The organism is Caldicellulosiruptor acetigenus (genome assembly GCF_026914305.1).
GTDB lineage: Bacteria > Bacillota > Thermoanaerobacteria > Caldicellulosiruptorales > Caldicellulosiruptoraceae > Caldicellulosiruptor > Caldicellulosiruptor acetigenus.
The window spans coordinates 1,864,899-1,922,569 of record NZ_CP113866.1 but is presented as its reverse complement, the minus strand read 5'-3'; the positions used below and the strand labels follow the sequence as shown (position 1 = coordinate 1,922,569).

Genomic DNA, 57,671 nt, shown 5'->3' with positions numbered 1-57,671 from the left:
AAATCTGCCCTATTTTTTTTTTCATTTGTTGAAGGATTTTTCAAGTTGGTATAGAATATTTTTATAAAGTGGTTCAAAGTGGAGTAAAGTGGTTGAATGTTAATAGGAGAATACAAACATGTGGTGGATAGCAAAGGTAGAATAATTCTTCCTTCTAAATTCAGAGAAGAGCTTGGAGAGAGATTTATACTTACAAAAGGACTTGACAACTGTCTTTTTGGATATTCTTTGAAAGAGTGGGCTGTACTTGAGGAAAAACTCAAGAAACTTCCACTTACAAGCAAAGAGGTGCGAACATTTTTAAGATTTTTCTTTGCGGGGGCGTGTGAATGCGAGGTAGACAAGCAGGGAAGAGTCCTCATTCCGCAGAACCTCAGAGAATATGCAGGTATTCAAAAAGAGGTATTTATAATTGGTGTCATGACAAGAATTGAAATATGGAGCGAGGATAACTGGCTCAAAGAGATGACCAATGAGAACCTTTCGGTTGACAGAATAGCACAAAAAATGGAGGAACTGGGCATATAAGTTTTAGAAGGAGCAGGGGAAATTTTGATGTTTGAGCATATACCAGTACTACTTGAAGAGTCTGTATCTTTTTTGATTACAAATCCGGATGGAATTTATGTTGATGCTACGTTTGGTCTTGGTGGACATTCAAAAAGAATACTTGAGAAGCTTTCTAACAAGGGTTTTCTTGTTGCTATTGACAAGGACTTAGAAGCCATCGAGCTTGGTAAAAGAAGGTTGGAAGGGTATAAGAATATAAAAATTGTGCACTCTTCGTTTTCAAAAGTGGATGAGGTACTTGAAAGTTTGGGGATTGAAAAGATAGATGGAATACTTTTCGACTTTGGAGTTTCTTCTTTGCAGCTTGACAAGCAAGAGAGAGGTTTTTCGTACAGCAAGGAAGCATTTTTGGATATGAGGATGGATACAACATCAAAGCTTACAGCATATGATGTTATCAATTTCTATTCCCAGGAAGATTTGGAGAGGATAATTAGAGAGTACGGTGAAGAGAGATTTGCAAGAAGGATTGCAAAAGCTATTGTAGAAAGAAGAAGAAATAAGCCTATTGAAACCACAACGGAGCTAAGCAGCTTGATTTCTTCTGTAGTACCGAAACCAAAAGATGGTTCACATCCTGCACAAAGGACATTCCAGGCTATCCGAATAGAGGTAAACAGAGAGCTTGATGAAATAAAGATTGCGCTTGAAAAGAGTTTGAGGTTTTTAAAATCTGGTGGGAGGATATGCGCAATTTCTTTTCACTCTCTTGAAGATAGAATAGTAAAAGAATTTTTCAAATTTCATTCTCTTGAATGTATTTGTCCAAAAGATATTCCTGTCTGTAGATGTGGCAAGAAAAAAGAACTTGAGATTATAACAAAAAAGCCAATAGTACCTTCTAAAGAGGAGATTGAAAGAAACAAAAGAAGTCACAGTGCAAAGCTGAGAGTTGCCCAAAAGGTTTGAAATATAAAGGAGGTTTTTTAAGATGCCAAGAACAAGTTCAGCAATTTACAGCGAGGATTACTGGGAAGGTTATCAGGCAGAAAGAGAAGAGATTGAACAGGAGATTGCCAGAAAAAATCAGATAAGAAAGCAAATATTAAGACAAAAAAAGATTGAAAGAGTAAGGTTCTTGAGGAATATATTGTTTGTTTGCATGTTTTGCAGTATGTCAATAATTATTATGTGCGGGTATGTGAATATTACTCATGAGAGGGCAAAACTTGCTCAGCTTCAGAATGAACTTAAATTGCAAACTGATATCAACAAACAGTTAAAGCTTGAGATAGATGGCAAGCTTACTCTATCTGAGATAGAAAGGATTGCGCAGCAAAAATATTCAATGACATATCCTGACTTTTCGCAGGTTATTTATGTAACTGTCCCTTCATCTGAAAAAAAGAATCAAAAGGTCGCAAAAGAAGAAGAATCGAATTATAATAATAAAGTGTCTTTGATAATAAACTTTATTAAGAAAATCTTTTAAATTTTTTTAAGACCCAAGAAGCTGGAGGAAATAAGACTTGAAAGAAGCGTCTATAAAGATAAAAAAAAGAATCCTTTTTGTAATGGCAGTATTTTTTTTAAGCTTTGTATTGCTGGTGGGACGACTTTTTTATCTTCAGCTAATTAAAGGCGAAGAGCTCAAGAAAAGAGCTTTTTCCCAATGGACGCGGGAGAGACTTGTCGCACCTAAAAGAGGAAGCATTGTAGACAGAAACGGCAAGATTTTGGCAATGTCAATTACAGCTGAGACAGTTGTTACATCTTTGAATCAGATTAAAGACAAAGAATGGACAGCTAAAGTGCTGTCTGGTATTTTGCAGATGGACTATCAAAAGATTTTGAATAAGCTCAATACAAAAGGAGTTTCAGACATTTACATAGCACGCAATATTGACAAAGAAAAGGCAGATAGAATAAGAAAATATGCTCTGCCAGGGATTTACTTGACGGGCGGCACAAAAAGGGTGTACCCAAACGGCAATTTTCTGGCTCAGGTTCTTGGTTTTACGGGGATTGACGACCAGGGACTTTCTGGGCTTGAACTTTATTATGACAAGTATCTTCGCGGCAAGCCCGGTGCCATTTCAGCCCAGACTGACGCAAGTGGCAGAGCTGCTCCATTTTCAGAAGAGTTTTTTAAAAAACCTATTGATGGATATGACCTAATGCTTACAATTGATGAGACAATTCAACATTTTGCTGAAAAGTATGCACAAAAAGCGCTTTATGATAACAAAGCAAAAAGCGTGACCATAATTGTTGAAAAGGTCAAAACAGGCGAGATTTTAGCCATGACATCAAAACCTGATTTTGACCCAAATAAACCATTTGAGCTCATATACAAAGATAGGTTTCCTGATTTTGATAAGCTTTCTCAAGCAGAGAAAAACAAAATAGTCCAATCAATGTGGAGAAACAGAGCACTGACAGACACATACGAGCCCGGGTCGACATTTAAGATAGTCACTGCAGCTGCAGGTCTTGAAGAAGGGGTTGTAAATGAGAATTCCCAGTTTTATTGCAGGGGATATGTTAAGGTTGCAAATGCAATATTAAAGTGCTGGAGGTATTACAACCCGCATGGTAGCGAAAACTTTGTTGAGGGTGTTCAAAATTCATGTAATCCTGTGTTCATAGAGGTAGGTCAGAGGCTTGGGAAAGAAAAACTTTATAAATATATAAACCTTTTTGGATTTGGGCAAAAAACAGGTATAGACCTTCCCGGTGAGGCAAAAGGGATTGTTCAGCCACTGAGTAAAGTTGGGCCTGTTGAACTTGCAACAATTTCTTTTGGCCAGGGAATTTCAGCAACACCTATTCAGGTTATTAGCATGATAAATGCAGTTGCAAACGACGGTGTGTGGGTCCAACCTCATGTTGTAAAGGCTATCTACGATAAGGATAAGAAGCTGATTAAATCTTTTGACACACCACTAAAAAGAAGAGTTTTAGACCAAGATGTTGCGCGAAGGCTCAAGACCATACTTCAGTCTGTTGTGACAAATGGAACAGGGCACAATGCTTATCTTCTGGGCTATAAAGTTGCAGGGAAAACAGGAACTTCGCAAAAATACGACAAAACCTCTAAAAAGTATATAGCGTCGTTTGGAGGGTTTGCACCGGCCGACAATCCCGAGGTGTCGGTGCTTGTCATTATAGATGAGCCTGACCCTTCACTTTATTATGGAGGTCTTATAGCCGCACCGGTTGCAAGAGATTTATTAAATGATATACTAAGATATTTAGATATCCAGCCACAGTACACAGCTGAAGAGCTAAAACAGATAGAATTCTATAAAGAATATATAGTGCCAAATACAATAGGGATGAGCATTGAAGATGCAAAAAGAGAAATCAGCAATAACAGGTTCAACGCTAAAATCATAGGTAGTGGTAACAAAGTAATTGACCAGGTACCAAAGGCAGGGTTTATGTTAAAAGAAGGTTCGACTATAGTCCTGTTTACCCAGCAAGTATCTCAAACAACTGTAGATGTTCCGAACGTAGTGGGCTTGAGTTCACAGGATGCACAAAAGGTACTTTCAAATAGTCTTCTCAACATAAAAATAAAGGGAATAAAGGGAAAGATTATAAGACAAAATCCACAGCCAGGAACAAAAGTTCAGATAGGTTCGATTGTTGAGGTTGAAATTGCCGACAAAGAAAATGCAGAATAGAAAGGGTGAAGACTTCTTGAAATTAAAGGATTTGATTGAGAATATCGGCGTTTTGGAAACAAATGTTAAGGATTTTGATAAAGACATAACTGATATTGCGTACAATTCAAAGAATGCAAAAGAAGGCTGTGCTTTTGTGTGTATAAAAGGTTTTAAGACAGATGGTCATGAATATATCGATGAAGCAATCAAAAATGGTGCACGTTTAGTGGTTGTGGATGAGTTTTTTGACACATCTAAAATTGATGGGAAGATTGATTATATCAAGACTTCAAATACACGTAAAGCCCTTGCTGTGATGTCTGCAAACTTTTTTGGTCATCCATCAAAAGACTTTTTGCTTATTGGTGTGACAGGTACAAACGGCAAAACTTCAACAACATTTATGATAAAGTCTATCCTTGAAGCAAATTCGCAAAAAGTAGGGTTGATTGGTACAATCAAGAATATGATAGGTAGCAAAGAAATTGAGGCTCAGCATACAACGCCTGAGTCTTATGACCTACAAAAGCTCTTTTGGCAGATGAAAAACGAGGGTGTTGACAGTGTTGTGATGGAGGTCTCTTCACACTCTCTTGAGCTTTATCGTGTGTATGACTGTGATTTTGACGTTGGAGTTTTTACAAACCTCACTCAGGATCATTTAGACTTTCATGGAACCATGGAAAATTATTTTGCTGCAAAACTGAAGCTTTTTGAGATGAGCAAAAAAAGGGTTGTAAATGCCGACGATAGCTGGGGAAAAAGGATTATCGAAATGTATCCTGACTGTGTAACATATGCTAAAGACAGCGATGCCCAGGTTTGTACAAAAAATGTTAAACTTTTTGTTAACAAAAATCAATTCGAGCTGTGGTACAATGGCAAAAAAGAAGAGATAACACTTAACATCCCGGGACTTTTTTCAATTTACAATAGCCTGGCTGCTGCAGCATGTTGTATTTCGCTTGGCATTGAACTTGATACAATAAAAAAAGGTCTAGAAGATTTAAAAGCTGTGCCAGGCAGATTTGAGATAGTTGAGTCAAACGAAAGGTTTACAATTGTGATTGACTATGCACACACACCTGACGGGCTTTTAAATCTTATGAAAACAGTAGATGAGGTGGCAGAGGGAAGAAAAGTATTGCTTTTTGGATGCGGGGGGGACAGAGACAGGACAAAAAGACCAATTATGGGTGAGATTGCTGGCAGGATGGCAGATTTTGTGATTGTTACATCTGATAATCCGCGAACAGAAGACCCGCTCAAGATTATTGCTGATATCTTGGAAGGGATAAGAAAGACAAATGTTGAGTATGTGGTCATACCCGACAGGTATGAGGCTATTAAATATGCCATAAAGAACGCAAAGGAAAATGATTTTATTGTCCTTGCCGGGAAAGGACATGAAACTTACCAGATTTTAAAAGATAGAACTATACCGTTTGATGAGAGAAAAATAGTTAAAGATATCTTAAAGGAGCTAAGAGAATGAACCTGAGGCTTTCTGAGATAGCAACAGCTATAAATGGCGAACTTAGAAACTTTTCTGGTGATGTTCTTGTTAAAAATTTTTCGATTAATAGCAAAAATATAGAAAAAGATACTTTGTTTATTCCTTTAAAAGGAAGCAGATTTGATGGGCATGATTTTATTAAAGAAGCACTGCAAAACGATGCAATTTCGTTTATTTCTCAGAAAGACTTTGATGATTTAAAAGTACCTTATGTTAAGGTAGAAGATACGCTTTTGGCCCTGCAAAGTTTGGCTTGTTATGTAAGAAGAAAATTAAACCACTTAAAGGTTGTAGGAGTTACTGGAAGCGTGGGCAAAACCTCTACAAAAGAGTATATATTCAATGTATTGAGCCTGAGGTACAAAGCTTTTAAAAACCAGGGCAACTTTAACAACCACATAGGTCTTCCAATTTCTATTCTGAACATGCCAGAAGATACACAGGTAGCTGTATTTGAAATGGGCATGAGTAATTTTGGTGAGATTTCTAAACTATCCCAAATTGCAAAACCTGATATTGGGGTAATTACAAATATTGGTATTGCCCACATTGAAAATTTAAAATCACGATACAACATTTTTCTTGCAAAGTCAGAGATTCAGGATGGAATGCCGGAAAGTGGGATATTGATTATAAACAACGACAATGACATTCTAAACCTTCACAAAAAAGAACTCAAAAGAAAGGTTGTCACCATTGGGATTGAAAACGAGAGCAATTTCAGGGCGCAAAACGTGCAAAGACATCAGAATGGATTTTCGTTTGAGGTAGGAGGCTACACCTATTTTATAGAAAGCTTTAATTTTCATGACATTTATAATTCTCTTTTTGCAATTGCAGTGGGGACAATTTTAGGGGTAGACAGGGAGCTTATAAAAGAAGCAATCCGTCAAAAGGAGAGGCTAAAAAGAAGGTTTGAGGTTATCAAAAAAGGAAGTATTACCATTGTAGATGATACTTACAACGCAAGCACACATTCGATGCTGTCTGCCATAGACAGCATATGTGAGTTTGACGGCAAAAAGATATTAGTGCTGGGCGACATGCTTGAACTTGGCGAGTTTTCTGAAGAGGAACACAGGAAAGTTGGCAGATACATATTGCAAAAGCCAATAGATGTTGTAATATGCACAGGGAAAGATGCGTTTTATATATTCGATGAAGTAAAAAAGAAAGATGGAACAAAAGCGTATTTTGTCACAAAAGATGAGTGTTTAGATGTTTTGAAAAGAGAAGTTACTAGCAATTCCACAATCCTTTTTAAGGCTTCGCGGGGTATAAAACTGGATGAAGTTGTAGATGAATTTCTCAAGGAGAGATAAAAGATGCTTGACATTGACACAATACTTGCAATAATAATTTCATTTTTGATTGTTTTAATTGTCATGCCAATTGTAATCCCCTTTTTAAAATATTTAAAATTTGGTCAGGTTGTGCGCGATGATGGACCAAAAACACACCATAAAAAAAGCGGAACACCCACAATGGGAGGGCTTGTTATAGGTCTTGCTATTATTGTAACATCGCTAATTTTCTACAAAAAGTATCCTGCAATTGGAGCACCTCTGATAGCCACAGTTGCGTTTGGCCTTATAGGTTTTATAGACGATTTTATAAAGGTAGTGTTAAAAAGGTCGTTGGGTCTTCGTGCACGTGAAAAACTGGTACTTCAATTTTTAATCAGCATAGCCTTTTTGTATGTCATACAAAAGCACTTGGGAAGTGACGTTTACCTGCCAGTTGTAAATAAGTACATTGACTTAAAATGGGCATATGTTCCTGTGATGTCAGTTTTAATGGTTTTCACTGTAAATGCTGTGAACCTTACAGATGGACTTGACGGCTTGGCAAGCGGCGTGACAATGATAGTTTCTTTGTTTTTAGCCATCATCTCTATATTTTCAAGAAACCATGATATGGCAATATTTAGCGGAGCTATTGTGGGAAGCTGCATGGGATTTTTGAGGTACAATGCACACCCGGCAGTTGTGTTTATGGGAGATACAGGTTCTTTGATGCTTGGTGGAAGCATCTTTGCAATTGCCGTGATGCTGAAACAGCCTGTACTTGTTTTGGTTATAGGCGGGCTGTATATAATAGAAGCGGTATCAGTAATGCTTCAGGTATTGTATTTTAAGCTCACAAAAAAGAGGATATTTAGAATGGCACCTTTGCACCATCACTTTGAGCTTTTGGGCTGGGATGAGGCAAAGGTTGTTGTTGTGTTTTGGATATTTACAATTCTGTTTTGCCTTCTTGCCTTGGCAATGATACAGCTGAAAATTTAGGAGTTGGAGGTTTTTAAAATTGGATTTAAAAGGGAAAAATGTTCTGGTGGTAGGTCTTGGCAGAAGTGGACTCGCTTCTGCAAGGTTTTTAAAAAAACAGGGCGCTTTTGTGATAGGTTTTGATGAAAAAGCAGAAGACCAGTTCAAAAAAGAAGATAGAAATTGTGCACAAGAGCTACTTGATGAAATCTATTATTGTGAAATTCCTGATGAGGCTGTTGACAAGGTCCAGCTTGTTGTTGTAAGTCCTGGAGTGCCACTTAGCAAAAGACCTTTGGTGCTTGCTCACAAAAAGGGCATTGAGGTTATTGGTGAGATTGAACTTGCGTACAGGTTTTGCAAAAGTAAAAACATAGTTGCAATCACTGGGACAAATGGCAAGACAACAACCACAACTCTTGTAGGAGAGATTTTAAAAAAGCAGTATAAAGATGTGGTTGTATGCGGCAACATTGGTCTTCCATTTATTGATACGATAGAAACTTCAAGTGAAAATACCATTTTTGTACTTGAAGTATCAAGTTTTCAACTTGAAACAATTAAGTACTTTAAACCAAAGGTTGGATGTATTCTCAATATCACTCCTGACCATCTGAACAGGCACATGACAATGGAAAATTATATAAAAGCAAAGATGAGAATATTTGAAAATATTGATGAAATGGGATATACAGTCCTCAACTATGACAACAACATAACTCGTGACTTGATTGGGTTGGCAAAGGGAAATGTGATAGTGTTTTCAAAGAACAAGTCTCAGTTTAAAAATATGGTGTTTGTCGAAAAAGATACAATCTATTTTACTTTTGAAGGTAAAACACAAGAGATTATGAAAAAAGATGAGATATTTATTCCAGGAGAACACAATTTAGAAAATGCGCTTGCGGCAATTAGTTGCACTTTGCCGTTTGGAATAGAAAAAGATACCATTGAGCAGGTTCTCAAAACTTTTAGAGGTGTTGAACACAGGATAGAGTTTGTGGCAGAGATAAATGGCATAAAATTTTATAACGATTCAAAAGGCACAAACACCGATGCAGCCGAAAAAGCACTCAGAGCTTTTGAGAGTCCAATAATTTTAATTGCCGGTGGGTATGACAAAGGAGAAAGTTTTGAAAAGTTTGCAAGCTTAGTTGCCAAAAAGGTTAAGAAAGTATTTTTGCTCGGTCAGACAAAACATAAGATTGCCAGTGAGCTTGAAAAGATTGGGTATAAAAACTTTGAGCTTGTGTCTACCTTGAAAGAAGCAGTTAGAAAGAGCTTTGAATGTGCACAAAATGGTGATATTGTACTTCTGTCACCTGCATGTGCGAGCTGGGATATGTTTGAAAACTATGAGCAAAGAGGCAGGATGTTTAAAGAATATGTAAATGAGCTTTTGACAACAGGGATGTGAATTTTGAAAATGGAAAAGAAGATGATTGACTATCCGCTTTTGTATATTACTCTTTTGCTTTCGCTAATCGGGGTTGTGATGATATTTAGCGCAAGCTATTACTACGCATATTATCAGTTTCACGACAGTTACTATTTTTTAAAAAAACAAATAATAGGTCTTGTGCTTGGTTTAATAGTAATGTATATAACAAGTCAAATTGACTACAGAGTGTGGAAAAAGTTTGCTGTTATACTCTATATAATAGCTGCAATATCGCTTGTAGCAGTTTTAATTCCGGGCATAGGCAAGCTTGTGAACAACGCACGTAGATGGATTGACATTGGGCCTGTGCAGTTTCAGCCATCAGAGCTTGCAAAATATGCTCTTGTAATAACACTTAGTACGTACTTTGACCGTGTTGACAAACCAAAATCGAGATTTAAAGTTTTTGTTATTTCAATGCTTTTAACAGGGCTGTTCTTTGTACTTATATACAAGGAACCAAACATGAGCACATGCATACTGATACTTGGTATTTCAATGCTCATGCTCTTTGCGTGGGGGTTAAATCTTGGCTATTTTGTCACAATGGGTACTTTAGCTGTACCAGTTTTGTATTACCTCACAACAAAAGAGCAGTATAGGGTTGAAAGAATTCAAGCGCTTTTTAACCCGTGGGCAGACCCGACAGACAAGGGATACCAGATAATTCAGTCGCTGTATGCAATTGGTTCTGGCGGACTTTTTGGCATGGGACTTGGTCAGAGCAGGCAAAAACTACTGTACATTCCCGAACCACACACAGATTTTATATTCTCAATTTTATGTGAAGAGCTGGGGTTTGTTGGAGCAATATTTGTGATAGTCCTATTTGTACTTTTTGTATGGAGAGGGATTGTTATTGCGCTAAATAGCCCTGACAGATTTGGCACGCTTTTAGCGTTTGGCGTCACAAGCATAATAGCCATGCAGGCAATCCTGAACATTGCTGTTGTTACAGCTTCAGTGCCGGCAACAGGTGTGCCACTACCTTTTATAACATACGGGGGAACTTCAATAGTGTTTCATCTTTTTGGTGTAGGGATATTACTGAGCATTTCAAGAAGAATCAAGGTGATAAAATGACGCAAAGAAATAAAACATTGATATTTAGTGGTGGCGGGACAGGTGGTCATATTTACCCTGCAATTTCTGTTGCTGACTGTCTGAAAAAGACTGATAGTCATTTGAACATAATCTTTGTTGGGACAAAAGAAGGACTTGAAGCAAAGATTGTACCAGAGGCAGGATACAGTATAGAGTTCATAGAGGTAAAAGGGCTCAAAAGACAGCTAAAAGTAGAAAATATTACTGTAGCAACAAAGTTTTTAAAAGGGTTTTGGCAGGCAAGGAAGATATTGAAGCGATATAATCCAGCTTGTGTATTTGTAACAGGCGGGTATGTATCACTTCCTGTTGCGTTTGCTGCAAAAAGTTTTGGAATAAAGATTATTTTGCACGAACAGAATGCTTTTCCGGGTCTTGCCAACAGAATAATTTCAAGGTTTTGTGACAAGGTCTTGATAAGCTTTGAGGAGAGCAAAAAGTATTTTAAAAGAAGCAAAGATGTCATTTTGACAGGAAATCCTATCAGGCTTGAGATTTTGAATTACAATCAAAGTCAGGCAAAACGTGAGATTGGAGCAGATAGCAAGACCACCGTTTTGATAGTAGGTGGAAGCAGAGGTGCAGAAAATCTAAACAGGGCAGCGATAAGACTTGCAAAGTCTTTTGAAGGTAACAAGGATGTACATTTTATCCTTTCGACAGGTGAGAAGAAGTTTGATGATGTAAAAAGTTATGCCGAACAGTTGAATGCTGGGACAAACATAAGTCTGTACCCGTACATTAAGGAAATGCCAAAATATCTTGCTGCTGCCGACGTTGTTATTTCAAGAGGTGGTGCTATAGCCATCTCAGAGATAACTGCGCTTGGTAAGCCAAGTATAATTGTTCCATCACCGTATGTTGTTAACAACCATCAAGAGTACAACGCAAGGGCTTTAGAAAAAGAAGGTGCATGTTTTGTGGTACTTGAAAGTGAGCTTGAGGGCGATAAGCTCAGAATTCTTTTGGAAAAGCTTATATATGATAAACAGCTATATACTTCAATGCAGAGAAAAAGCAAAAACCTTGGAAGACCTGATGCAACCGAGAAGATAGCGAGGTTATTGAGGGAATATATCAAATAAGTTTTTTGTAACAGCCAATGCAGTTTGAGAATAAAATAATATGCGACGGTTTGCTAAATAAAAGTTTGGAAGTAAAAATGCAAAAACTTATCATATATGGTCCGGCAAAGCTCATGGGAGAGATTGAGGTTGAAGGTGCAAAAAATGCAGCACTTCCCATACTGACAGCCTCTATTTTAGCCCAAAACAAAGTTATTATCACAAATATACCTGATATTGCTGATGTGAGACACACAATAGAGATTCTTAAGTATCTTGGATGCAAGGTCTTGTTTGAAAACAATACAGTGGTGTTAGATAGTAGCTCAATTGAAAGATTTACCATTCCACCTGAGTATGCAAAGCTTATGCGTTCAAGTGTACTTTTTATGGGAGCACTTTTGAGCAAGTTCAGAAGAGCAGAACTATCTAATCATCCAGGGGGGTGTGAGATAGGGCAAAGACCTATAGACCTTCACATCTCAGCTTTTAGACAGCTTGGGATAGAGGTATTTGAACATAATAACAGAATAATGTGCCGCTGTGACAAAGTTAAAGGCAGTGAAATTTTTTTGCCAATTCCCTCAGTTGGTGCAACAGAAAATATAATTCTTGCTTCCATATTTTGTGATGGCGAGGTAGTAATAAAAAATGCGGCAAAAGAGCCAGAGATAGCTGACCTTTGTCATTTCTTAAATAAGCTTGGTGCAAAGATTAGAGGTGCAGGTACACACATAATTAAGATTGAGGGTGTGAGAAAATTAAAAAGCGAGGAAGTGGTCCATAAAGTTATTCCTGACAGAATTGTAGCAGGGACATACCTGTGTGCAGTTGCTGCATGTGGCGGTGAAGTGGTTTTAAAAAATGTATTTCCAAGACACTTAGATTCAATTTTGCACATACTCAAAAGTAGCGGATGCAAAATTAAAGAGTTAAAGAATGAAATTTGGATAAAAAGAGAGGAAAGATTAAAAGGCGGCCTACGTATAACCACACATTATTATCCTGGTTTTCCCACAGACCTTCAGGCTCCTGTTTGCAGTGCGTTTGCAGTAGCAAGCGGAGTTACAATAATCAAGGAGACCATCTTTGAAAACAGGTTCAAACACGTACCCGAACTTGTTAAAATGGGTGCTGATATACATGTTGAAAAGGATATTGCAGTGATAAATGGTGTTGAAAAGTTGAGGGGTTGTAAAGTTTTTGCACGTGATTTGAGAGGTGGTGCAGCACTTTTTGTAGCGGGGCTTTCTGCTCAAGGAGTAACAGAGGTTATGGATGCAGATTACATCGACAGGGGATACGAGAGAATAGAGGAAAAATACTCTTTGCTTGGAGCAAAGATTTTGAGAGAAAAAGGTGAGTGAATATTTAAAAATGGGTAGATTGAGTGTAAAGATTAGTGTATTATTAATGTTAGGAGCAGTTTTTTCTCTTTTTATTTTTAATTTAGACTACTTTGATGTGAAAAATTTCAGTATACATAATTTGCAAAGAGTTAAAAAAAATGATATTATAAAAATAATACAGCAATATCAAAACCAGAACATATTGAGCTTGAACACAAAAGAGCTCAAGCAAAAACTTTTGGAAAATCCGGAAATAGAAGATGTCAAAATAAAAAGAAAGCTGCCCGATACCCTTGTAATTTATGTGTACGAAAAATGGACAGTTGGTCTTATAAAATATTTAAATTCGTATATAGAAATCGACAAAAAAGGGTATGTAATAAGAATAGAAGGAGATTTACCACAAGATTCGATTGTGTTCGAAGGGCTTAAAGTAACTCAAGCAGCAGTTGGCAAGAAGATTATGGTCACAGATGAAGTGCTCTTGCAAAAGGCAATTGATGTAGCTCAAGGTCTTTTACGTTTTAATGCACTGAAGGTTTTTAAGGTAAAAGAGCTCATCGTACTTTTGAAAAACGTCAGCGATATTAAACTTAAAATGGACAAGCTAACTGTAAGGCTTGGAGATGGTTCAGATATAGATTACAAATTGAGACTTTTGAAAAGTGTGTACGATAAGTTACCAAAAAATGTTGAAGGTATTATCACACTAAATTCTAACGGTATTGCCACTTTTAGTCCAAATATTGGGGAGGACAATTGAACAAATATGAAAGTAAAGATTAAAAAACCAACAGGTGGTCAGGTTGCTATTGCTATATTGTTATTATTATTGGGGATTTTAATGTCTATGCAAATAAAAAGTGTCAGACAGAGCAACGAACTAAAAAATTTAGAAAAAGCAAGAGCCATAGAACTTGCTGAACAGATAAATCAGCTATGTGAGCCTTCGCCAGCAGATTTATGATTTGGAGAAAAAAATCAAAGAGTATCAGGACTCAGCAGCAAGTATAAGCAAAACAACCGAGCTTTTGAAAGAAGAACTTGACAAGGTTAAGATTTTGGCAGGGCTTACCGATGTAGAAGGACCCGGTATCATTATTACACTTGATGACAGCAAAATACCTGCCCAGCCCAATGTTGACCCGAACAGTTTTCTGCTGCATGACTCTGACATTTTGCAGGTGATAAACGAACTTCGGGCAGCAGGAGCTGAAGCAATAGCGATAAATGACCAGAGAGTGGTTTCAACAACCGAGATAAGATGTGCAGGACCGACCATTAGTATAAACAACACAAGATATTCTGCCCCGTACATAATAAAGGCAATCGGCGATCCTAAGATTCTTAAAAATTCTCTTGAGATGCGGGGGGGCATAATAGACCTTTTAAAGGAATTTTCCATAGAGGTTAAGATTGAAGAGGCTTCAAAAGTTGTGATTCCACGTTATACTGGAAGCTTGAAATTCAATTACGCAAAGATAAAGAGTGAAGGAAGCTGATGAAAAGATGATAGTTCTTATAATTGCTCTTTTGGTTGGAATATTGATAGGGCTTTTTATCCCAATAAGCATACCGCAAGATTATTCATCCTATGTGGCGGTTGGTCTTCTTGCAGCACTTGATTCCATATTTGGTGCTTTAAAGTCAAATCTAAAGGGTGATTTTAAGATTGACATATTTATTTCAGGATTTGTGGGCAACACCCTCATAGCCATGCTTCTTGCCTACATGGGCGACATGCTTGGTATTCCGCTGTACCAGGCAGCGGTTGTGGCTTTTGGTGTGAGGATTTTTCAAAATTTTGGGGAGATGCGAAGAAGCATTTTGATAAAAAACAAGAGTTTTTCTAAGGAGGAGAAAAACCAATGATTAGTTTTGACACAGAAAAGATGACTGTTGCTCAATTAAAGGTTATTGGTGTTGGCGGTGCAGGAAACAATGCAGTCAATAGAATGATTGATGTTGGAGTCTCTGGTGTAGAGTTCATAGCTGTTAACACCGACAAGCAAGCTCTTCAGCGTTCAAAGGCGCATTATAAGATTCAGATAGGTGAGAAGATTACAAAAGGACTTGGAGCTGGAGCAGACCCCGAGATTGGAAGGAAAGCTGCAGAGGAGAGTAAAGAGGATATAGCACAGGTTTTAAAAGGTGCAGACATGGTATTTATCACAGCAGGAATGGGCGGCGGTACAGGTACGGGTGCTTCACCTGTTGTTGCTGAGATAGCAAAAGAGCTGGGGATATTAACTGTTGCTGTTGTTACAAGACCGTTTAAAAGTGAGGGTGCAAAGAGAAGAATTAACGCAGAAAAAGGAATAGAAGAGCTGAAAAAGATTGTTGACACAATAATTATTGTGCCAAACGACAGGCTTTTTATGCTTTCGACAAATAAAAGTCTCAAAATCTCCGACGCGTTCAGAATGGCTGACGATGTGCTAAGACAGGGTGTTCAGGGAATTTCTGATATTATCTTGAATGCGGGGCTTATAAATGTCGACTTTGCAGATGTGAAAGCTATCATGATGAACAAGGGATATGCGCACATGGGGATTGGCAAGGCAAAAGGTGATGAGAAAGTACTCAAAGCTTTAGAACAGGCAATCAACAGCCCGCTTCTTGAGACTTCAATAAAAGGTGCGAAAGGCGTTCTTGTAAACTATACAGGAAATCCAGAAGAGCTTCTGCTTGACGAAATTGAAAGAGCAAACGAGCTTATTTCTTCCGAAGCTGATGAGAATGTCAACTTTATAATGGGTATTGTGTTCAATGAAGAGATGAAAGACGAGGTGCAGGTCACTGTCATTGCAACAGGCTTTGACACAACAAATGAACAGCAGTCATCTGCCCAAACACACAAAGCTACATTGCCCAAAGCAGGTAATCTTCAGAATCTGTTCCAGGACGACGATATATTTGAGATTCCAATATTTTTGAAAAACAAAAAATAAAATAAAAACCCCCTTGCTACTTGGCAGGGGGGTTATATTTTTACTTCTTCAATCATTTAATTATATGATGTGAATAACTATCAAAGAGTAATTTCAATAAACTTGTTTGTTTTGTCAAGGGCAAAGGTGGCTTTCTTGTCTTGGCATGTGATTTCATAATCTCCCATATACCCTGAAATGTTTACCATACCATGTTCATCAGTAATCAAGTGTACCTGGTCAATCCACCATTCACCTTTTATAAGCCTGTGAAGCTCATGATAGATGGGTTTTATCCTGCCATCTTTGGTTATAAAACCAGAAGGTGCGTTGAGCCACTCTCCATCCACAAAATTCCACCACGTGATAGCCTCAACCTTTGGATGGGCAAAAAGTGTTTTGTAATGCAACGCAGCCTCCATTGCCTGTCGCTCTTCACCTTCAGGTGTACTTGGCCATTCGTCAACTTTATAGTCGTTTAAATCCTCAATTTCTGGTGGCATAAGGTTGCCAGAGATAATAGTGGTTTCTGTAAAGTGAATAGGCAGGTTAAAACGAGAAAATCTCTCTAATATTTCCTGAGTCTTTTCAACTCCCCAATACCCTTGATGCATATGCGATTGAATTCCTATTGCATCAATTCTAACTCCTGCCTCGAGCAATCCTTCAATTAAAATTTCGTACGCTGCAGAGGTGTTAAAATCGTTTATGAGAAAAATTCCATGTGGGTTTGCTTCTATTGCTGCAGCAAAGACCTCACGAACAAGACGTATTCGCCCAAGTTCTTTACATATTCTTGTAATACCATTGTCGTATTTGTTGAATATGGGCATAATCACAACTTCATTTATTACATCCCACATGTCAATTAAGCCTGCAAACTCACTTACCTCTCTCCGAATTCGATGAAGCTGAGCATCTAATATCTCTTGGTTGTTCATCTCAAGCAGCCACGGAGCTGTGAGAGTGTGCCAGCAAAGAGGATGACCTTTTACAGTGCATCCTTTGCTTACGAGCCACTCGGCTGCTTTTTTGAGCCTCAAAGTATCAGGTTTGCCTTTAACTGGTTCAAATCTTGCCCAATAAAACGGCAGAGTGGCAAAATTAAAGAGGTCCAAGAACTTTTCAAAAACCATTTCAGCTTTTTGCTTTTCTTCTCCTTGAAGCTCATTATTGGCAAAAGGTACTACTGAGAATTCTGCGCAGCCAAACAGAAATTTATGTCTTGTTTGCTTGACAACCACCTCTGTATTTTTTAAAGGAGTGCCGTCAGCTTTGCTTATTTTCAACGTAACTGTACCTTTGCGATGCTCATAATTAGCCATAAACGTTTACCTCCCTTATTTTTATTAGAGTCGATTCACGAAAATTGTTAACAATGAAATCAAATTACAATTGCCCTGGCAAATTTACAATTTCACCGCTTTTAATCTCAACAGACTGACCATTTACACTTATCCACACTGAAATAGCAGAAGGGTTGTATACAATATCACCATTTGCTGAGAATTGCAAACTTCGCAGTGCTTTGATATATCTTACTATTTCAATGTTAGTTGCATACCAAATATCATCTTTTCCAGACATCAATTTGCAAAAGCTTTCTATTAAATGCCAATTATTTTTTCTTTCAAATTCAAAGCTATGTCCCCAAACATACATTAGCTTTAGCTTTCCTTTATATTCATACTCTAAAAATTTACGTCCAAGCTCCAGTAAATTATCATCATGATGACAAGTTGGAGCCCATGTTAAAAAGTTTGATGGAATACGAAAATCATGGTGAGAGTTTACAGTCCTTGCATATTCAATCCCGAGACTTGGCAAAATATTTACAATCTCTTCATTATATACTCCATAAGGATAAGACATACCTTTGACTGGATAGCCGACTAATCTTTCTAAATTTTTTCTGTCTTCTAAAATTTCTTCAACTACAGCCTCAAGTGGAATACAGTCCAAGAAAGGATGGGTTTTAGTGTGGACAGCAACTTCATGACCTTCATATAGCTTTGCAACTTCATCTGGTGAGATAAAAGGTTCTCTACCAAGGTTTCCAGAGTTCAAATGAAAAGTGCCCTTTATTCCATATTCATTAAAGATTTCAACAAGTTTTCTGTCAAATATTTGTCCATCGTCGTAACTCATTGTCAGTGCTTTTGTTTTGCCAAAAGGAAATAAATCAAACTTTATATCCATTTGTTATCACCCCCACAAATTTAACTATACTTCCTCTTCTGTTGTAAACGGAGAAGCAGGCAACCCTTCTTTATTATAAAGATTTGCTCCTTCTGGATTGTCAGCCCATGCATATCGAACATAAGCAGGGTTTGAAATACTATCGTTCCACACTACAACTTTATCACCTTCTATAATGGCCTTTGCCCACACAAATTTCTTGTCACTTCCGGCAATTGCAAAGTGTTTAAGCTCACCGCCACCTTTTGCAACAAGACCACTGCCAACCTCCGAAAACTCAATAATCACCTTGTTACCCTCAATCTTCATAGACTTGTAAAGTGGTCCTGAGGCAACAATGTCCTTTTCTCCATAGGCAATCTTTCGAGCAAGCAGGGCAAGCCTTTCTCCCACATCTTTTTTGTTAGAAGGATGCAGGTCATTCCATTCCCCTAAGTCAATGGCAATGGCCATGCCTGTGTTTGGGACAGAAAGTGTTTTTCGCTGCTCTTCTCTGAGCTGTGCCCACTTGCTCTCTGATGGCTGGGACTTTGCCTCCATAAAGTTTGCAAGTTGAACGTACAGGAAAGGAAAATCACCCTGCCCCCACTTCTGTCTCCAGTCAGTTATTAAAGCACTGAACTTCTCGTGATATCCATTAGGATTATCAGTATTTGATTCACCTTGATACCATATGATACCTTTAATAGCAAATTTCAAAAGCGGTGCAATCATACCATTGAACAGTCCTGCAGGTTTGTACTCAAAAAAAGTCATGGGTGGCAGAGGTTTTGGAGCCTCTGCACCAACTTTGCATTTCCACTCGCCTTCTAAGCTGATCTGGTAATCTTTGGTGAAGAGTTTGTAGGGTTTGCCTTTGACAAACTCTCCGTTACCATCGTTACTTATAACTCTTATGGCAATCACATTTTCACCTGGTTTAAGCAAGTTTGCAGGAATCTCATATTTTCTTGGAGGATAGCGATATGAGATTGAACCTACAAGGGTCCCGTTAACATAGGTATGGTCACTGTCCACTATTGTACCCATATAAAGCTTTGCAGGCTTTCCAGCCATAAAAGCAGGTACATTTACCTTTTTCCTAAACCATACTACTCCTTTCAAAGAGTCTAACCCCATTTCTTTCCAAGAAGCCGGGAGATTAACAGTTTGCCAGTCAGAGTCATCATAATCAGGGTCAAACCAAGCAAGCTTCATCCCTTTATCGTTTTTGTTTAAGTTTTCATACCAGGCACTTATTTCAGATTCTTCCTTTTTCTTAATACTTTCAATATACCCATCAACTCTCAGCTGCTCAAGTATTTTCAGATTTTCAGGAAATTGTTTTAGCGCATCTTCACTGAGCCATGCCTCTATCGGTGTTCCACCAACACATGCTTTAATCAGGCCTATTGGCACACGGTACCTCTCAAATAATGCTTTGGCAAAAAAGTACCCCACAGCTGAAAATCGAAGAATAGTCTTCTCAGAAAGTTCTTCCCAGCTACCTTGTGGCAAATCTTCTTGTGGACCTTTGAAGTTGTAACTATCAGGTACAGTGAACTGTCTTATAAAGGGATTGTCGCAGCTGTATATTTCTTCTTCATAGATATCTTTTACTCTTTCCATGGGTAAAACCATATTTGACTGGCCAGAACAAACCCACACATCCCCTATTAGTATGTTGTTTATAGTGATACTTTTTTGGGATGCCTCTATTACCATAAAATAGGGTCCTCCTGCTTTAAGCTCAGGCAAAGTCACTTCCCACTTGCCGTCGCTGTTTGCAATAGCAGAGTATGATTTATCCAAAAAGTGCACTATAACCTTTTCTTCTGGTAAAGCCCAGCCCCATATCTTTACCTTTTTATTTCTTTGAAGAACCATACCATCACTTATCAGCTTTGGAAGCCTTAATGTCATTGGTAACCACCTCTTTACCATTGCAGAAATCGTTTTCAATATCACACAAAAAATTATTTTTAAATTTAAATTAGGATTACCGCAATTTTAATTTTAGCATAATATCGAAATGATAGCTATCAAAAAATAAATCTCTGAGCACAGAAAATTATAGCTTGCTTTTTGCCAAAATTTGTTGAAAATTTGTTTTGGTCAAGAAGATATGGGTAAAACTTTTTTGACATAATTTTTGCCTCTGCAGGAATATAATTATTACTTAGAAATGCCCCTTTTGAGGACAAAGAGTTGATAGGATAAGATGATTATTTATGCAGATGTATATATATTAGAAAATTTAGTTATAAACTATTTTATTCTGCTTGTGACATCATATTTACTTAAAACTAATGTGAACAGTTTTAAAATTTTACTTGTAAGCGTACTTGGAGCTTTTTATTCGCTATTTCAATTTTATCAGCCTCTACAGTTTTTATACTCTCCGATTGGAAAAATAATTGTTTCAGCTTCTTTTGTTTATCTTACCTTTTTACCAAAAAACTTTTTTGGATTTATCAGACAGTTTCTCAGTTTTTACCTTGTTACAATCATGTTTGGTGGGATGGGATTTTTTCTTTATTACATTTCGCAAAATAGTATTGAGTACACAATGCAGCTAAAACTAAAAAATGTACTTCTTGCGCTTGGGATTTCCCTGATTGTTTTCAAACTCTCACATGAGCTTATAATCAAAAAGGTCTATAAAGATTCACTCATAAGGTATATAAAATTCAAGATAAATGATTCAGAGTACAGCTGTGTTGGATATGTGGATACAGGGAATAACTTGAGAGAACCTTTTTCGGGCAAACCTGTTGTAATTGTTGAAAAAAAGCTTCTTGAGATGGGTGAAGATGCGAAAGATATCTGTTCAAAAGACCTTGAAAAACTTCAGGAGCTTTTGGGAAACAGAATTGTTTTGATACCTTACAATTCAATTGGTCAGGAACATGGGGTTTTGATAGGAGTTATACCAGATGAGTTTTATGTATCAGAGAACAAAAGCACATGGATAAAAAAAGATGTGGCAATTGCTCTGTACGATAAAAAGATTTCAAACAAGTACTCGGCACTACTGGGTCCCGATTTAATCTGATTTTTTTGAAAGGAGGTATGACTTTTATGAAACTTGAGTCTAAGATTTTGCGTTATGTTTTGAAAACCTTGGAGAAGCTTGGCTTTAAGTTTTCACAAAATCAGATTATGGAGATTTTCTATGTTGGTGGATGTGACACACTTCCGCCACCTCTTACGCCTGATGAGGAAGCCCAGATTCTATACAGGATTCATTACCAGGGAGAAGAAGGGTTGAAAAAGCTTTTAATAGAAAGAAATTTGAGACTTGTTGTCTACATTGCAAAAAGATTTGAAAATACAAAGGTTAATCTTGAAGACCTTGTTTCAATAGGCACAATAGGCTTGATTAAAGCAATAAATACATACAATCCAAACAAGAATATAAAACTTGCTACTTACGCTTCAAAATGCATAGAAAATGAGATTTTGATGTTTTTAAGACGAAATTCAAATAAAAAGCTTGAGATGTCAATTGATGAGCCACTGAATGTTGACTGGGATGGCAATGAACTTTTACTCTCTGATGTACTTGGAACTGATACAGAAGAAATTTACAACAGAATTGAGAACAATGTAGAAAAGGAAGCGCTTTTGCAAGCAATTCAAAAACTTCCGTCCAGGGAAAAAAAGATTGTTGAACTGAGGTTTGGATTTGGAGATGATGGAGAAAAGACTCAAAAAGAGGTTGCAGATATGCTGGGGATATCCCAAAGCTATATCTCGCGCTTGGAAAAAAAGATTATAACAAGACTCAAAAAAGAGCTGGCAAAGATTATATAATATGAAAATCTATTTTAGAATAATTGCCTTCCCCGAGGTTAATAATAAACCATAGCGCAAAGTTAAAAAAAGGGGGAGGTAATTAAATTGAACAAGGTAGAAATTTGTGGTGTGAACACATCAACACTCCCCGTTTTGAGCCATGAAGAAAAGCTTGAACTTTTAAAAAGAATGAAAGAAGGGGACAAAGAAGCACGACGAATTTTTATTGAAGGAAATTTGAGGCTTGTTTTGAGCGTTGTACAAAAGTTTGCAAACAGGGGCGAGAACTTAGACGATTTGTTCCAGGTAGGGTGCATTGGTCTTATAAAGGCAATTGACAATTTTGACCTTTCTCAGAATGTAAAGTTTTCAACTTATGCGGTGCCGATGATAATCGGGGAGATAAGAAGATATCTGAGGGATAACAATTCTATGAGAATTTCGAGGTCTTTGAAAGATACAGCATATAAAGCTTTAAAAATAAAGGAAAAATATATAAATAATAACCAAAAAGAGCCGACATTAGAAGAGATAGCAAAAGAACTCTCAATCACCAAAGAAGAGCTTGTTTTTGCGCTTGATTCCATTCAAGAACCGATATCTCTTTATGAGCCAGTGTTTCAGGATAGTACCGACACAATGTATGTTGTGGAAAAACTCTGCGACCACAAATCATGCGAAAATGTTTGGCTTGAAGAGATTTCGCTCAAAGATGCTCTTAGCAGGCTCACAAAGCGCGAGAAAGAAATTTTGTATTTGCGTTATTATAAAGGAAAAACCCAGATGGAGGTAGCGAGAATTGTAGGAATTTCACAGGCACAGGTGTCAAGAATTGAAAAAAGTGCAATAGGACATATCAAGAAGTATATTTAAGATTTTATTGTTGACAATTTATGCATTCAAAATTTATAATAATCTAAAATTGACAAAAAGCCTTTTACCTTAAAAGTAGGGTAAAAGGCTTGTACATTTTTTAAGGGGGCGCAGTAGCTTAAATGTCTTTGATTGAAATGACAATTCCAGACTATTTTGATATGATAGCTACAAAGTTTGCTGACAATCCTGCTGTCATTTATCATCACGAAAAGATTTACCTTACATATTCCCAGTTTAAAAAAATGGTGGATGATGCAGCAAAAGGCTTTATGGCAATTGGAATTCAAAAAGGAGAACATGTAGCTGTATGGGCAACAAACAGACTTGAATATCTCATCTCTATTTTTGCCTTGGCCAAGATTGGAGCAGTGCTTGTTACTGTAAATACCAACTACAAGATATATGAGCTTGAATATCTTCTAAGGCAATCTGACAGTTCCACTTTAATATTCACAGAAGGATTTAAAGATTCAAACTACCTTGAGATTGTCAAAAAACTAAATCCCCAGCTTAGTGCGTGCAAAAAAGGAGAGCTTGAAAATCCAAATCTGCCTTATCTTAAAAGGCTAATTTTTATTGGGCAAGGCTGTCATGATGGAATATACAACTGGCACGAGGTAATTGAACTTGGTAAAAATGTTTCTGATGAGGAACTAATACACAGGCAAAAAAGCCTTGAGCCAGATGAGGTAATAAATATGCAGTACACCTCTGGTACCACCGGATTTCCAAAAGGTGTTATGCTTACACACAAAAATATTCTCAACAACGCAAACGCAATTGCAGATTGCATGAAACTTACACACAAGGACAAGCTGTGCATCCCCGTTCCGTTTTTCCATTGTTTTGGACTTGTTTTGGGTATAGGCGCATGTGTGACAAAAGGTGCCACCATGGTGCCGCTTGACCATTTCAATCCTCTTAAAGTTATGGAGACAGTTCACTTTGAAAAATGCACTGGTTTGCATGGTGTGCCCACAATGTTTATTGCAATCTTGCAGCATCCTGAATTTGATAAGTTCGATTTTTCTTCTCTTCGGACTGGTATAATGGCAGGAGCACCTTGTCCTATCAAGGTGATGAGAGAAGTTGTCGAAAAGATGAATATGAAAGAGATTACAATAGCATATGGTCAAACTGAGGCATCACCTGTGATAACTCAAACAAGAGTTGATGACCCTCTTGAGTTTAGGGTGTCCACAGTTGGAAAACCGCTTGAAGGTGTGGAGGTTAAAATTGTGGATATCCATACAAAAAAAGAGGTTCCAAACGGTGTTGTTGGGGAGATATGTGCAAGGGGATACAACGTTATGAAAGGATATTACAAGATGCCGGAGGCAACAAAACAAGCCATCGACGAAGATGGCTGGCTTCACACAGGTGATTTGGGATACATTGACCAAAACGGATATTTAAGAATTACTGGTAGGCTCAAAGATATGATAATAAGAGGTGGAGAAAACATCTATCCGCGCGAAATAGAAGAGTTTTTATATGCACATCCGGCAGTAAAAGATGTGCAGGTTGTAGGTGTGCCAGATAAGGTCTATGGTGAGGAGATAGCTGCGTTTATAATCCTCAAAGATGGGTACACTGCAACCGAAGATGAGATAAAAGAGTTTGTGAGGACTAACCTTTCGCGTCACAAGACACCCAAATACGTTGTGTTTGTCAACGAGTTTCCCACAACTGCAAACGGTAAGGTCCAAAAATATAAATTGAGAGAGATGGCCATAGAAAAGTTTAGTCTTCACGATGCGGCAAATATCGAAACAGCATAGATTTTTTAGCTACAAGCAATATTGAATTTTTCTTTGATTGTATGTTAGAATTATTTTCAACATTAAAATTGCGAGGGGAGAAAATATATGCAGCTAAGATACAATCTTGAAGTTTCACCAAAAGGTAATCTCTCATGGGAAGGAATTGACCTTCTTGACTTAATAGAGATGTATGGGACTCCTCTTTATGTTATGAATGAGACAATGATAAGAGAAAATATCAATAGATTCAAGTCTTCCCTGCAGAAATATTTTGGAGAAAATGGTCTTATAATTTATGCATCAAAAGCTTTTTGCACAAAGGCTATGTGCCAAATAGCAAAAGAAGAGGGAATAGGCCTTGACGTTGTGTCAGGTGGTGAACTTTACACTGCACTTTCTGTAAATTTTGACCCAGATAAGATATTCTTCCATGGAAACAACAAAACATATGATGAGCTTGAGATGGCAGTTGACAGAGGGGTAAAGATTGTACTTGATAATTTTGATGAGCTTGAGATGCTAAGTCTGATATGTAAAACAAAAAACAAAAAGGCAGATGTCTTGATTCGAATAAAACCCGGAATTGAAGCTCATACACATGAGTTTATCAGGACAGGGCAGATAGACTCAAAGTTTGGGGTTGCGCTTGAAAATAGCGAAGCATTCTCTATGGTTCAAAAAGTGCTGCAAAGACAAGAGCTGAGCTTAGTGGGGCTTCACTGTCATATAGGTTCGCAGATTTTCGAAACAGCTCCATTTAAGCTTGCTGCAAGGGTCATGCTTGAGTTTATGCTCAAGATTAAAAATGAACTTGGCTGGCAGGTAGATATATTAGATTTAGGTGGGGGATTTGGAATAAAGTACACTGCACATGATGAGCCACCTAAGATTGAAAAGTTTATAGAAGCAATTTCTGAAGAGGTAGAGGAATTTTGCAGCTTGAGAGGGCTAAAAAAACCGTTTGTTGTTTTAGAACCAGGTCGTTCAATTGTCGGTGAGGCAGGTATTACACTTTACACAATAGGCAGTATCAAAGAGATACCAAATGTCAGAAACTATGCATCTGTTGATGGTGGTATGACAGACAATCCACGTTATGCACTGTATCAAGCAAGATATGATGCATATGTTGTGGAAAATCCTCTGGGGCAGCGGACAAAAGTTTATACAATTGCAGGAAGATGCTGTGAGTCTGGTGATATACTCATAAAAGACATAAAGCTTCCAGAGCTTAAGACTGGTCAGCATCTTGCCATTTTGGCAACAGGGGCATATAATTATTCTATGTCAAGCAACTACAATAGGTTCCCAAGACCTGCAGTTGTACTCTTGAAAAATGGTCAAGCAAGAGTTATTGTAAAACGTGAAACATATGAAGACCTTGTGAGAAATGATGTGGAGATTTAATAAAATTATGTTTGGAGAGAATTTATGATGGCTGTGCCAAGTATTATCACAATGCTTTTGAGAATTCCAGGGCTATTGTTTGCAATATCTGTGCATGAGTCAGCCCATGGGCTTGTTGCATATTTGCAGGGAGATGACCTGCCAAAAAGACAAGGGAGAATAACCTTAAACCCTCTTCCGCACATAGATTTGTTTGGTGCGATAGCGCTGATTCTTTTTGGATTTGGATGGGCAAAACCTGTTGTGACTGACCCAACAAGATACAGAAATCCAAAAGTAGGTATGGGGCTGACAGCCTTAGCAGGACCTGTTGCAAATATTCTTTCTGCAATTGTCTTTGCAATTGTGCTCAAATATATTGATAAGTACAATTTAATAACAAATAGATATCTTCAAATTATGATTCAAGAAGCTTATTTGATTAATGTTTATCTTGCAATATTCAATTTGTTGCCAATACCACCCTTAGATGGTTCAAAGATTCTGTTTATCTTTGCACCAAACAGATATGTTGAGTTTTATTATAGATATGAAGTGGTAGGGCAAATAATATTGATTGCCTGCATATTTTTTGCACCTTTTTTGCTTTCATACGTTTTGCAGCCAATAGCATATTTTATTTTCAATTTCATTGATTTTATTGTCATGTTATTTCCTTAAATGTTTATAAACATCAAAAAATCTTGTGGGAGAATAGGAGAATGAAAAGATGAGACGAGTTTTGTCTGGTACACGACCAACAGGTATTTTGCATCTTGGCAACTATTTTGGTGCTATAGAAAGCTGGGTAAAACTTCAGGATGAATATGAATGTTTCTTTTTTGTTGCAGATTGGCATGCGTTGACAACCGGATATGAGGACACTTCGAATTTAAGAGAATATACAAAACAGGTTGTTATAGACCTTTTGGCATGCGGTCTTGACCCGAAAAAATGTACAATATTTGTGCAGTCGCATGTTCCACAGCATGCTGAGCTTCATCTTTTGTTTTCAATGATAACGCCTCTTTCTTGGCTCTACAGGTGTCCAACTTACAAGGACCAGATGAGGGAGTTAAAAGAGAGAAACATTGCAACATATGGGTTTTTGGGATATCCATGTCTTCAGGCAGCTGACATATTGATATACAAAGCAGAGCTTGTGCCAGTTGGTGAGGACCAGCTTCCGCATTTGGAGCTGACACGAGAGATTGCAAGAAGGTTTAACTTCTTATATGGCCAGACTTTTCCAGAACCACAAGCAATTCTTAACACTGTAAAGGTGCTTGTTGGGACGGATGGGCGCAAGATGAGCAAGAGTTACGGAAATACAATTGCGCTTTCTGAAGACTTGGAAAGTGTAAGGAAAAAGGTAATGAACATGGTAACAGACCCTGCAAGGATTCGCAAAAACGACCCTGGACATCCTGAAGTGTGCACAGTCTTTGCATACCATCAGATATTCAGCCCAGAGACTGTATCAGAGACAGAAGAGGACTGCAGACAGGGTAAAATAGGTTGTGTTGAGTGCAAAAAGAGGTTATTTGAAAATATTTCAAGGTTTTTAGAGCCAATTCAGTCAAAAAGAAGAGAGCTTGAAAATGACCTTGACTATGTTTTGGGAGTTATAAATGAAGGTGCAAGAAAGGCAAGAGAAATAGCATCAAGAACATTACAAGAAGCAAAGGACAGGGCAGGTCTGTTATGAACTTTGAGGTTAAACTTCCCAACTTTGAAGGACCACTTGACCTGTTGCTTTACCTCATAAAAAAAGAGAAGATAAACATATATGATATTCCAATATCCGAGATTACAAGCCAGTATCTGGCATATCTAAACCATTTAGATACAATCAATGTGGATTCTGTTTCTGAGTTCATGGTAATGGCAGCAACACTTTTAGAGATAAAATCAAGGATGCTTTTGCCAAAAGCTCAACAAGAGCAAGACCCACGTCAAGAACTTGTAGAAAGGCTCAGAGAATATCAAAAATACAAACAGATAGCCAACTATTTAAAAGAAAATTACCCTTACAAGGAATGCTATAGAAAGACAAACCAGGACTATCTGCTTTTAAAGGAAAACAAAAAAGAGGTTATAATACAGCTTGATATTAAAAAACTTTACAGAGCATATTTGGTTGCTGTCCAGAAAAACGAGGATTTTTCAAAAGAGAGCGTTCAAAAACTTCAGGAGATTACCAGAAGGCAGCCTATATCTATTTTGAAGGTTGTGAAACAGGTATTTGAGTATATTAAACAAAAAGGGGTTTTGTATTTTAGCAACCTCATTAAAGGGATTTCAAAGGAAGAAATTATCTACAGATTTTTGGCTATTTTGGAACTTTGCAAGCTTGGTCATATCTTTGCTCATCAGGATAAAGTGTTTGACGATATAAAGATTTTAAAGAGGTAACATGATGGTAATGGAGGCAGCAAAGATAAAATCGGTTGTTGAAAGTATACTCTTTTTGGCTGCAGAACCCTTGGATGTTCAAAAACTTGCAAAGATTTTAGGGGTAGAATATCAAGAGGTCAAAAATTGTGTCGAGCAGCTAAAACAGGAATATCTGCAACAAAACAGAGGATTTTTAATAACCGAACAGGAAAATGGATATGTTCTGGTTACCAATCCAGAAAATTCAGGATATATAAGAGAATACTTTGATTTGGAGCAAAAGTATGTATCACTTTCTCAGGCGGCGTATGAGGTGTTATCGATTGTTGCGTTAAAAGGTCCCATTACAAGACAGGAGATAGAAAAGATAAGAGGGGTCAGCAGCGAGAATGTCATAAAAAGCCTTATAGAAAAAGGGCTCATCAGAGAAGCTGGAAGACTGGATACAATTGGCAAGCCTGCTGTTTATGAGGTAACCTCACTTTTTTATACTTCTCTTGGCATTAAAGATATAGACGAACTCAAAGAAAAAATTTTAAAAATCCAGCAAGAGGATACATCAAATTGATGTATCCTCTTTTATTTTTGTGGCAATAATTTTAATAAAATAAAAGCAGTTTGAGAAGGTCAATAGGCGGTAGAAGTTGAAAACATTCTTGTATTTCTTGCCTTTTGTGCTATTTTTTATTTATCTTTTCCTGCCAAAAATATTCTTGATAGAGATAAGAGTTGAAAAGGTAATTTTTGTTAAAGTAAAGTTTTACCTTTTAGGAATTTATGTGTGTGTATTTTACAAGCAAATTCAAATTTCTGGGCACAAAAGAGCTAAACATTTTTCCATTGAAAATGAAACCAAAAAGAAAAAATTAAAGCCTATTTCTACCAAGATGATATTTAGCCTTATAAGAATCTTCCTTTTGTCTACTGTAGTGAAAGTAGATAAGATTTTTGCGCGCATCTGGTGTGCAGATGCTTTTATTTTGAGTATTTTAAGTGCAAGCATATATTCAATTTGGGGAATATTAATGTCATGTGGGCAGAATACCAAGCTTGATTATAAAGCCTTCTTGAGAGAGAATTTTTTATCAAGCGTTTTGCAATTAGATGTTTATGTAAAAATTTTTCCTGTGAAGCTTTTGACCAGTTGGTTTAAGGTAGTAAAAAAACAGAAGGGTGGTGTTAAACTTGGCACATCCAATTGAAATGCTTATGCAGACAACAATGGAAAACCTAAAACAGATGATTGATGTTAACACAATTGTGGGTGATGCTGTTCAAAGTTCGGCTGGAGCTGTTATAATTCCGGTCTCAAAAGTTTCGTTTGGATTTGTGGCAGGTGGGGGTGACATAAAACAGGACAGTAATAAGATGAATAAAAACGACGAAAATATTCCGCTTTTTGCAGGCGGCACTGGTGCTGGAATCTCTGTTATGCCAATTGCGTTTTTAGTTGTAACACAGGACCAGATAAGGCTTTTAAATGTTTCAGCAAACAGTAGCATCGAGAGAATAATTGATATCATTCCAAACATAATTGAAGATATCAAGGAAATTATTCAGAGAAGATGATAGCAAGATAGCTTTGCTATCATCTTTTTTTATGTGAAAGAATAGAAATTAAATTGAAAATAATTGAGAAGGGAGCAATGAAAATGAGAAAAAAGAAAATAGCAGAGAAGAGTTCAAAAGTGCCAATAATAAAAGCGATACTGGTGTTTCTTATTTTACTTTTTGTCCTGGCACTAAAGTTCAAATATATTCATATTAAAAATTTTCCATTTGAAAAAGCCAAAGTTTTTTTTCAGCGTGATGAAAAGATTTATTCAGAGCTGGTCAAATGGGTAGAAGATTTTTTGCAGCCTTTATCTTTCTCAAATCCGACAAGCAAGGACAGCCTGCTCAAAAAACAATCTTCTACATCCTACATATATCCTGCAGATGGGCAAATTCAAACCTCTGACGATGGAGGAACTTTTATTATAGTTAAAGAGAAAACTAATATTCTCAGTCCCTGTGATGGAAAGGTAGCAGAAATTATTAAAAAAGGTGAAACTTTTGATGTTGTCATACAGCAAGGTAGCAGGATACTTTATAGGATTGAAAACATTAATGTTTTAAACGTTCAAAAAGGGGAAGTTTTAAAAAAAGGTGAGATAATAGGATATAAGCTGCCATTTGACCTTGTGGGAAAAGATTTTATATATTTTAAGAGAGAAGAAATAATGTAGTTTAGAAATATTTCACAAATGACATTTCAAACTAATTTATGCTATACTAAATTCAGACAAAAATCGACAGATTAGAGTGAATAAAATAAAGTAAAATAGAGGATGGGGCAAGGTGGAGCTGAGATTTAAAATACTTGTTCTTACACTGATAATAGCGTTTTTACCAACAACTGTTGTCGCTATATATGTAATGAATAACATAATTCCGCAGTACGAAAAAATTACCTATGATTATTTTGTGAACAAACAACAACAAACATTAGAGAGGATAACTCAAAAGATTTTTGATGATATGTCAAACATAGCAAAAGAATATGCTATCTGGAATGAACTTTACAGAGCTGTTTTGACGAAGGATGAAGAGACAATCAACTTTTACTGGACAAGCTGGCTTTCTCAAAAACCTTACAATTTTTCTTTAATAATTGGTTTTTCGAAAGAGGGGAAGATTATATCGTATCACTCTCCATTTGGAGATATTAAAAGCTCTGATAGTACAAAAATATTCAAGATATTCAAAAAAGTAATAAGTACAGTTTATCATTCTAATGATATAAATTTAATACCTGTTGAAAGAGGTTTTCTTAAGATAAATGATAAGGTATTTGCATTTGTATGTTCGCCTGTTTTGGACGACAAAGATTTAACAAAACCTGTTGCTGGAGCACTTTTTCTGGCAAGGGATATTGGTGAGTTTGTGCCTTTGATACAGCCTTACATGGTGGATAGAATATATTTCGTGGATAAAACAAATGTATCTACCGAAGAAAACCTTCTTAAAAATCATGTTGAGCTATTTGATATTGAAGGCTATAAGATAGGAACACTTGTAATCAATTATAATGAAAGAACACTTGTGAATATAAAAAGACACTTTGAAAAACTGCTTATTATTACATTTTTGTTTCTCGTGGCTTTGACTTTACTTATTGCATTTTTAGGTGGAGTATATCTTACAAGAAAAGTTATTCAGCTTGAGGATTACGCTATTTCGCTATTTTCTGGAATAAACGGGGATGTAACCACTCCAAAACCAACCGTAAAGAAAGAGGGGAGGTTTAAAAATGTAGAGCTTATTTTGGAATATTTTTCAAACGAAATAAAAAGCAAGATTTCGATATTAAAGCAGCAGGATAAACTCTTGAAAGAACTATTTGAGAAAGAGAAGAGAAACTTTGAAGGAGCGATAAAGCTTTTAATTTCTATTATTGAAATGAAAGATCCTTACACTAAAGGACATGCAGAAAGGGTTATGAAATACAGCAAGAAAATTGGAGAAAAACTGTCTTCAAAGGGATATAAGATAGACCTGTTTGACTTAGAAATTGCCGCATATCTTCACGATATTGGCAAGATTGTAATTCCGGAAAGTATCTTAAACAAACCTGGCAAGCTCACGCAAGAAGAATATTCCATTGTCAAAAGACATTCATTGGATGGTTATAACATTCTTTCAAACATTGAATATTTTGATAATATAAAAGAGATTATTTTGTACCATCACGAGAATGTAGATGGAAGTGGCTATCCGCTGGGGATAAAAGGAGACAAAATTCCCCTTGAGTCAAAGATAATCTCTGTTGCAGATGTATTTGATGCTCTTACCACAGACAGACCTTACCGCAGTGCTTTTTCAGAGGAAAAGGCATTAGAGATTATGAAAGAAGATGTTGGCAAGAAGTTTGACCCTGAAGTTTTTGAGGCGTTTTTGAGTGTGCTTAAAGAGGAAAAAATCTTAAATTCGGTAGAGATGAAGATAGATGGATAAGTACAAGCTTAAAATGCTACTTGAGTCTGATGAGGGACCGAAACTTGATTTTAAACAGTCTCTTTCGCTTGAGACAGATGGTGAAAAGAAAGAGCTTGTAAAAGACGTCATTGCCATTGCAAATTCAAGAGGTGGAAGGGGCTATATCATCTTTGGGGTTGAAGATAAGACAAAAAGAATTGTTGGAATTAAAGACGAGAACATCTCTGAAGAAAAAATTCAGCAAATAATCTCAAGTAGGTGTGACCCACCTGTATCAATTAAATTTGAGATTGTAGAGTACAATGATAAAAAACTTGGCGTACTCACAATATACAAAAGCAGTCTAAGACCTCATCAGATGGTCCAAAACGGCGTGTTTTATATAAGACGCGGGTCAACAACAGACGTTGCAAGAAGAGAAGAGATAGCTTCCATGTTTGAAGAAAGCGGCAGCGTCAATTTTGAGATGTCTATTGTAAGAAATGCAAATTTAAATGACCTTGAACCTGAGCTAATCTCTATATTTTTTAAAAGAAGTGGCATCTCATCCGAGTGGGATAACTTAATTTTGCTTGAAAGTTTTGGGATTGTCCAAAGAGATAGAGAAAATAATAATCTTTATCCTACCTTAGCAGGTATTCTTGTGTTTGGAAAATATCCAGAGAGATTTTTGCCGTCAGCGTATTTGACAATTGAATTTTTTGACCAAATTCAGATTATTTGTGGTAACATATATAGTATAATCAAAAAGACTATAAATTTTTTTACTCAGAAATATCCTCAGAAGGACCTGTGGGCTTTGTTCGAAGCAATTGGAAATGCACTTGTTCACAGGGATTATTATGACCTGACAAGATGCACGGCAGTCAAGATTAGTGAGAGAAGCATTGAAGTTGCAAATCCCGGATGTCTTCTTGAGAGCAATATGATATTTAGTATGGGTAGGGAAATTATACCAAGACGTCGGAATCCGTGGATTTATCAAAAAATGATAATTTTAGACGACAGTAATCTCTTTTTGAAAGCCGGCAAGGGAATATCAAGGATAAGAAAAACATATCCAAATGTGAAGATTATAAATATAAACTCACAGAATACATTTAAAATAATATTGCCACCTATTGATAAACTGTAAAAAAGAGGAGTAATGAAAAATGGTCAAGGGAAAGGTAATTAGTCTCAATCCTACATCCTCAATGTATTTTAAGATTGGGATTAAACATTATGAAAAGGGAGAAGTAGAGCTTGCCATAAAAAGGCTCATGAAAGCTCTTGAACTTGATAATAAAAATGTTGAGATAAAGTTTAACTTGGCTGGGCTTTTAGCACAGGTTGGGGATTTTGAAACTTCAAATAAACTCTTGAGCGAGCTTACAAAAGATAGTCCAGAGTTTTATGACTCTTTGTTTGGCCTTGGATGTAACTTTTTTGAAATGGGCAAGTTCAGGGAAGCAAAGAATTTTTTAAAGAGGTATGTGAAGCTTAGCAACAATATTGAGTTTAAAGAAGCTGCAGAAGACCTTATTGACTTTATTGAGAGCCAGGAAGAGTTTGAAAAAGAACAAAAAGAAATAGAAAAATATTCGAAGTTGTTGGAAAGAGGAAATTTTCTTCTTGAAAGTGGCAGATATGAAGATGCAATGAAATATTTCAAGATGATATTGGCAAAAGATGATAGTGTCCTTGCTGCAAGGAACAACCTTTCACTTGCTTATTTTTATATGGGTGACATTCAAAAAGCAATTGAAGAGGCAAAAAAAGTACTTCAAATTGACAAGTACAATGTATATGCAAACTGTAACTTGGCATTTTTCTATAGCAGCATAGGAAAAGAAAGAGAGATGAAAAGACATTTAAAAGTGGTATTGGACATAAAAACATACGATAGTAAAGATAAAATAAAGATTCTGGACACTCTTATCAAGTTAAATCAGCACAGCGAAATTGCCCAGCGTGCAAATGAACTTTTTGAGATTACAAGAGAGCCGTATTTTAAACATATTGAAGCGGTAAGCCTTTACAATACACGAAAGTACATGAAAGCTAAAAAAATTTGGGAGTTCTTAAAAAAGAACTTTGAGATGCCTGAGATAAGGATTGACTATTTTTTAAAGAAGGTCGATAATGTAATAAAGACATTTGAAAAAGACACTATAGACTATTTCGAAACAGGTTTTAAGTTTTTGGAAGGCATGGACGAAAAGGAATTTAGAAGACAGCTCCAAAGTCATATTGACAATTATTTTTCTCAAACTGTCGAGGAAAATGGACAAAAAGTTATGGAAATTCTTCACCAACATGTTGAATTAAATCAGAAAGACCAAGAGGCTATTTTTAATCTTCTAAAAAGTCTTCCGCTTGAAAAGCCCAGGTTAAATCTTCAGGCTATTGCTGCAATTGTTTGGTATGTGTTCAAAAAGTACATGAAAAAAGAGAAGATAAAACAAAAAGATGTAGCCAAGATTTTTGGAATCTCACAGGCAGTTTTCTCTAAGTGGTTTGGTGATTTCAAAGAGCTTTTGCTAAACAAGGAAGTTTAAAATACTATACCATCTTTTCATAGCCGTTTGCAAAATAGGTGGTGATTGAAGGGAAAAGATGCCAGTATAAACAGGAAATACAATTAAAATATAAAAAGAAGAGAAGGATTGAAACCATATATTATCAATGATAACAAAAGTATTCAGGAGCAAATATACGACAAGGATTGAAAAGTTCAAAAAAGACAATAGCATCCTAAGCCTTCTAAACTCTAAGTTTTAGAAGGTTAAATAAAAAACAAAATCATAAACCTTTAGTTAGTAGGTTAACTTTAGTGGATTAATTACTCAAGAAAAATTGTAGTTTTAAGCTATAAGTTTTTTAAGTTTGCTCAGTTTTTTGATAGTTAATTTAGAACAATAGAGTTTAATGTTGTGAGCAAGGATAAATAAGAGCGAATAAGTAATAGCAGAGAGCAAGAAATCAGAGAAAATAGGAATATGATCAAGAGTTTGTGTTGTATCAGAGCCCATGTAGGATTTTAGGTGGTAAATAGTCTGCTCTACAGCGACACGTTTTTTGTAGAGGTCAAAAAACTCTTGGGAATTTCTGTTGATTCCTGGGAAAGAGCGAAAGTTATCTGGGTATGTATAGAACATTCTGCCCGATTTAGAGGTAGTACAAGGCTGAGGGCAAGAGCAGATGCGTTTGCCGTCTTTGTAACAAGACATAGGGCAAATCCATTTAAAGCGCAATGAGCGATTTTTGCCTTGACATTTGCCTTCAGGTTTAAAAGGTTTATTGAACTTTTTGCAGATTGGGACACCATCTTCAGATATAACGATATTAGGGTCTGAAGTAGGTGTAGTATTTTTAGAGGCTCTTGTATTTAGAGGGATAACAATTTTGGAGAAGTTGAAAGAATTTTTTAAAGTGGAGTAGATGTTGTGTGAATCCAAGGCACTGTCAGCGATGAAAGTAGAGAAATTTTTAGGTAGATAAGAGAATAGAGTTTCGAGTGAAGGAATTAAAGCTTTAGAGTCAGAGATAGCTTTATGTTGCAGTGGGTCTGACGAAGGAGAATCAGAGTCAAACAGAGGAACTAAAGCTAAAGGAATACCGAGAGCGTTGGTAATGACAGCAAATTTTAAAGCCCAGCAGAAATGGCCATTTACGAACATAAGGCGGATATTAGAATTAGCGTTAGCAGTTTTAGGCAAAGAAGAATAAACAAGAGAGTAGATTTTGTCAGAAGACAGCTCAGGGTTAGCTTTTGAGGTATTTTTCAAGAGTGATTGAATGAATTTAGGGTTGTTTTCACGAACCTTTGGGACAATACCGGTTGTATCGAAGATTAGGATTGAAGCAAGTTCAGGGCATTGTTGGATAGAGATATTGTGTGCATGGATAGAGATATTTTGGAAAAGTTTTTGGATTTCGCTTGCAAATATTTTTCTGAAGCGAGAGAAAGTAGAGATAGAAGGGACATTGCCATGTAGATTACAAAATGAGCGAAGTTCATATGAGTTAAGCAAGACAGCGCGAAGTTGGGTTAAGGTATTGAGTTTAAGGATTTTTTGGACAAAAAAGCAAAGAAGCATAGATTCTAAAGAGAAGTATCTATGCTTACCGAAGTATTTGTAGTAGGCTTTGTAGAAAGAAGAAGGTATGTAGTTGGACAAGTCGATGAATTTGTTGAACAAGCCCAAGAGGCTTTCAGGCTTGTAAAGAGCCGAGGCCTTTATGTGGGAATACAAGTCTAAAAATGAAAGCTGATTAGGTTTGTTTTTGAACATTTTGGACCCTCCTCATAGTAGAAAATTTGTTTTATATACACATATTTTACTACAACTATGAGGAGGGGGTCCAGACTTTTTTGATTCTATATAAAGCTTGATAACGCTCATCTTGAGCGTTTCTGCAAAAGGCTAATACCATCTTTTCACAAAAGGAGGCAAGAATAGCACAATGGACAAAATAGCTGTGACACTTCCAGACGGAAAAGTGGTGGAAGCAGAAAAAGGAATATCTGCACTGGAGTTTATAAAGACAATCTCCATGAAACTTTACAAAGAGGCGGTTGCGTGCAAAATTGACGGTGTTTTGAAGGATTTGTGGACATCTCTTGAAAGAGATTGCAGCTTTGAGGTTGTGACATTTTCAAGTGACGAAGGTAAGAAGGTTTATTGGCATACAACCTCACACATTTTAGCTCAGGCTGTCAAAAGGCTTTTTGGGGATAAAGTAAAGCTTGGCATAGGACCTGCAATTGACAATGGTTTTTACTACGACTTTGATGTTGAAGAGTCAATTACAATGGAGCTTTTGGAAAAGATTGAAGAAGAGATGCAAAAAATAATAAAAGAAGACTTAAAGATTGAGAGATTTGAACTCTCAAGAAAAGAAGCAGTCAAGCTTATGCAGGAAAAGGGAGAAAATTATAAGGTTGAACTTATAAATGACATTCCTGAGGGTGAAACTATATCTTTTTACAGGCAAGGTGAATTTGTTGACCTTTGTACAGGTCCGCATCTTCCTTCAACAGGGAGAGTAAAAGCGTTCAAACTACTTTCTGTGGCAGGTGCGTATTGGCGCGGAAATTCTAAAAATAAAATGCTTCAAAGAATTTATGGAATTTCTTTTGAAAAGAAATCTGAACTTGATGAGTATCTCAAAAAGCTTGAAGAGGCAAAAAAACGTGACCACAACAAAGTAGGAAGAGAGCTTGAGATTTTTACAACATCCGAGGTTGTAGGGCAAGGTCTTCCTCTTTTAATGCCAAAAGGCGCAAAAATCCTCCAGATTCTTCAAAGGTTTGTTGAGGATGAAGAGGAAAAGAGAGGTTATCTTCTGACAAAGACTCCTTACATGGCAAAAAGTGATTTGTATAAAATCTCTGGACACTGGGACCATTACAGAGATGGCATGTTTGTAATAGAGGAAGATGAAAATGAAGTTCTGGCTTTAAGACCAATGACATGTCCATTTCAGTTTTTGATATATAACTCAAAGCAGAGAAGCTACAGGGATTTGCCAATAAGATACAGTGAGACATCAACACTTTTCAGAAATGAAAGTTCAGGTGAGATGCACGGACTTATAAGGGTTAGGCAGTTTACTCTTTCAGATGCACACATAATCTGCAGACCTGACCAGGTTGAGGAAGAGTTCAAGGGAGTTTTGGATTTAATTCAGTATATAATGAAAACACTTGGTATTGAGAACGACATATGGTACAGATTTTCGCGCTGGGACCCGAACAACAAGGAAAAATACATTGACAATCCTGAGGCTTGGGAAAAGACAGAAAATGATATGAAAAATATCTTAGATAAGCTTGGAATAAATTACAAAGAGGCAAAAGGTGAGGCTGCTTTTTATGGACCAAAACTTGACATTCAGTTCAAAAACGTCTATGGTAAAGAGGATACAATAATAACAATACAGATAGATTTTGCTCTGGCAGAACGGTTTGATATGACGTATGTAGACAGAGATGGGCAGAAAAAAAGACCGATTATTATCCACCGCTCATCAATAGGTTGTTATGAAAGAACGCTTGCGATGCTTATTGAAAAATACAACGGTGCTTTTCCAGTGTGGCTGTCGCCTGTGCAGATTAGAGTGATTCCTGTTTCTGACAATTTCAATGAGTATGCTAAAAATGTCGCAAGGATATTAAAAGAAAATGGGTTTAGGGTAGAAGAAGATTACAGGTCAGAAACAGTAGGGTACAAGATAAGAGATGCTCAGCTTCAAAAGATACCGTATATGGTGATTGTTGGTGAAAAGGAGCAAAAAGAGAATACTGTGGCAGTAAGAGATAGGAAAAAAGGAGATTTGGGTTCGTTTACCATTGAAGATTTTATTGCAATGGTAAAAGAAAAAGTAGACAAAAAAGTGATAGAGTAAAAAAGATGAAGAAGGCTGCCAGGAAGATGCATATGTACCATATTTTTGGGGCTGTTTTTGGCAGCCTTTTTTTAAATTCTTTATTCTTAGGAGATCAAATGAATTCCCAAAAAAGGAGAGACCAAAATGGAAGTTGTATGGGAAAGACCCTATGAGGTATTTTCTGAGTTCATGGCTGCAAATAGTTACAAATCTTCTCTGATTATTTGCGATAGAAACACCTTTGATGTGTGTGCTAATAAAGTCAAAGAAACAGCTGAAAAGGCCAATATTAAATATAAGATTGTATGTTTTGAGCCAGATGTTGTGGCAGATGAGTATGCGCTTGGAAAAGTTTTGTTTGAGATAGAACAAGCAGATATATTTGTGGGAGTAGGAAGTGGAACAATTTCTGACATAACACGGTATACAGCATACAAGTTCAAAGTCCCGTTTGTTTTGTTTCCAACAGCACCTTCAATGGACGGGTTTGCCTCTTCTGTTGCAGCACTTACCATAAATGGCCTAAAAACAACAGTCTTGGCATCATCGCCAGAGGCTATCTTTGTGGATATGGAGGTGATAGAAAATTCACCTAAAATTTTAAAAAAAGCAGGATTCGGAGATTTGATGGGCAAGATTACTGCTCTTCTTGACTGGCAACTTTCACACATTATCTTTGATGAGACGATAGACTTGGAAGTTTTACAAATTGTGAAAGATACATATCTAAAAACTCTGAATTCAGTGGGCGAAAACCACTTTTATAAGAATTTATTGGAAGGTCTAATAACCTCTGGTATTATGATGGCAAGAGTTAACTCTTCGCGTCCTGCGTCAGGCTGTGAACACCATCTTTCTCATTTTTGGGAATATCACAGAATAAAAACTTATCATGGGATAAAAGTTGGGCTTGCAACCCTTTATGTGCTGAGGTTTTATGAGCACTTTTTAAATCTTGACAAATCCAGAATTCTTGAAAGGAAAGAATATAGAGTAGATATAGAATCCTGGAAAGATATAATAAAGAGAGGATTTCAACCAACTTTTGAAAGTATAATAAAACAAAATATTGGAAGAGTAAGTAAGTTAAATGATAAAGAGTTTAGATATAATGTGATAAACAGGCTTGTTGGAAAGAAAGAAGTTATAGATGAGTTGATAAAAGAAACAATTGGTATATATGATGAGCTGATTGATGCTTACAAAAAACTTGAAATACCTATGAATTATTGGGAGATTGGTATAGATGAGAATCTTTTTAAGATATCATTTTTATGTGCACCGAATATCAGAGAAAGGTTTACCATACTGCATTTGTACGAATTTTTAGGCTTGACAGATGAGGTTGTACAGAGCTTCTGAGTATGTTCTGTTTTGATACCAGCAATTTTGGGAATAAATATTAATGAAAAATGATTGTATTGGTGATGAGTTTATGTACAAGGTATTGGTTGTTGACGATTCGGCATTTATGAGACAGCTCATAAAATCGGTTTTAGAGAGTACTGGCAAATTTGTTGTGACAGTTGCTCAAACTCCTCTCATTGCACTTGACAGGGTTAGAAAGTTTAAGTTTGATGTGATAACAATTGACTATGAAATGCCATATATGAACGGTGTTGAGCTTATAAAAAAGATAAAAGAGATAACAGATACAAAGATTTTGATGATAAGTGCATACACGCGCCCAGGAGCTTACACTACTTTTGAGGCATTGTCAGCAGGCGCTTTCGATTATATTCTAAAGCCCTCTTCTGAAGATGAGCTTGAAGAGTTCAAGTATGAGCTAATCAAAAAACTTACTGCGGTGTGCGAAGAGAGTAAAAAAGAAGATGCGTCAAAAGTACATGAACTTCCAGCTGCTGTTGAAGGGAAAATTTTACTGGAAGAGAACATTGTTGAGAGGGTAAGGTTGGCAAGGGTTATCGGTATAGGTATATCCACAGGTGGTCCACCAGTTTTAGAAAGGATGTTTAAGTCTTTGAAAAAAGATTTTCCTATTCCTATTCTTGTTGTTCAGCACATGCCGCCGAACTTCACAAAACCGTTTGCTGACAGACTTGCTACCATTACATCAAAATGTATAAAAGAAGCTTCTGATAAGGAAGAGATAAAGGGTGGTTGCATCTACATTGCGAAAGGTGGTTACCATTTAGCGGTGGAAGAGATAAATGGAAAACTATGTACAAGAGTGCTTGACCTTGAAAAAATAAAAAGCCACAAACCTTCGGCAGACATTCTTTTCAGTTCAGTAGCAGAAGCCTGCGGAAGAGCTTCTGTTGGAATTGTGATGACAGGGATGGGTTCAGATGGGAGCGACGGGATTTTAGAGATGAGAAAAAAAGGGGCGCTCACAATTGCACAGGATGAAAAAAGTTGTGTGGTTTTTGGTATGCCAAAAGCGGCCATTGAAAAGGGAGCAATTGAGCTTGTTTTAAGCCCTGACCAGATTGTTGAGCTTTTAAATAGAGTATGAGGGTTTAATAAAGATTGACAACACTCAAAAAGAGATGACCACTGAAAAAGCTATTAAGTAAGTGGTCATCTTTATTTTTTAAAGCTTGGGCAAAAAATTTTATTCACTTCATTGACACAAAAAAGTGCTTATGTTATAATAACAAAATGCGTTAATATGGGTATAACTTCCTTTCAACTTGGACTATTCCAATAAAAGCTGAGATATCGTGAGGCTTTCAAGAATAGATTGTATTTTTAAGGAAATAATAATAAAGATAAGGAAATTTTTTAAGAGGTGATATAGTTGGCACTACCTCGTCCTGTGCAATATGGCAAAGTTCAAAGAATGAGTTATGGTAAGGTTAAGGAAGTTCTGGATTTGCCATATCTTTTGGAAATCCAGAAAAAGTCATTTCAATGGTTCTTGGATGAAGGGCTTAGAGAGGTCTTAAGAGAGATATCTCCTATTAAAGACTACAGTGAAACCTTACTTTTGGAGTTTGTAGACTATTATTTTGACGGGCCACCTAAGTATTCAGAGCAGGAGTGCAAAGAAAGAGACGCAACATATGCAAGACCTCTAAAAGTAAAGGTCAGACTTATAAACAAAGAAACAGGCGAGATAAAAGAACAGGACATTTATATGGGCGAATTCCCAATTATGACCGAAACCGGAACATTTATCATCAATGGTGCGGAAAGAGTAATTGTAAGCCAGCTCATCCGTTCACCTGGGTGTTACTTTGCATCTTCCATTGATAAGCAAGGAAGAAAAATATTTTCAGGAACTCTCATTCCAAACAGAGGTGCATGGCTTGAATTCGAAACTGATGCAAGCGAGCTTTTGTCTGTCAGACTTGACAGGACAAGGAAGGTTTCTCTCACAACCCTGTTAAAGGCGTTTGGGCTTTACAATCAACAGCTGATATTTGAAAAGTTTGGCGAGGATGAGAGACTGAAAGCTTCGCTTGAGAAAGAAGCCAATAAAGGTGAGCTTGGCAATCCAGTTGAGAATGCACTTTTAGAGGTTTACAGAAGACTAAGACCTGGTGAGCCTCCAAACGTTGAAAATGCTCGAAGTCTTCTTTACAATATGTTCTTTGACCCGAGAAGGTATGATTTAGCAAAAGTAGGAAGATATAAATTCAATAAAAAATTGTCGCTGTGGAAGAGGATTTTCAACAAAAGAGCTGCCCAGGATGTAGTTGACCCGATGACTGGAGAAATATTGGTCAAAGAAGGAGAGGTAATTACAAGAGAGATTGCATTAAACATTCAGGATGCAGGTATCAACGAGGTATGGGTATATGCAGATGAAGAGAGACCATTTAAGGTTGTGGGGAACAATACAGTAAAACTTGACAGATACGTAGAATTTGATGTATCTGACCTTAACATAAAAGAGCTTGTTTACAAGCCTGTTTTAGATGATATTCTTAAGATAACAAATGATGTTTCTGAGATTAAAAGACTTATAAAAGAAAAAGAAAGAGAGCTTGTTCCTTACTGTCTTACAATAGATGACATATATGCAGCAACAAGCTATTTCTTGGGTCTCAAATATGGTATCGGAACAACTGATGACATTGACCATTTGGGCAACAGAAGGGTAAGAGCAGTAGGAGAACTTTTGCAGAACCAGTTCAGAATTGGTCTTGCACGAATGGAAAGAGTTATTCGCGAGAGAATGAACATACACGATATTGACACTGTAACTCCTCAGACACTGATAAACATAAGACCTGTTACAGCAGCAATCAAGGAGTTTTTTGGTTCAAGCCCGCTATCACAGTTTATGGACCAGGTAAACCCGCTGGCAGCACTTACAAACAAAAGAAGACTTTCAGCTTTGGGACCTGGTGGACTTTCCAGGGACAGAGCAGGGTTTGAGGTAAGAGATGTGCATCATTCTCATTATGGAAGAATGTGTCCTATCGAGACCCCAGAAGGTCCAAACATTGGTCTTATAACCTCTTTGGCAACATATGCAAGGGTCAACGAGTACGGATTTTTAGAAACACCTTACAGAAAGGTTGACAAGAAAGAAGCAAGGGTTACAGACGAGGTTGTGTATCTCACAGCTGATGAGGAAGACACATACAAGATTGCTCAGGCAACAGAACCTGTTGACGAAGAAGGAAGATTTATAAACCAGAGGGTTACAGTAAGGTTTGGTGAGGAAATCATAGAGGTTGACAAGCACGAGGTTGACCTTATAGATATATCACCTAAACAGATTGTTTCAGTTTCAACATCACTCATTCCGTTCTTGGAAAACGACGACGCAAACAGAGCGCTCATGGGTTCTAACATGCAGCGCCAGGCAGTGCCGCTTTTGAAAACTGAAGCACCAATAATTGGAACGGGTGTTGAATACAGGGCTGCGGTTGACTCTGGTGTGTGCATTCTTGCCAAAAAAGATGGTGTTGTTGAAAAGGTATCTGCTGATGAGATTGTTATCAGAAATAATGATGGAACAAAGGATGTATATCATCTTTTGAAATTCAAGAGGACTAACCAGGGGACATGTTTTAACCAAAGACCAATTGTGAGAAAAGGACAAGAGGTCAAAGCTGGAGAGGTTATAGCAGACGGACCGTCCACCGACCATGGTGAACTTGCGCTTGGTAAAAACGTCCTGGTTGCTTTCATGCCATGGGAAGGTTATAACTATGAGGACGCTATCTTGATTTCAGAAAGGCTTGTAAAAGAGGATGTTTATACCTCTATTCACATAGAAGAATATGAGTGTGAGGCAAGAGATACAAAGCTTGGACCTGAAGAAATAACAAGAGATATTCCAAATGTTGGCGAAGATGCAATAAAGGATTTGGATGAAAGAGGAATTATCAGAATCGGTGCAGAGGTAAAAAGCGGTGACATTCTTGTTGGCAAGGTTACTCCAAAGGGTGAGACCGAGCTTACAGCTGAAGAAAGACTTTTGAGAGCTATATTTGGTGAAAAGGCAAGAGAGACAAGAGACACGTCCTTGAGGGTACCGCACGGTGAAGGTGGAATTGTTGTAGATGTAAAGGTATTCTCTCGCGACAAGGGAGATGAGCTTCCACCGGGTGTAAACCAGCTTGTGAGGGTGTATGTTGCTCAGAAAAGGAAGATATCAGTTGGTGACAAGATGGCAGGCCGCCATGGGAACAAAGGTGTTATCTCAAGGATTTTGCCTGTTGAGGATATGCCATTTTTACCTGACGGCACACCTGTTGACATAGTTCTAAATCCGCTTGGCGTGCCATCGCGTATGAACATTGGTCAGATTTTGGAGACTCACCTTGGGTATGCGGCAAAAGCGCTTGGATGGAAGGTTGCAACACCTGTTTTTGACGGTGCAAAAGAGGAAGATATCGAAGAGGCATTAAAACTTGCAGGTTTAAATCCTACAGGTAAGACAATCTTGTATGATGGCAGAACAGGTGAACCATTTGACAATGAAGTAACTGTTGGTTACATGTACATGCTAAAACTTGTGCACCTTGTTGACGATAAAATTCATGCACGTTCCACAGGACCGTATTCGCTGGTTACACAGCAGCCTCTTGGTGGTAAAGCTCAGTTCGGTGGTCAGCGATTTGGTGAGATGGAGGTTTGGGCGCTTGAAGCGTACGGTGCTGCATATACGCTGCAAGAGCTTTTGACTGTAAAATCTGACGATGTAACAGGAAGAGTCAAGACATATGAAGCGATAGTAAAAGGAGAAAATATTCCAGAACCAGGAATTCCCGAATCTTTCAAGGTGCTTGTAAAAGAGCTTCAGAGCCTGTGTCTGGATGTAAAGCTCTTGTCTGAGGACAACAAGGAGATTGAGCTCAAAGAATCTGTCGATGAGGATGAGCAGCCACAAGGGCTTGGAGCTTTTGAGATAGGCGGCGATGAAATAGAAGATGACAAAGATATTCAAGATGACAAGGAGAAGTTTTATGAGGATTTGATGAATGCAACACAAGAAGACGACCAGGATGCTGATGATGATATAGATGAGTAAAACCTCAAAAAGGTGGGTGTTAAGACCGATGGACTTGTTCAATTTCGATGCTATTAAAATCAGTCTTGCTTCTCCTGAGAAGATAAGAGAATGGTCACGCGGTGAGGTTAAAAAACCCGAGACCATAAACTATAGAACACTCAAGCCTGAAAAAGATGGACTTTTCTGTGAAAAGATTTTTGGTCCAACAAAGGACTGGGAATGCCACTGCGGAAAGTATAAAAAGGTCAAATATAAAGGTGTTGTTTGTGACAAGTGCGGTGTTGAAGTGACAAAAGCAAAGGTAAGACGTGAGAGAATGGGGCACATTGAACTTGCTGCCCCTGTCTCTCACATCTGGTATTTCAAAGGTGTCCCAAGCAGGATGGGTTTGATTTTGGACATGACACCGCGAAATTTAGAAAAGGTTTTGTACTTTGCTGCATATGTGGTAATTGACCCGGGCGATGTACCAAATTTGGAAAAGAAACAAATTCTCTCAGAGAAAGAGTACAGGGAACTAAAAGAAAAATATGGCGACAGGTTTAAGGCAGGGATGGGAGCAGAGGCAATCAAAGAGCTTTTGAAAGAGATTGACCTTGACAAACTGGCGCAAGAGCTCAGGCAAGAACTTGAGACTGCAACAGGCCAGAAAAAATTAAAGATAATCAAAAGACTTGAGGTTGTTGAAGCTTTTAGAAAGTCTGGCAACCGTCCTGAATGGATGATACTTGATGTTATACCTGTCATCCCACCTGAACTTCGCCCCATGGTCCAGCTTGATGGCGGAAGGTTTGCAACATCTGACCTAAATGACCTTTACAGAAGAGTGATAAACAGAAACAACAGGCTCAAAAAACTAATGGATTTAGGTGCACCGGATATAATTATCAGAAACGAAAAGAGAATGCTTCAGGAAGCTGTTGATGCTCTTATAGACAATGGAAGAAGAGGAAGACCAGTAACAGGTCCTGGTAACAGACCGCTAAAATCACTATCTGATATGCTCAAAGGAAAGCAGGGAAGGTTCAGACAGAATCTTTTGGGGAAAAGAGTTGACTATTCAGGACGTTCTGTTATAGTTGTAGGGCCTGAGCTTAAGATTTACCAATGCGGTCTTCCGAAAGAGATGGCTTTAGAGCTTTTCAAACCATTTGTCATGAAAAAACTGGTTGAAAAAGGAATTTGCAACAACATAAAAAATGCAAAAAAAGCAGTTGAAAGACAGAGAAGTGAAGTGTGGGATATATTAGAAGAAGTAATAAAAGACCATCCAGTGCTGCTAAACCGAGCACCCACTTTGCACAGGCTTGGTATTCAGGCTTTTGAACCGGTACTTGTCGAAGGAAGGGCTATAAGACTTCATCCACTTGTTTGTACAGCGTACAATGCTGACTTTGACGGCGACCAGATGGCAGTACACGTTCCACTTTCTGCCGAGGCTCAGGCTGAGGCAAGGTTTTTGATGTTATCTGCCAACAACCTGTTAAAGCCGGCAGACGGTAAACCAATTGTAGTTCCGACCCAGGATATGGTTTTAGGAATTTACTACCTCACTCTTGAAAAGAAAGGTGACAAGGGTGAGGGGATGATATTCTCATCAGAAGAAGAAGCACTTTTGGCATATGAGCACAAGGTTGTTGGTCTTCATGCAAGAATAAAGGTTAAAAGGACAGCACAAGTAAATGGAGAAGTTATCTCTGGACTTGTTGAGACAACAGTTGGCAAAATCATATTAAATCAGGTAATACCGCAGGACCTTGGTTTTGTTGATAGAAGCAGGAGAGAAAATCTTCTCAAGTATGAAATTGACACACTTGTTGACAAAAAGATGCTTGGAAAAATCATTGACAGGTGTATAAAGGTTTATGGAAATACCCGAACAGCAGAGATACTGGACGAGATAAAAGAACTTGGATTTAAATTTTCAACAAGAGGAGCAATTACCATCTCAGTTTCGGACATGGTAATTCCAGAAGTCAAGCAAAAGCTCATAGCAGAGGCTGAACAAAAGGTTGAGAACATTGAAAAACTATACAGACATGGTTTGATTTCTGACGAAGAAAGATATGAACAGGTAATCTCTATATGGAACCAGACAAAAGACAAGCTTACTGAAGAACTTATCCAGAGCCTTGATGAGTTCAATCCAATATTCATGATGGCAAACTCGGGTGCAAGAGGTTCCAAAAATCAGATATCACAGCTTGCTGGTATGCGAGGACTCATGGCGAATCCGTCTGGTAAGACAATAGAGATGCCGATTAAGTCAAACTTCAGAGAAGGACTCAATGTTATAGAGTTTTTCATCTCAACACACGGTGCACGAAAAGGGCTTGCGGACACAGCACTGCGAACAGCAGACTCAGGGTATTTGACAAGAAGGCTTGTCGACGTTGCACAGGATATAATTGTAAGGGAAGAGGACTGTGGAACAGACAAAGGTATATGGGTTGAAGAGATAAGAGATGGCACAGAGGTAATTGAAACACTTGAAGAGAGGATTATTGGAAGATATGCGGCTTCTGATATTGTTGATGAAAAAACAGGTGAGGTAATAGTAAAGAAAAATGAGCTCATTACAGAAGAAGTAGCTAAGAAGATAATTGATGCAGGAATCAACAGGGTATATGTAAGGTCAGTTTTAGAGTGCAAGACAAGGTACGGTGTTTGTACAAAATGTTATGGACTTGACCTTGGCACAGGTCAGCCGGTAAATGTTGGTGAAGCAGTTGGTATAATCGCAGCACAGGCTATAGGTGAGCCGGGTACTCAGCTTACAATGAGAACATTCCACACAGGTGGTATTGCTGGGCAGGACATTACGCAAGGTCTTCCAAGGGTTGAGGAGCTGTTCGAGGCAAGAAAACCAAAAGGAGTCGCAGTGATTTCTGAAATAGAAGGGTATGTTTCAATAAAAGAAGACAAAAAGAGGACAATAACAGTCAGGAATGACAATGGTGAAGAGAGAACGTATGAGATACCGTATGGAGCAAGATTGAAGGTGAACGATGGCGATTATGTTCAGGCAGGAGATGAACTGACAGAAGGTTCGATAAATCCGCACGACCTTTTGAGGATAAAAGGGCCAAGAGGTGTTCAGAGCTATCTTTTAGCAGAAGTGCAGAAAGTTTACAAGATGCAGGGCGTTGACATAAACGACAAGCACATAGAGATAATAATCAGACAGATGATGAAGAAGGTCAAGATAGAAGACCCTGGTGATACCGAACTTTTGCCTGGCGACATTGTAGAGATACACAGGTTTGAAGAAGAGAACGACAAGGCAATAGCAGAAGGAAAACGTCCTGCGCTTGGCAGAAGGGTGCTTCTTGGTATAACAAAAGCAGCACTCTCTACTGAGTCATTCTTGTCTGCTGCATCATTCCAGGAGACAACAAGGGTATTGACAGATGCAGCAATAAAAGGGAAGGTCGACCCGCTGATTGGTCTTAAGGAAAATGTCATCATTGGTAAGCTAATTCCTGCAGGAACTGGAATGGCAAAGTACAGAAATATTGTTATTGAAGAAAATCAGTAAATTGAAAGCTTGAGCGGGTATACCTCGAAAAAGGTATACCTGCTCACAGGTAAAAAATTTTTTGAGATTACAACAAAAACAAAACAGAATGTGGTTTTAAACTTTCTTGACATAAAATAATTTGAGTGTTATTATATTTGAGTGTAATTTTACACCTTCCATGTAAAAGAGGGAGGAAGTGAATTTGTCATCATCAGACATTGAAGCTTTAAAAACTTCACCAAAGACAGTTGGTGCGCGCCAGACTGCCCAAGCTATCCAGAAAGGCAAAGCAAAGGTTGTTTTTGTCGCAAAGGACAGTGATGAATGGGTAGTGAGGGATATAATAGATATGTGCAAGCAAAAAGGAATAAAGCTTGTATTTGTGGATTCCAAAAAAGAGCTTGGGAAAATTTGTGGTATAAGTGTGGCAGCATCGTCTGCCGCGATAATTGAATAAGATTTTTTCAAGGAGGTGCAAGAATGCCAACAATAAACCAGCTTGTTAGGTACGGCAGAGAGAAAAAGGTTGAAAAGTCAAAAGCGCCAGCACTTCAAAAAGGTTTTAACTCTTTGAAGAAAAAATATTATGATATCAGCTGTCCTCAGAGAAGAGGGGTTTGTACAGTTGTCAAAACTGTAACACCTAAAAAGCCAAACTCAGCTTTAAGAAAAGTTGCAAGGGTAAGACTTACAAATGGTATTGAAGTGACAGCGTACATCCCTGGTATTGGTCACAACTTACAGGAGCACTCAGTTGTGCTGGTAAGAGGCGGAAGAGTCAAGGACCTGCCAGGTGTCAGATATCACATTGTAAGAGGTACTTTGGACTGTGCTGGTGTTGCTAACAGAAGACAGGGCCGTTCCAAGTACGGTGCAAAAAGGCCAAAACAACAAGCAGCAGGCGCTGCAAAGAAATAAAAGATGTAAAAAGTATACTAAAAGAGCAGTATGAATATTTACAGTTTTGTAGAAGGAGGGGAATAGCTTGCCAAGAAAAGGGCCGGTTAAAAAGAGAGAGATATTGCCAGACCCAGTGTACAATGACAAGGTTGTTGCAAAGCTTATTAACAAAGTTATGTATGATGGTAAAAAATCAATTGCACAAAAGATTGTATACGGTGCATTTGATATTATAAGAGAAAAAACAGGCAAAGACCCACTTGAAGTACTTGAGGCAGCCCTTAACAACGTTATGCCTGTATTAGAAGTTCGTCCAAGAAGAGTTGGTGGTGCAACATACCAGGTGCCCATCGAGGTTGCACCAGACAGAAGACTTTCTCTTGGAATTAGATGGCTTGTTGAGTATGCAAGAGAGAGAAAAGACAAAAGGACAATGAAAGAGAAACTTGCAGCAGAGATTATGGATGCAGCTAACAATACAGGTGGCGCAGTCAAAAAGAAAGAAGATACTCATAGAATGGCAGAAGCAAATAGAGCATTTGCACATTACAGATGGTAATACTATTTTGACAAGGAGGACAGAAGAAATTGCCCAGGCAGTTTCCGCTTGAAAAAACAAGAAATATAGGTATTATGGCTCATATAGATGCGGGGAAAACAACAACCACAGAGAGAATTCTCTTTTACACAGGTAAGGTTCACAAGATGGGTGAAGTCCACGAAGGAACTGCTACCATGGACTGGATGGAGCAGGAACAAGAAAGAGGTATCACAATCACCTCTGCTGCTACAACTTGTGAGTGGAAAGGTCATAGGATAAACATTATTGACACACCAGGACATGTGGACTTCACTGTTGAGGTAGAAAGGTCTCTGCGCGTGCTTGATGGTGCAATTGCTGTGTTTTGTGCAAAAGGTGGCGTAGAACCTCAGTCAGAAACTGTTTGGAGACAGGCTGACAAGTACCGTGTTCCAAGGATAGCTTATGTCAACAAGATGGACATAATGGGTGCAAACTTTTTCAATGTCATTGAGATGATGAAAGAAAGACTTGGCGCAAACCCGGTTGCAATCCAGGTTCCAATTGGAAAAGAGGATACTTTCAGAGGTATTGTTGACCTTCTCACAATGAAGGCTATAATCTATGTTGACGACCTTGGAAAAGTGTCGCAAGAAACAGAGATTCCAGATGAGGTAAAAGACATTGCTGAAGAGTACAGGATTAAGCTTTTAGAAGCTGTTGCTGAGACTGATGAAGAGATTATGATGAAATATTTAGAGGGTGAAGAGATTACAGTTGAAGAGCTCAAGGCTGCAATAAGAAAAGCTACAATAAACATGCAGATGACACCGGTACTTTGCGGTTCATCGTATAGAAACAAGGGTGTTCAGCCACTTTTAGATGCAGTTGTTGATTATCTGCCATCACCGGTTGACATTGCTGCAGTAAAAGGATTTTCACCTGACACTGGTGAAGAGATTGAAAGAAAGACAAGTGAAGATGAGCCATTCTGTGCACTGGCGTTTAAAATTATGTCTGACCCATATGTTGGTAAACTGACATTCTTGAGAGTTTATTCTGGTGTTCTTCATGCAGGTTCTTATGTCTATAACTCAACAAAGAACAAGAAAGAAAGAGTAGGCAGACTTTTGCACATGCATGCAAACCATAGAGAAGACGTTGATGCAGTATATGCCGGTGATATCTGTGCAGCAATTGGTCTTTCCAATACTACAACAGGTGATACCCTCTGTGATGAAAATCATCCAATTGTCTTAGAGTCTATGGAATTCCCAGAACCTGTTATACAGGTTGCTATTGAACCAAAGACCAAAGCTGACCAGGAAAAGATGGGTATTGCGCTGCAGAGACTTGCAGAAGAAGACCCGACATTCAAGGTATCTACAAACCACGAGACAGGACAGACTCTCATTGCAGGTATGGGAGAGCTTCACCTTGAGATTATTGTTGACAGAATGAGAAGAGAGTTCAAGGTAGAGGTCAATGTAGGTAAACCTCAGGTTGCATACAAAGAGACAATCAAGAAATCTGTCAAGGTTGAAGGAAAGTATATCAGACAGTCTGGTGGTAGAGGTCAGTACGGGCACGTTTGGCTTGAGCTTGAACCGCTTGAGAGAGGCGCAGGGTATGAGTTTGTCAACAAGATAGTCGGTGGTGTGATTCCAAAAGAGTTCATACCATCTGTCGATGCAGGTGTCCAGGAAGCAATGCAGTCAGGTGTATTGGCAGGATATCCTGTTGTGGATGTAAGAGTTACGCTGTTTGACGGTTCATACCACGAGGTTGACTCGAGCGACATGGCGTTCAGAATTGCAGCAGCTCAAGCGTTCAGAGAAGGTATGAAAAAGGCAGACCCAGTACTCTTAGAGCCTATTATGAAGGTTGAGGTTGTTGTGCCTGAGGAGTACATGGGTGATGTCATGGGTGATATCAACTCCAGACGTGGAAGAATTGAGGGTATGGAACTTAGAGGAAATGCCCAGGTCATTCGTGCATATGTTCCACTTGCAGAGATGTTTGGTTACGCAACAGACCTGAGGTCAAAGACACAGGGGCGAGGAACATACACCATGCAGTTTGACCACTATGAAGAGGTTCCAAAGAATATTGCTGATAAGATTCTTGAAATGAAGAATAAATAAGTGTTAAAATAATCTTAAACTGCGGTTGCAATTTTAAAAATTCACATAAATAAAATATTATTGTGAAGGAGGATAAAATCAGGATGGCAAAGGCTAAATTTGAAAGAACAAAACCACACGTAAACATAGGTACAATTGGACACGTTGACCATGGAAAAACAACATTGACAGCTGCAATCACAAAGGTTTTAGCTCTCAAAGGTAAAGCACAGTTTATGGCTTATGACCAGATTGACAAGGCTCCAGAGGAAAGAGAAAGAGGTATTACAATCAACACAGCACACGTTGAGTATGAGACAGACGCAAGACACTATGCACACGTTGACTGCCCAGGTCACGCTGACTACGTCAAGAACATGATAACAGGTGCTGCTCAGATGGACGGTGCAATCTTGGTTGTATCTGCAGCAGACGGTCCAATGCCACAGACAAGAGAGCACATTTTGCTTGCACGACAGGTTAACGTTCCATACATCGTTGTATTCCTCAACAAGGTTGACATGGTAGACGACCCAGAATTGATTGAGCTTGTTGAAATGGAAGTAAGAGAACTTCTTTCCAAGTATGGCTATCCAGGCGACGAAGTACCAATAGTAAAAGGTTCTGCGCTGAAGGCTTTAGAGTCAACATCACAAGACCCAAATGCTCCAGAATATCAGTGCATTTTAGAGCTCATGGATGCTGTTGACAAATACATCCCAACACCACAGAGAGACATTGACAAACCATTCTTGATGCCAATTGAAGACGTGTTCTCAATCACAGGTAGAGGTACTGTTGTAACAGGTAGAGTTGAAAGAGGAACACTCAAGACAGGCGAAGAGGTTGAAATAGTTGGTTTTGCTCCAGAGCCAAGAAAGACAGTTGTAACAGGTATTGAGATGTTCAGAAAGGTACTTGACGAGGCTGTTGCTGGTGACAATGTAGGGTGTCTTCTCAGAGGTATTCAGAAGAATGAGGTTGAAAGAGGGCAGGTTCTTGCAAAGCCAGGCACAATTAAACCTCATACAAAATTCAAAGCACAGGTTTACGTCTTGACAAAAGAAGAAGGTGGAAGACATACACCATTCTTCAATGGTTACAGACCACAGTTCTATTTCAGAACAACAGACGTTACAGGAACAATCACACTACCAGAAGGTGTAGAGATGTGCATGCCTGGCGACAACGTTGAGATGACAGTTGAGCTTATCTCTCCAATAGCTATTGAGTCAGGACTAAGATTTGCTATCCGCGAAGGCGGAAGAACAGTTGGTGCAGGTTCTGTTACAACAATAATTGAATAATCAAAAAAGCCCAAGCCTAAGGTGAGAAAAGCTTTAAAGCTTTCCAGACTTAGGTTTGGGCTTTTTTTGGCTCAAAAGATTTTGTGCAAGATATAAGCTGCTTCAAGGAGGTGTTTTTAAAAAACTGTATGGCACGAATAAGAGAGTATTATCACAATATGATTCAAAAACTTAAGTCCCATCAGACAGAAGAGTATATGATTGATGAGTTTGTCTACAATCTACTAAAAGAGTTTTCGCTGAATCTCAATAAAGAAATAGCAATTGTTTTGAACAGAAAAGGGAGAATTGAAGAGGTTCTAATAGAAAAGAAAGAATTTGCAGAGCTTGAAAACCAGGATTCTTTTCCTAAAAAGGCAGCGTTAATCTTTACAAGATTATCTTCTGCATCACATCCTTCAATGCTTGACCTCTCCACGCTTATAATGAAAAAGTATGATTATGTAATGACAATCTCTCTCAAAACTGAGGAAGCTACAATAGCTTTTTGGGGTAGCCAACTAAAAGAGGTTGAAACGATTGGACCACACAGAATAGAATATTTTTATAATCTTGATATCTCATCCAAGATTTCAGAAGTGGATGAAAAACAGAGGGAAAGAGAAAAAATTCACGAGACTTTGACAGAAAAAGAGGAAAGGGCTTTGCTTGTTGATGTGTGGCCAAAAAGTTTGTCTGAGCTTGACAGACACCTTTTAGAAGAGCTTGAGAGCCTGTGTAAGACTGCAGGGGTTAAAGTTGTTGACAAGGTGGTACAAGTAAGAAGGAGCATAGACCCTGCGTATTTTATAGGAAGAGGTAAAGCAGAAGAGATACTTTCAATCTGCCAGCAAAAAGACATTGACGTTGTGATATTCAACAGAGAACTTTCGCCTGCTCAGATAAAAAACTTGGAAGAGCTTCTTTTGAGAAAAGTGATAGACAGAACTGATGTTATACTTGACATATTTGCAAGGCGTGCAAGGACCAAAGAAGGAAAACTTCAGGTAGAACTTGCACAGCTTTTGACTCTGCTTCCGCGCCTGCGTGGGACTGGAGTGCTACTTTCAAGGCTTGGTGGCGGAATTGGGACAAGAGGGCCAGGTGAGACCAAGCTTGAGATTGACAGAAGACATATCCAGCGCAGGATTGAAGAGATAAAAAAAGAGCTTGAAAAGATGAAAAAAAGCAGGGAAGTACAGAGAAAAAGCAGAATAGAGAACCAGGTGCCGGTGGTGTCAATAATTGGTTACACAAACGCGGGCAAGTCTACTCTCATGAACAGAATCTCAAAAGCAGATGTTCTGGTAGAAGACAAACTATTTGCAACACTTGATACTACAACAAGAAGGGTGTACCACAAAGGCAAAGAATTTTTGCTCACTGATACTGTTGGGTTTATAAGAAACTTGCCGCATCATCTTGTTGAGGCGTTTTCCTCAACATTAGAAGAGGTCAAGTACTCAAACCTTATACTGAACGTTGTGGATATATCTGACCCGTATTATTATGACCACATAAAAGTATCTGAGGATTTGCTAAAACAGCTTGGAGCAGAAAATATCCCTCTTATAAGGGTTTATAACAAGATAGATAAAGTGGACCTTTCAACTGTAGATGTGTTTGACAATGTACCTCATGTTTTTATCTCTGCTCAGGATGGCAGAGGTATTGATACTTTGCTTGATATGATTGTTGAGAGGATTTAATTATATGAAATTTGTTGAATATGGTGAATAAAGAGGGTATTATTAAAGTAGGGGGAAATTTTTATTAAAATAAAAGAAAGGGGTTGTCCGCATTGCTAATCCGTAATTGTGCTGGTGGAGTTGTGTTCTACCAGGGAAAAATCTTTATCATGAAGAACGAGAAGGGCGAATGGGTGTTTCCAAAAGGTGTTATAAGGAACGGCGAGATTGCACCCGAAGTTGCGGTAAGAAGGGTCAAGGAAGAAGTTGGGATTGATGCTTCAATTCTCTCCACAGCAGGTCAAACAAGTTATGAGTTCTATTCTGTCACACGTCAGAGACCAGTTTGTAACAAGATTATATGGTATATCATGGAAGCAAAGTCTCCCGAGTTTTTGAAAGAAAACAAGGAAGAGAACGTTTTTGATGCCGGATATTTTGACATTGAAGAGGCTATCCAGAAGATTACTTACAGCCAAGACAAGGCTCTGGCATCCTGTGCGTATGAACAGTACAAACAGCTTGTGAATATTTAAATCAGCATTTATAATATATATGATGCAAAGTTTTGACGGGCTGTCATTGAATTTAACATAAAATGACAGCCCTTTTTGATATGAAAATAGCTATATGATTAATTACGGCAAAGGAGATTAAAATAAAAAATGGGATTTAAAACCATTGCTCAAAATGTCCGAGTAGAATTTGTTGAAAAAAAGTCAAGGTTCATTGCATCGGTTTTCAGGGTAGAAAATCAGCATGAGGTTAATACCTTCCTTGACCAGGTCAGAAAAGAGTTTTATGATGCAACACACAACGTGTATGCCTATACATATGGTATTGAATATCCTGTACAGAAATATTCGGATGATGGTGAGCCTCAGGGGACAGCCGGGCTTCCTGTCATGGAGGTAATAAGAAAGAGCAATGTTTCAAATGTGCTAATTGTAGTAACCCGATATTTTGGCGGAATTCTGCTGGGCGCGTCAGGACTTGTCAGGGCGTATACACAGGCAGCAAGCCTCGGGCTTGAAAAAGCAGGTATTTTGGAGTATCATGAGTGTGAAGAGGTTTTACTTAGTGTAGAATATTCTGATTTTGAGAAGATTAAATGGCTTGCTTCAAGGTTTAATACAAAGATAGAAAAGATTGAATATTCGCAAGTTGTAGATTTGTTGCTGGCAATCAAAAAAGAAGAGGTGGATGAGTTTATAAAGAGCGTTTCAGATATTACATCCGGCAACTTCCTGGCTGACAAAAAAGGGATAGTTTTAAGAGCAATTTAGGAAAAAGGATGTGTTTGTACTGTGAACAAGAAAGAGAATGTGTGTAAATACCTTTTTACAAATCCACTTTATTTTGTCCAGAACATTTCGCTTCTTAACAATTTTGTAGCAGGAATTGTAGTGTTTTTGATATATATTACACTTTTTACAATCTATGTTTACCTTCAGATTAGAAAAGGGTATGAAATAATGCCAGGAGAAGCAGGTCTTGTATTTTTTACCGACAGAATAAAATCCGATTTAGAGAATTTAAGACTGGCAAGGCTTATTATTACCCTTTTTTCAAACCAAATTTTTAAGCTTTTTATGCTGGTAATCATAGTCTTCTTAGCAGCTTCCATTGCTACAAGAAAAAGAGCTAATGTTTCACAAGTAATAACCACATTGACAGTATCGTACCTTCTTCCGTCATATACATTTTTGATAGGTATTATCTTCTGGTTTTTACCAATTGGCTATGCAGTTTTTAAAGTGTCAGAGATGTTTTTCTTGATATCCGTTTATGAAGCACTTTCAAAGGGTTTCGGAATAACAAGAGCAAAGGCCTTGGCAGTAGTATTTGTGATTGTGCTTTTCTACTGTGTGCTTTATATATATTCGCCTTCAGTCTTTCTTACGCCTTTTCTGATATAAAAGGATAAAGTAGCTAATTAGAAAGTATCCTGATAAAAACAGAATAATAAAAACTTGCATTGAAGTTATGTTCAGATAAATGAGTATGGTAAATATAAGCAGGCACACAACTGCAAATTGGAATATGAGAAAGATTATCCTTTTTTCAAGAACAAATTCAAACTCAAGCCTTGATATCTTTTCAATCATTATGATGCATGAAATAAGGGCAAATATATTTGAAATCCAGATATAAGGGATTTCACTTTTAAAAAGTAATATAGCTGGAATATAGGCTATCAATCTTGCTACTGTCAGTACTGTATTTAAAATAAAATTAAAATTGACCTTATCAAGTGCATTAAGTAAACTTGAAAGTACAACAGAAAGATAATAAAATGCTATTGCAGGGGCAATGTGCTTAAGATACACTCCTGCTTGAGGGTTTTTGTATAGCAAATTACAAATCTGTACAGGAAAAAGTAAAAATATGCATGTTGCTGGCAATGAAATAGCAATGGTAAGTAAAAGAAAAGAGTTTATTCGAGAGTTTAGGGTTTTTGTGTTAATCTTTGTCTCGGAAATGGTAGGAATTATTATGATGGATAGTGAATTTATTATTACAAGTGGCAAGGTTGCTGCTGGGAAGCTCATGCCATTTATTATTCCATAAATGGAGATTGCTTTGGTTTTTGTA

The 57,671-nt window shown here is 37.7% G+C and carries 48 protein-coding genes and 1 pseudogene (1 of these 49 only partly in view); 44 read left to right on the top strand and 5 right to left on the bottom strand.

From position 1 onward, the window contains the following. The first annotated feature begins 96 nt into the window (after positions 1 to 96). The 15 genes and pseudogenes from mraZ (at position 97) to ftsZ (ending at position 15,873) form a co-directional block, all read left to right on the top strand. Positions 97 to 528, top strand: a complete 432-nt coding sequence (mraZ, locus tag OTK01_RS09555; protein WP_029229127.1) for a division/cell wall cluster transcriptional repressor MraZ — start codon at positions 97 to 99, stop codon at positions 526 to 528. Positions 529 to 555: 27 nt separating this feature from the next. Further along, positions 556 to 1,479, top strand: a complete 924-nt coding sequence (gene rsmH, locus OTK01_RS09550) for a 16S rRNA (cytosine(1402)-N(4))-methyltransferase RsmH (RefSeq protein ID WP_029672240.1) — start codon at positions 556 to 558, stop codon at positions 1,477 to 1,479. 22 nt (positions 1,480 to 1,501) lie between these two features. Further along, positions 1,502 to 2,002, top strand: coding sequence for an FtsB/FtsL family cell division protein (locus OTK01_RS09545; protein WP_029229125.1), 501 nt, complete (start codon positions 1,502 to 1,504; stop codon positions 2,000 to 2,002). Between the two features lie 37 nt (positions 2,003 to 2,039). After that, a complete protein-coding gene (locus OTK01_RS09540) occupies positions 2,040 to 4,199 on the top strand; it encodes a stage V sporulation protein D (RefSeq protein WP_029229124.1) in 2,160 nt (719 codons plus the stop codon). Continuing rightward, on the top strand, positions 4,189 to 5,676 hold the full coding sequence (locus OTK01_RS09535; RefSeq protein WP_084694654.1) for a UDP-N-acetylmuramoyl-L-alanyl-D-glutamate--2,6-diaminopimelate ligase: 1,488 nt from the start codon (positions 4,189 to 4,191) through the stop codon (positions 5,674 to 5,676). Before OTK01_RS09540 ends, OTK01_RS09535 begins: the two co-directional genes overlap by 11 nt. Then, positions 5,673 to 7,019 (top strand): UDP-N-acetylmuramoyl-tripeptide--D-alanyl-D-alanine ligase, encoded by a 1,347-nt coding sequence (locus tag OTK01_RS09530; RefSeq protein ID WP_029229122.1) that lies wholly within the window; start codon positions 5,673 to 5,675, stop codon positions 7,017 to 7,019. Before OTK01_RS09535 ends, OTK01_RS09530 begins: the two co-directional genes overlap by 4 nt. A gap of 3 nt (positions 7,020 to 7,022) precedes the next feature. Then, positions 7,023 to 7,985 carry a phospho-N-acetylmuramoyl-pentapeptide-transferase gene (gene mraY, locus OTK01_RS09525; RefSeq protein WP_013433143.1) on the top strand — a complete coding sequence of 321 codons (963 nt, stop codon included), beginning with the start codon at positions 7,023 to 7,025 and terminating at the stop codon, positions 7,983 to 7,985. 19 nt (positions 7,986 to 8,004) lie between these two features. Further along, positions 8,005 to 9,381: a UDP-N-acetylmuramoyl-L-alanine--D-glutamate ligase gene (murD, locus tag OTK01_RS09520; protein WP_029229121.1), complete on the top strand. Its 1,377-nt coding sequence runs from the start codon at positions 8,005 to 8,007 to the stop codon at positions 9,379 to 9,381. 21 nt (positions 9,382 to 9,402) lie between these two features. After that, a complete protein-coding gene (gene ftsW, locus OTK01_RS09515) occupies positions 9,403 to 10,488 on the top strand; it encodes a putative lipid II flippase FtsW (RefSeq protein WP_029229120.1) in 1,086 nt (361 codons plus the stop codon). Further along, positions 10,485 to 11,594, top strand: coding sequence for an undecaprenyldiphospho-muramoylpentapeptide beta-N-acetylglucosaminyltransferase (murG, locus tag OTK01_RS09510; RefSeq protein ID WP_029229119.1), 1,110 nt, complete (start codon positions 10,485 to 10,487; stop codon positions 11,592 to 11,594). Before ftsW ends, murG begins: the two co-directional genes overlap by 4 nt. A gap of 77 nt (positions 11,595 to 11,671) precedes the next feature. Continuing rightward, complete coding sequence (gene murA / locus OTK01_RS09505; protein WP_029229118.1) at positions 11,672 to 12,940, top strand: UDP-N-acetylglucosamine 1-carboxyvinyltransferase; 1,269 nt, start codon at positions 11,672 to 11,674, stop codon at positions 12,938 to 12,940. A 10-nt stretch (positions 12,941 to 12,950) separates the two neighbouring features. Next, positions 12,951 to 13,685, top strand: coding sequence for a cell division protein FtsQ/DivIB (locus tag OTK01_RS09500; RefSeq protein WP_029229117.1), 735 nt, complete (start codon positions 12,951 to 12,953; stop codon positions 13,683 to 13,685). Positions 13,686 to 13,691: 6 nt separating this feature from the next. Further along, positions 13,692 to 14,424: pseudogene (locus tag OTK01_RS09490) on the top strand (DUF881 domain-containing protein). Positions 14,425 to 14,431: 7 nt separating this feature from the next. Further along, a complete protein-coding gene (locus OTK01_RS09485; protein WP_013403769.1) occupies positions 14,432 to 14,794 on the top strand; it encodes a small basic family protein in 363 nt (120 codons plus the stop codon). Further along, entirely contained in the window at positions 14,791 to 15,873 is a 1,083-nt protein-coding gene (gene ftsZ / locus OTK01_RS09480; RefSeq protein ID WP_013433136.1) for a cell division protein FtsZ, read from the top strand. The genes OTK01_RS09485 and ftsZ overlap by 4 nt, the downstream gene beginning before the upstream one ends. Positions 15,874 to 15,953: 80 nt before the next feature. Here the strand turns inward: ftsZ and OTK01_RS09475 are convergent, their stop codons facing one another. From OTK01_RS09475 to OTK01_RS09465, 3 genes are all read right to left on the bottom strand, one after another. After that, the gene (locus OTK01_RS09475) at positions 15,954 to 17,177 is read right to left on the bottom strand and encodes an endo-1,4-beta-xylanase (RefSeq protein ID WP_029229116.1); all 1,224 of its coding nucleotides are present in this window, start codon (positions 17,175 to 17,177) and stop codon (positions 15,954 to 15,956) included. Positions 17,178 to 17,241: 64 nt separating this feature from the next. Next, entirely contained in the window at positions 17,242 to 18,051 is an 810-nt protein-coding gene (locus OTK01_RS09470; protein ID WP_029229115.1) for a polysaccharide deacetylase family protein, read from the bottom strand. Between the two features lie 24 nt (positions 18,052 to 18,075). Then, a complete protein-coding gene (locus OTK01_RS09465; RefSeq protein ID WP_029229114.1) occupies positions 18,076 to 19,953 on the bottom strand; it encodes a sialate O-acetylesterase in 1,878 nt (625 codons plus the stop codon). A 298-nt stretch (positions 19,954 to 20,251) separates the two neighbouring features. Between OTK01_RS09465 and OTK01_RS09460 the strand changes: the two genes are divergently transcribed. The 15 genes from OTK01_RS09460 to OTK01_RS09390 all read left to right on the top strand — a co-directional run bounded on the left by OTK01_RS09460 (position 20,252) and on the right by OTK01_RS09390 (position 34,768). Next, entirely contained in the window at positions 20,252 to 21,085 is an 834-nt protein-coding gene (locus OTK01_RS09460) for a sigma-E processing peptidase SpoIIGA (protein ID WP_029229113.1), read from the top strand. A 26-nt stretch (positions 21,086 to 21,111) separates the two neighbouring features. Further along, entirely contained in the window at positions 21,112 to 21,846 is a 735-nt protein-coding gene (sigE, locus tag OTK01_RS09455; RefSeq protein WP_029229112.1) for an RNA polymerase sporulation sigma factor SigE, read from the top strand. Between the two features lie 87 nt (positions 21,847 to 21,933). After that, positions 21,934 to 22,701 carry an RNA polymerase sporulation sigma factor SigG gene (sigG, locus tag OTK01_RS09450; protein WP_029229111.1) on the top strand — a complete coding sequence of 256 codons (768 nt, stop codon included), beginning with the start codon at positions 21,934 to 21,936 and terminating at the stop codon, positions 22,699 to 22,701. A 122-nt stretch (positions 22,702 to 22,823) separates the two neighbouring features. After that, positions 22,824 to 24,485, top strand: coding sequence for an AMP-binding protein (locus OTK01_RS09445; protein ID WP_029229110.1), 1,662 nt, complete (start codon positions 22,824 to 22,826; stop codon positions 24,483 to 24,485). An 87-nt stretch (positions 24,486 to 24,572) separates the two neighbouring features. Then, positions 24,573 to 25,874, top strand: coding sequence for a diaminopimelate decarboxylase (gene lysA / locus OTK01_RS09440; protein WP_029229109.1), 1,302 nt, complete (start codon positions 24,573 to 24,575; stop codon positions 25,872 to 25,874). A gap of 24 nt (positions 25,875 to 25,898) precedes the next feature. Next, positions 25,899 to 26,534, top strand: a complete 636-nt coding sequence (locus OTK01_RS09435; RefSeq protein WP_029229108.1) for a site-2 protease family protein — start codon at positions 25,899 to 25,901, stop codon at positions 26,532 to 26,534. A 49-nt stretch (positions 26,535 to 26,583) separates the two neighbouring features. Continuing rightward, complete coding sequence (gene trpS, locus OTK01_RS09430; RefSeq protein WP_013433126.1) at positions 26,584 to 27,561, top strand: tryptophan--tRNA ligase; 978 nt, start codon at positions 26,584 to 26,586, stop codon at positions 27,559 to 27,561. Then, complete coding sequence (locus tag OTK01_RS09425) at positions 27,558 to 28,268, top strand: segregation and condensation protein A (RefSeq protein WP_029229107.1); 711 nt, start codon at positions 27,558 to 27,560, stop codon at positions 28,266 to 28,268. Before trpS ends, OTK01_RS09425 begins: the two co-directional genes overlap by 4 nt. A gap of 4 nt (positions 28,269 to 28,272) precedes the next feature. Continuing rightward, entirely contained in the window at positions 28,273 to 28,818 is a 546-nt protein-coding gene (gene scpB / locus OTK01_RS09420) for an SMC-Scp complex subunit ScpB (RefSeq protein WP_029229106.1), read from the top strand. Positions 28,819 to 28,894: 76 nt separating this feature from the next. Continuing rightward, a complete protein-coding gene (locus tag OTK01_RS09415; protein ID WP_013433123.1) occupies positions 28,895 to 29,452 on the top strand; it encodes a hypothetical protein in 558 nt (185 codons plus the stop codon). After that, positions 29,436 to 29,819, top strand: coding sequence for a GerW family sporulation protein (gene ytfJ / locus OTK01_RS09410; RefSeq protein WP_013433122.1), 384 nt, complete (start codon positions 29,436 to 29,438; stop codon positions 29,817 to 29,819). Before OTK01_RS09415 ends, ytfJ begins: the two co-directional genes overlap by 17 nt. An 83-nt stretch (positions 29,820 to 29,902) precedes the next feature. Beyond that, positions 29,903 to 30,478 carry a M23 family metallopeptidase gene (locus tag OTK01_RS09405; RefSeq protein WP_013433121.1) on the top strand — a complete coding sequence of 192 codons (576 nt, stop codon included), beginning with the start codon at positions 29,903 to 29,905 and terminating at the stop codon, positions 30,476 to 30,478. 112 nt (positions 30,479 to 30,590) lie between these two features. Then, positions 30,591 to 32,246 carry an HD domain-containing phosphohydrolase gene (locus OTK01_RS09400; RefSeq protein ID WP_029229105.1) on the top strand — a complete coding sequence of 552 codons (1,656 nt, stop codon included), beginning with the start codon at positions 30,591 to 30,593 and terminating at the stop codon, positions 32,244 to 32,246. Further along, positions 32,239 to 33,363, top strand: a complete 1,125-nt coding sequence (locus OTK01_RS09395) for an RNA-binding domain-containing protein (protein ID WP_029229104.1) — start codon at positions 32,239 to 32,241, stop codon at positions 33,361 to 33,363. The genes OTK01_RS09400 and OTK01_RS09395 overlap by 8 nt, the downstream gene beginning before the upstream one ends. Positions 33,364 to 33,382: 19 nt before the next feature. Further along, entirely contained in the window at positions 33,383 to 34,768 is a 1,386-nt protein-coding gene (locus OTK01_RS09390) for a tetratricopeptide repeat protein (RefSeq protein ID WP_029229103.1), read from the top strand. 306 nt (positions 34,769 to 35,074) lie between these two features. Here OTK01_RS09390 and OTK01_RS09385 read toward each other — a convergent pair whose 3' ends face one another. Beyond that, positions 35,075 to 36,505 (bottom strand): transposase, encoded by a 1,431-nt coding sequence (locus OTK01_RS09385; protein WP_269011518.1) that lies wholly within the window; start codon positions 36,503 to 36,505, stop codon positions 35,075 to 35,077. Between the two features lie 172 nt (positions 36,506 to 36,677). Between OTK01_RS09385 and thrS the strand changes: the two genes are divergently transcribed. The 14 genes from thrS to OTK01_RS09315 all read left to right on the top strand — a co-directional run bounded on the left by thrS (position 36,678) and on the right by OTK01_RS09315 (position 56,995). Continuing rightward, entirely contained in the window at positions 36,678 to 38,621 is a 1,944-nt protein-coding gene (gene thrS / locus OTK01_RS09380) for a threonine--tRNA ligase (RefSeq protein ID WP_029228770.1), read from the top strand. A gap of 126 nt (positions 38,622 to 38,747) precedes the next feature. Beyond that, complete coding sequence (locus tag OTK01_RS09375; RefSeq protein ID WP_029228769.1) at positions 38,748 to 39,965, top strand: sn-glycerol-1-phosphate dehydrogenase; 1,218 nt, start codon at positions 38,748 to 38,750, stop codon at positions 39,963 to 39,965. 43 nt (positions 39,966 to 40,008) lie between these two features. Next, complete coding sequence (cheB, locus tag OTK01_RS09370; RefSeq protein WP_014042630.1) at positions 40,009 to 41,079, top strand: chemotaxis-specific protein-glutamate methyltransferase CheB; 1,071 nt, start codon at positions 40,009 to 40,011, stop codon at positions 41,077 to 41,079. Between the two features lie 327 nt (positions 41,080 to 41,406). Next, complete coding sequence (rpoB, locus tag OTK01_RS09365) at positions 41,407 to 45,057, top strand: DNA-directed RNA polymerase subunit beta (protein WP_051129960.1); 3,651 nt, start codon at positions 41,407 to 41,409, stop codon at positions 45,055 to 45,057. A gap of 28 nt (positions 45,058 to 45,085) precedes the next feature. Further along, positions 45,086 to 48,577 carry a DNA-directed RNA polymerase subunit beta' gene (gene rpoC / locus OTK01_RS09360; protein WP_029228766.1) on the top strand — a complete coding sequence of 1,164 codons (3,492 nt, stop codon included), beginning with the start codon at positions 45,086 to 45,088 and terminating at the stop codon, positions 48,575 to 48,577. Between the two features lie 184 nt (positions 48,578 to 48,761). After that, positions 48,762 to 49,016 carry a L7Ae/L30e/S12e/Gadd45 family ribosomal protein gene (locus OTK01_RS09355; RefSeq protein WP_013430775.1) on the top strand — a complete coding sequence of 85 codons (255 nt, stop codon included), beginning with the start codon at positions 48,762 to 48,764 and terminating at the stop codon, positions 49,014 to 49,016. A gap of 23 nt (positions 49,017 to 49,039) precedes the next feature. Beyond that, positions 49,040 to 49,477: a 30S ribosomal protein S12 gene (rpsL, locus tag OTK01_RS09350; protein WP_013290052.1), complete on the top strand. Its 438-nt coding sequence runs from the start codon at positions 49,040 to 49,042 to the stop codon at positions 49,475 to 49,477. Between the two features lie 67 nt (positions 49,478 to 49,544). Then, the gene (gene rpsG, locus OTK01_RS09345; protein WP_013290053.1) at positions 49,545 to 50,018 is read left to right on the top strand and encodes a 30S ribosomal protein S7; all 474 of its coding nucleotides are present in this window, start codon (positions 49,545 to 49,547) and stop codon (positions 50,016 to 50,018) included. Positions 50,019 to 50,047: 29 nt separating this feature from the next. Next, complete coding sequence (gene fusA / locus OTK01_RS09340) at positions 50,048 to 52,123, top strand: elongation factor G (RefSeq protein WP_013433112.1); 2,076 nt, start codon at positions 50,048 to 50,050, stop codon at positions 52,121 to 52,123. 83 nt (positions 52,124 to 52,206) lie between these two features. Next, entirely contained in the window at positions 52,207 to 53,409 is a 1,203-nt protein-coding gene (gene tuf, locus OTK01_RS09335; RefSeq protein ID WP_013403741.1) for an elongation factor Tu, read from the top strand. Between the two features lie 158 nt (positions 53,410 to 53,567). Beyond that, positions 53,568 to 55,097 (top strand): GTPase HflX, encoded by a 1,530-nt coding sequence (hflX, locus tag OTK01_RS09330; protein ID WP_029228765.1) that lies wholly within the window; start codon positions 53,568 to 53,570, stop codon positions 55,095 to 55,097. Between the two features lie 92 nt (positions 55,098 to 55,189). Next, positions 55,190 to 55,612, top strand: a complete 423-nt coding sequence (locus OTK01_RS09325) for an NUDIX hydrolase (RefSeq protein WP_013403739.1) — start codon at positions 55,190 to 55,192, stop codon at positions 55,610 to 55,612. A gap of 129 nt (positions 55,613 to 55,741) precedes the next feature. Then, on the top strand, positions 55,742 to 56,362 hold the full coding sequence (locus tag OTK01_RS09320) for a YigZ family protein (RefSeq protein ID WP_029228764.1): 621 nt from the start codon (positions 55,742 to 55,744) through the stop codon (positions 56,360 to 56,362). A 21-nt stretch (positions 56,363 to 56,383) separates the two neighbouring features. Further along, a complete protein-coding gene (locus OTK01_RS09315; RefSeq protein WP_029228763.1) occupies positions 56,384 to 56,995 on the top strand; it encodes a hypothetical protein in 612 nt (203 codons plus the stop codon). Here the strand turns inward: OTK01_RS09315 and OTK01_RS09310 are convergent. After that, on the bottom strand, positions 56,966 to 57,671 hold the 3' end of the coding sequence (locus OTK01_RS09310) for an oligosaccharide flippase family protein (protein WP_029228762.1). Its footprint extends 782 nt past the window's final position; the window shows 706 of its 1,488 coding nt (coding positions 783–1,488); its start codon lies off the right edge, out of view; its stop codon occupies positions 56,966 to 56,968. The genes OTK01_RS09315 and OTK01_RS09310 overlap by 30 nt on opposite strands.

Bases quoted from the DNA above. Each gene is read 5' to 3' on its own strand.
- mraY (WP_013433143.1), top strand. From the start codon at position 7,023: ATGCTTGACATTGACACAATACTTGCAATAATAATTTCATTTTTGATT.
- ftsW (WP_029229120.1), top strand. From the start codon at position 9,403: ATGATTGACTATCCGCTTTTGTATATTACTCTTTTGCTTTCGCTAATC.
- murA (WP_029229118.1), top strand. From the start codon at position 11,672: ATGCAAAAACTTATCATATATGGTCCGGCAAAGCTCATGGGAGAGATT.
- rpoB (WP_051129960.1), top strand. From the start codon at position 41,407: ATGAGTTATGGTAAGGTTAAGGAAGTTCTGGATTTGCCATATCTTTTG.
- trpS (WP_013433126.1), top strand. From the start codon at position 26,584: ATGAGACGAGTTTTGTCTGGTACACGACCAACAGGTATTTTGCATCTT.
- OTK01_RS09405 (WP_013433121.1), top strand. From the start codon at position 29,903: ATGAGAAAAAAGAAAATAGCAGAGAAGAGTTCAAAAGTGCCAATAATA.
- OTK01_RS09485 (WP_013403769.1), top strand. From the start codon at position 14,432: ATGATAGTTCTTATAATTGCTCTTTTGGTTGGAATATTGATAGGGCTT.
- rsmH (WP_029672240.1), top strand. From the start codon at position 556: ATGTTTGAGCATATACCAGTACTACTTGAAGAGTCTGTATCTTTTTTG.
- scpB (WP_029229106.1), top strand. From the start codon at position 28,273: ATGGTAATGGAGGCAGCAAAGATAAAATCGGTTGTTGAAAGTATACTC.
- OTK01_RS09425 (WP_029229107.1), top strand. From the start codon at position 27,558: ATGAACTTTGAGGTTAAACTTCCCAACTTTGAAGGACCACTTGACCTG.
- OTK01_RS09460 (WP_029229113.1), top strand. From the start codon at position 20,252: ATGATTATTTATGCAGATGTATATATATTAGAAAATTTAGTTATAAAC.
- OTK01_RS09535 (WP_084694654.1), top strand. From the start codon at position 4,189: ATGCAGAATAGAAAGGGTGAAGACTTCTTGAAATTAAAGGATTTGATT.
- tuf (WP_013403741.1), top strand. From the start codon at position 52,207: ATGGCAAAGGCTAAATTTGAAAGAACAAAACCACACGTAAACATAGGT.
- OTK01_RS09470 (WP_029229115.1), bottom strand. From the start codon at position 18,051: ATGGATATAAAGTTTGATTTATTTCCTTTTGGCAAAACAAAAGCACTG.
- OTK01_RS09435 (WP_029229108.1), top strand. From the start codon at position 25,899: ATGATGGCTGTGCCAAGTATTATCACAATGCTTTTGAGAATTCCAGGG.
- lysA (WP_029229109.1), top strand. From the start codon at position 24,573: ATGCAGCTAAGATACAATCTTGAAGTTTCACCAAAAGGTAATCTCTCA.
- OTK01_RS09395 (WP_029229104.1), top strand. From the start codon at position 32,239: ATGGATAAGTACAAGCTTAAAATGCTACTTGAGTCTGATGAGGGACCG.
- OTK01_RS09390 (WP_029229103.1), top strand. From the start codon at position 33,383: ATGGTCAAGGGAAAGGTAATTAGTCTCAATCCTACATCCTCAATGTAT.
- OTK01_RS09465 (WP_029229114.1), bottom strand. From the start codon at position 19,953: ATGACATTAAGGCTTCCAAAGCTGATAAGTGATGGTATGGTTCTTCAA.
- mraZ (WP_029229127.1), top strand. From the start codon at position 97: ATGTTAATAGGAGAATACAAACATGTGGTGGATAGCAAAGGTAGAATA.
- OTK01_RS09375 (WP_029228769.1), top strand. From the start codon at position 38,748: ATGGAAGTTGTATGGGAAAGACCCTATGAGGTATTTTCTGAGTTCATG.
- OTK01_RS09500 (WP_029229117.1), top strand. From the start codon at position 12,951: ATGGGTAGATTGAGTGTAAAGATTAGTGTATTATTAATGTTAGGAGCA.
- sigE (WP_029229112.1), top strand. From the start codon at position 21,112: ATGAAACTTGAGTCTAAGATTTTGCGTTATGTTTTGAAAACCTTGGAG.
- OTK01_RS09475 (WP_029229116.1), bottom strand. From the start codon at position 17,177: ATGGCTAATTATGAGCATCGCAAAGGTACAGTTACGTTGAAAATAAGC.
- OTK01_RS09530 (WP_029229122.1), top strand. From the start codon at position 5,673: ATGAACCTGAGGCTTTCTGAGATAGCAACAGCTATAAATGGCGAACTT.
- OTK01_RS09320 (WP_029228764.1), top strand. From the start codon at position 55,742: ATGGGATTTAAAACCATTGCTCAAAATGTCCGAGTAGAATTTGTTGAA.
- rpoC (WP_029228766.1), top strand. From the start codon at position 45,086: ATGGACTTGTTCAATTTCGATGCTATTAAAATCAGTCTTGCTTCTCCT.
- cheB (WP_014042630.1), top strand. From the start codon at position 40,009: ATGAAAAATGATTGTATTGGTGATGAGTTTATGTACAAGGTATTGGTT.
- rpsL (WP_013290052.1), top strand. From the start codon at position 49,040: ATGCCAACAATAAACCAGCTTGTTAGGTACGGCAGAGAGAAAAAGGTT.
- OTK01_RS09545 (WP_029229125.1), top strand. From the start codon at position 1,502: ATGCCAAGAACAAGTTCAGCAATTTACAGCGAGGATTACTGGGAAGGT.
- OTK01_RS09445 (WP_029229110.1), top strand. From the start codon at position 22,824: ATGTCTTTGATTGAAATGACAATTCCAGACTATTTTGATATGATAGCT.
- thrS (WP_029228770.1), top strand. From the start codon at position 36,678: ATGGACAAAATAGCTGTGACACTTCCAGACGGAAAAGTGGTGGAAGCA.
- OTK01_RS09385 (WP_269011518.1), bottom strand. From the start codon at position 36,505: ATGTTCAAAAACAAACCTAATCAGCTTTCATTTTTAGACTTGTATTCC.
- hflX (WP_029228765.1), top strand. From the start codon at position 53,568: ATGATTCAAAAACTTAAGTCCCATCAGACAGAAGAGTATATGATTGAT.
- murG (WP_029229119.1), top strand. From the start codon at position 10,485: ATGACGCAAAGAAATAAAACATTGATATTTAGTGGTGGCGGGACAGGT.
- ftsZ (WP_013433136.1), top strand. From the start codon at position 14,791: ATGATTAGTTTTGACACAGAAAAGATGACTGTTGCTCAATTAAAGGTT.